We start from the raw sequence: 57,671 nt of genomic DNA on the forward strand, positions 1-57,671 counted from the left end.
CGCACTTCTCAAGTGTGTAGACCAGCTCATTTCAGAAACGTGGATCAAACCTTCAACACCTTCAGCAACCTCGATAAATGCACCGTAATCAGCGATTACAACTACTTTACCTTTTACTTTGTCACCGATCTTCACTTCTTCACCTAGTGCATCCCATGGGTGTGCGCTAAGCTGCTTCAATCCAAGTTGGATTCTTGTTTTGTTTTCGTCGAAGTCTAAGATTACCACGTTCAGCTTCTGATCCAATTCTACGATCTCGCTTGGGTGGTTGATACGAGACCAAGACAAGTCGGTAATGTGTACAAGACCATCTACACCTCCAAGGTCTACGAATACACCGTAAGATGTGATGTTCTTTACAACACCTTCCAATACTTGACCTTTCTCCAATTGAGAAATGATCTCTTTCTTTTGTTCTTCGATATCTGCTTCGATAAGCGCTTTGTGAGAAACAACTACGTTTTTGAACTCGTGGTTGATCTTCACCACTTTGAATTCCATAGTTTTTCCAACGTACATATCGTAGTCACGGATTGGCTTCACGTCGATCTGAGAACCTGGCAAGAACGCCTCGATTCCGAATACATCAACGATCATACCTCCTTTAGTACGACACTTCACGTAACCGTTAACGATACTACCTTCATCATGAGCTTCGTTTACACGATCCCAAGCTTTGATAGTACGCGCCTTACGGTGAGACAGGATCAATTGTCCTGTACTGTCTTCACGCACATCGATCAATACTTCTACTTTGTCACCTACTTTAAGATCCGGGTTGTAACGGAACTCGTTTAGTGAAATAACACCTTCACTCTTAGCGTTGATGTCGATGATCGCGTCACGCTCGGTCATGTGAATAACCTCACCTTCAACAACCTCATCATCTAAGGTGTCAACAAAATTCTCAGCCACTAACTTTTCAAACTCTTCTAGTTTAGAGTCTTCGATAGGGTCGATTCCCTCTTCGTAGTTGTGCCAGTCGAATTCTTTAAGGAATTTTTCAGGGTTCTCCTGAGCTGGAGATACCGCTGGAGCCTCTTGGGCTTTTTTAGCTTCTGTAGCTTCTGCTACTACCGCTTCTTCTTTAGCTTTTTGAGCCATAAATTGAATTTATTCTTCGCTGCCTGTGCAGTCGAAAAATAAGGGTTTGTATTCTGTAGTTCTCGGGAAGCTTTGCTGCGGATCAGACCGTACAGAAGTTTTCTACTTTGTTTTCATTCCTTTTTGATGCTTCCATACCGCCAAAAAGGACGGCAAAAGTACACCAAATATTTTGAAAATCAAAAGTCTAGCGGTAAACAAAAGTACGGGTAAACACACGCTCCACAGATCCTACTCTAGGGCGTTCTATCTTGATGATCCAGTTACCTTTATCATCATAGGTGTATTCATAGGTAAAACTGACGCGACCCTTTTTATAAGCAATCACATCACCCTGCTCATTATAGCTGTACGTAGAGACCGTTTCTCTGCCCGATGCACTGCGTCTTATTTCTTGAATTATTCTTCCGCTGTCATCATAGGAATAATCAATAACAGCATCTATGGTTGAGCTATCCTTGTAGCTCAATTCTCTAGAGATTCCATACTCACCGTAGGCCTTAATAGTCTTGAATGTTATAAAGGTATTGGTGATCTCGCGCGTCTCACAGTGGTAGGCTTCATCGTCAGTTAGGTCTTGCATTTCTTGAGCTTCACAAGCACCTATACTATAGACAATGGTCTTCACAACATCTCCAGTATTGTTTTGATGCGTCTCTTTTTGTAACCAAAGGCCGTTGGCATCCCATTGATAATCGATCTGAAATACATCATTACCGTCAAAGTCAACTCTTTTTACTTGACCGAGGTTTTGATCAGCATCATCCAAATATGCATAACTGACACGCTGATTGTATACAATACCGTTTACAGTATCGTAGACCACTTGCGATTTGATTCGGCTGTAATCCAATTCCAACTCATAACGGGTGATCTTTTGAATTTCAATACTGCCATCTTTGGCTTTTTTCTGCTTGACCTCTTCTACTGTGAATGATTTGGGCTTTACTTTAAAATCTTCCAGGTAGTCCGGTTCGATTTGAGAGAATCCTTGAAAAGAAGAAATGATGCAAACTGCGGTTAAAAGGATGACGCGATAGTTCATAATGTGGATTTTTACAAACATACAAGAATAGCAAAAGGGTGTCCATTAGGCAATTGCCCTATATTTCAGCAGCCGCAGTTTAAGAGTTTTACTCGTAGTAGACTTCCACTTTTTAGAACTAATCCGTACATTTAGAATCTAAACTAACCTCGTATGAAAAGAATCATCTCCCTTTGTTTGCTGCTCATCAGCGGCACTGTCTTTGCCCAACAAGGTCTTACAGAAAACAAGAAGGCCATTTTGGCTTCCGTTGAAAAACATCAAAAGAAACTCATTGAGATCTCTGATGCAATCTGGGGCAATGCAGAATTGGCCTTTCAAGAAACCAAATCTTCCAAGATCTTGGCAGACTATGCAGAAGCTAACGGCTTTAAAGTAGAAAAGAACATAGGCGGCATGCCAACAGCATTTATCGCAACCTATGGTAGCGGTGAACCTGTGATCAGTATTTTAGGCGAGTTTGATGCCCTTCCGGGGATTTCGCAAAAGGCGCAACCCACCAAAGAACCTCTGGAAGAAGGCGGAAACGGCCACGGCTGCGGACACAATATGTTCGGAACTGCCTCATTGGGTGCAGCCATCGCCATTAAAGAACTCATGGAAGCTGGAAAGATCACTGGAACCGTGAAATTCATGGGAACTCCTGCAGAAGAAAAGTTCTTTGGCAAACTTTGGATGATTGAAGCTGGAGCCTGGGAAGGTGTTGATGTAAACATCAGCTGGCACCCCAGTGCTAAAACGGAGGCCGATGTACAGAGTTCGTTGGCTTTGGTAGATTTTATGGTTGAGTTTTACGGACAAGCGGCCCACGCAGCTGCAGATCCTTGGAATGGACGCTCCGCTTCTGATGCCTTAGAATTGTATACCCAAGGAATCAACTATTACAGAGAGCATGTTAGACCTACCGTTCGTATGCACTATCACATTCAAGACGGAGGTCAAGTGGTAAACGTGGTTCCCGATTACTCCAGACTTTGGGTACGGGTAAGAAACTCAGATCGCGCAGGAATGATGCCGGTTTACGAACAAGTCATGAAAATGGCGGAAGGTGCTGCCATCATGGCCAATGTAGACTACAAGGTTTCTCTCATCTCTGGTATTCACGAGGTTTTGGTGAATCGTACCGGAGGAGCTATCATGCAAAAAAACTTAGAGCTTTTGGGCCCAATTGAATACACAGCCGAAGAAACTGCCTATGGCAAAAAGATTCAAGAACTGACCGGAAAGCCGCAAGTCGGTATGGACAGCAGTATTAGCCCTATGCTAGAAACGCGTGAAAATCCAGGTGGAGGTTCTACCGATGTTGGAGACGTGAGTTGGAATGTGGCTAACATCAACTTGGGAGTAACTGTAGCTCCTAAAGATACTCCTTGGCACAGTTGGGCGGTTGTTGCCTGTGGCGCAATGAGCATTGGACATAAAGGAATGCTTCAAGCCACTCGCGCTATGGCCATGACTATGGTAGATCTGTTTGAAGATCCAGAAAAAGTAAAGGAGGTAAAGGCAGAATTCATGGAGCGCAAAGGCGACTACCAGTACGAAGCACTTATTCCTGACGGACCGCCGCCAATTGGACAAAACTAAATCCTACCCGCAATTCGGTCTTTGGCCAATTGCAAAATAGTATGAAACTGATCTTCTAAGTTGGTTTCTGTATTGTCAATCTCAATGGCATCTGCCGCTTTGACCAGCGGAGAATCTGCTCTGGTGGTATCTATACGATCGCGTTCGGTGACGTTCTCGTAAACCTCGTCGTAAGTGATGTCGTCACCTCTATTTTTTAGTTCTAAGTAGCGACGTTTAGCACGCTCGGCAGCATCTGCAGTCATAAAGATCTTAAGCTCGGCATTCGGGAATACCACCGTCCCAATATCGCGACCGTCCATAACGATTCCACCTTCCTTGCCCATTTGATGCTGGATAGCGACTAATTTTTTGCGCACTTCTGGAATGGCCGCTACAGGGCTGACGTGTTCAGAGACCTCAAGGGTTCGAATGGCGCTCCCAACTCTTTCACCGTTAAGCAAAACTTGAGAAGTTCCTGAGTCAGAATCATATGAGAAGGCAACCTCTATTTTAGGTAAGGCAGCAATTAAGGCTTCTTTGTTGAGCTCATCTCCTTTAATTATCCCTTCATTTAAAGCATATAGGGTAATGGAACGGTACATGGCTCCTGTATCCACATAAACATAACTGAGGTAATCTGCCAATTGCTTGGCGACTGTAGATTTTCCCGTAGAAGAATAGCCGTCTATGGCTATAGTAATTTTGCGCATCAGCGATTCAGATCTATGTTCAGACCAAAGAAACTGGCATTAGCTGCAGCACTGTACTGAGAATAACTGTAACTAAGTCTGATCTTGTTGAGTTTTATCCCGAAACCAGCACTGAGGCCGGCAAAAGCTCGTTGCTCTAAAATACGAAGTTCTTCGGCTCTACGCACATTGTAGCCCAATCGAATGTTGAATCCGCTTTCTGGGAAGAGCTCCAAACCAAAGATCATGTGGCGAATGGCGTTATCAAAAAAGTTGATGTTTTCAGTAACCACGCCGCCTTCCAAGTCTGTGATGGAACGGTTTGGATTCTCAAAGGCGATGTTCCAAACCTGCATATTCTCTAGGGTAAAGTGCCAACGAATCGGAATGTTTTGAAGCGTTTGAGAAATACCAAAAATAAGTTCAAAAGGCAAAGGCTCATAGACTTCATTAAAAGGCGTAAACTGCGTTCCTATATTCCGAGCCACAGCTGAGATGTGTAGATCCCATGGCTCATAAACATACATAATCGCCAGATCTATGGCACCTCCAAAGGAGCTGTACTGTTCTAGCTTGGAAGAGATGAGCTTGACGTTTGCACCTACGTGAAAGTCGGTATAAGGGATGTTTCTAGCATAACCTGCTGAAAGGGCCACTTCTCCTCCACTAAAACTGTTGGTTGGATTTCCTGACTCATCAAAACCATCAAATTGTCCGTAGTTGATGTAAGTCACTCCAGCGTGCAAAACCTGAGTACGTCTGTCCCAGAGATAGGCATACGAGGCTGTTCCGTAGTTAACATCTGCAAAATAGTTGACGTAATTGATCTGTAATTGATTGTCCATCTCTGGATTGATCGACGCAGGATTGTAGAGCCCCTGCGATGGATCCCAGTCATAATTGGTGATCACTTTTCCACCCAAAGCCGCCTGCCGCGGAGAATTCACCAAATTGAGAAACTGATAGGTGTATCGGCCTCCAATCTGAGCGCTCGCGGTAGCACTGGCAATCAACAGGAATAGGACAGCAATTTTTTTGGACATGGATTGGATAAACCGGTTATTCCATTAACGATTGCAAGTATAATTTATTTTTGAGCTAGAAAAAAACGAATGGCCTGCAATCTGGGCGATTCCACCGATTTAGCCCTAGAGCTTTTTAGCCTTCGCTACTTTTTGCTTTAAGAGTGCTTTATCAATCACCTCACCCATCTCTTTGACGTAGTGAAAAGTCACCCCTTTCAAGTACTGCGGATTGATCTCTTCCACATCGCGTTTATTGTCCTCACAAAGAATGATCTCCTTAATACGCGCTCGCTTGGCCGCCAAGATTTTTTCTTTGATTCCACCTACTGGCAAAACTTTACCACGTAGGGTGATTTCTCCAGTCATTGCCAGAGATTGCTTCACTTTGCGCTGAGTAAACAGAGATACCAAAGAGGTCAGCATGGTAATACCTGCGCTCGGCCCGTCTTTAGGTGTAGCTCCTTCCGGTACGTGGATATGCACATTATACTTATCAAAGATGTCATCGGCAATACCGAGGTCTGCGGCATTGGACTTGATGAATTCCATGGCGATGGTTGCTGATTCCTTCATCACCTTTCCGAGGTTTCCGGTTATGCTCAAGCTGCCTTTCCCTTTGGATAAGGTCGATTCAATAAAGAGAATATCTCCACCTACACGCGTCCAAGCCAATCCAGTTACCACACCAGCAACTTTGTTGTTCTCGTATTTGTCGCGTTCTAGCTTAGGAATGCCCAGCACGTCTACCACAGTCTGCCTGTCTACTTTTGCCTTGTAGTCTTGTTCCATGGCAATATTCATGGCCGCATAGCGCACCATTTTGGCAATCTGTTTTTCCAAACCACGTACGCCAGATTCCCGGGTGTAGCCTTCCACAATCTGTTCCAATTGCGGTTTGCTCACTTTTAAGTGTTTAGACTCCAGACCGTGCTCCTCCAACTGTTTAGGCAAAAGGTGTTTTTTGGCGATCTCCACCTTTTCTTCAATAGTGTAACCGCTGACGTTGATGATTTCCATACGATCGCGCAGCGCAGGTTGAATAGGTCCCAAACTGTTTGCCGTAGCAATGAACATCACTTTGGAAAGGTCAAAGCCCATCTCCAAAAAGTTATCATAAAAGGCCGAGTTCTGCTCAGGATCGAGTACTTCCAACAAGGCAGAAGAAGGATCTCCCTGATGTCCTGCTGCTAGTTTATCAATCTCATCCAACACAAAGACTGGGTTGGAAGTCCCTGCCTTTTTGATATTTTGAATGATGCGTCCCGGCATGGCTCCTATATAAGTCTTGCGGTGTCCGCGGATTTCTGCCTCGTCGCGCAATCCGCCTAGAGAAATACGCACGTATTCTCGCCCTAAGGCTTCTGCTACAGATTTCCCCAAAGAGGTCTTCCCGACTCCCGGAGGTCCGTGTAAACACAAAATGGGCGATTTCATATCATTGCGCAGTTTTAAAACTGCGAGGTATTCAATGATGCGCTTTTTAACGTCGTCTAAACCGTAATGATCTCTATCTAAAATGCGCTGAGCGCGTTTAAGGTCGAATTTATCTTTGGAGAACTCATTCCATGGTAACTCCAAGAAAAGATCTAAATAATTACGCTGAATAGAGTATTCTGCGACCTGAGGATTCATGCGCTGCATTTTGGCCAATTCCTTGTCAAAATGTTCCGCAACTTTCTCATCCCATTTTTTGGTCTTTGCCTTTTCGCGCATATTGTTGATCTCCTCTTCTGTAGAGCTTCCACCCAACTCTTCTTGAATGGTTTTGATCTGTTGTTGCAAGAAGTATTCGCGTTGCTGTTGATTGAGATCACTTTGCACCTTATTCTGGATGTCGTTGCGCAAACTCAGTCGCATCATCTCCTCATTAAGGTACTTGAGCGTAGCCAAGGCGCGCTCTTTGAGGTTATCGATCTCCAACAGCTTTTGCTTGTCTTTAACTGGAACATTTAGGTTGGAACACACAAAGTTGATCAGAAACGAGCTGCTTTCAATGTTTTTTATGGCAAAGGAAGCCTCACTAGGAATGTTTGGGCTGTCTTTAATGATGTCCAAAGCCAGATCCTTAATGGATTCAATAATGGCCAAGAACTCACTATCCCCTTTTTCTGGTCTGGATTCCGCAACCTCCTGAATAGTGGCTTGCATATAGGGATCCTCTTGAACCACTTCTTTGATCTGGAAGCGCTTCTTCCCTTGAATGATCACCGTAATGTTTCCATCAGGCATTTTTAAAACGCGTAAGATACGCGCAACGGTTCCCTGCTGGTGGATGTCCGCAGCTGTTGGATCTTCTACAGATTCATCCTTTTGTGCCACCACCCCTACTACTTTACTGCCTTTATTGGCTGTATTGAGTAGTTTGATGGATTTATCGCGTCCAGCAGTAATAGGAATCACCACTCCAGGGAAAAGCACCGTGTTGCGCAAAGATAAAATAGGTAAGGCATCTGGAAGGGCCTCTTTATTCATGGCCTCTTCATCCTCCGGAGTCAATAAGGGGATCAATTCAGCTTCATCACTGAAATCATCCAATGACAAACTGTCTATATTTACAAATCGATTCTTCGACATAGTATATTTTAAGTCATATTGTCACCCAACATTAAGGCTGAGTGTCTTTTTTAAAGCAATTGCTGAAGTACCTTTATCGCGCAAAGCCTATTGATAGGGCTTTTTGAGGTTCATCAGCTTCTACAATAAGTCAATTAATATGCCAATTCAGAAAAATTTTGTCTTAAACTGTAACATCAAAGCAGCAAGTCCTTCTTTACCATAAACAATAGTTTTTCTTGGCACTAACCCAACCAAATACTGACCAACCCATTGAAGCCCTTTTGGGTCTTTGTAGAGACGGAAACCAACTGGCGCAATTGGAGGTCTATAACCGATACCAAAAGGCCATGTACAACACGGCCGTTAGAATCGTAAAGGATTCCATGGAGGCCGAAGACGTTATGCAGGAATCTTTTATCGCAGCCTTTAACAAGCTAGATACGTTTAAGGGCGATGCCAGCTTCGGGTCTTGGTTGAAGCGTATCGTGGTAAACAACAGTATTGCCAAATACAAGAAGAACAAACGTTTTACAGACCTATCGGTAGATCAACTACCGGAAGAAGCAGAAGAATCGAGCTCCTTAACGGAAGCTGATTATTCTCAGGTCAAAGTAGCAGCGGTCATGGAAGGCATGAACGCTTTGAAGGACAATTACAGACAGGTATTAAGTCTGCATTTGATAGAAGGATACGACCATGAAGAGATCTGTGAGATCATGAAGATTAGTTACGGCAACTGCCGAACCATGATCTCCAGAGCAAAAGAAAGTTTAAGAAAGAAGTTAAGCGTATGAACCAAAATGACAATATAGAAGCACTCTTTAAGCGCTTGGAAGGTGAATTCGACACTAAGAATGCGCCTCAAGGACACAACGCTCGTTTTATGCAGCGCCTCAACAAGGAGCAGCCCATGAGCAGCGGGAAGCCTAAGATCGCTTATTGGAAGATCGTTTCGGCCTTTGCAGCCGTGATCACTCTGGCCTTTTTATTGACGGGAGTTTTCAATCCTGCAGCTCAAGAAACCAGCGGTTTGGCCAGTGTCTCTCCGGAGATGGCTCAGACTCAGGAATTCTTTAATACTGCGATCAACACGGAATTAGAACGCCTGAACAGTTTTGAATCCGAAGCAGCTAAACAGCTCGTAAATGACGCCATGCTTCAGATGGAAAACCTAGAACAGGAATATCTTAAACTGGTTGTTGATCTGGAAGAAAGCGGAAACGACAAACGCGTGATCCACGCCATGATCAATAATTTTCAGAGTCGTATCGATCTGTTACAACACGTAATTTCAACCATAGAAGGAATCGAACTAATTAATCAATCCAACACTGATGAAAGCATTATTTAAATCCCTACTGATATTCATGCTCTTGCCAACGCTAGCCGTTGCTGGAGACAACGACAAATTCAAAGGTCGATATACCAAAGAGAAGACCTTAAATCAAGAGTACACGGTTAACGCCAATGCCGGACTGCTTATTGACAATACCTACGGAAACTTAGACATAGTTACCTGGGATCAAAACCGAACGGTTATTGAGGTTACCATTAAAACCAACGGAAACAACGAGGAAAAGGTTCAAAAACGATTGGATCAGATCACAGTAGATTTTTCTGGAAACGGATCACTAGTGACTGCTAAAACTAAGATCGGTAGCGGCGGACGTTCCTGGAACTGGTGGAACAACAAAAATAACGGCGTTTCTATAGAAGTGAACTACGTGGTGAAAGTTCCAGTGACCAATTCCCTAGACCTGAGCAACGATTACGGTGCCATTACCCTCAATGAGAGCGACGGAAACGTAAAGATCTCCTGTGATTACGGACAGCTCAATATTGGACGTCTTAACGCAGCGAATAACTTATTGAACTTTGACTATACGAATAATTCATCTATTGCCTATATGAAAAGTGGACGCATCAATGCAGACTACAGCGGCTTTAGCTTGGATGAAGTGGAATATCTGGAACTCAATGCAGACTACACCAAGAGTACCATTCAAAATGTAGGGGAACTTAATTACAGCTGCGACTACGGAAAGCTTAATGTAGGTGATGTAAAAACAGTGATTGGAAATGGAGACTATATCCCAGCGAGCTTTGAGACCCTTTCAGGCGATTTAAACATTAACTCCGATTACGGATCGATCAGCGTTGACCGCATGACGCCATCGGCAGGAAATGTAACCATTAAATCTTCTTACGCAGGAATCCGCTTGGGTTATGACGCTGGATACAACTTCGACTTTATTGTAAACCTGTCTTATGCCAGCTTAAGCGGTAAGGGCGATCTAAACGTGAGCATGGAGTCTAAAGACGGTAGCCGCAAGAGTTATCAAGGAAATCACGGTAGCGCCAACTCTGGCAACACCATCAACATACGCTCCTCTTATGGCGGAGTGACCATGAAAAAGAAATAATCATCAAAATCAAGAAACATGAAAACCACAATCAAACTATTAAGCGTGTTGTTTATCCTTTCAGCACTCCCGGCTCAAGCCCAATGGGGAAACAAAAAGGTAAAAGGAAACGGTAATGTAACTACCGAGACTGTTTCTACAGGAGACTATGACGTTGTTGCTGCTGTTGGTCCTATGGACGTTTACCTAGTAAGCGGAACTGAAGGTACCATCAGCGTGGAGGCAGACAGCAACTTCCACGAGTATATCGAGATTGAGACCAACGGAGATCAATTGGTAGTAAAGATCAAAAAGAACTACAATCTAAAGTCTAAGAACCCTATCAAAGTAACTGTTCCTTTTGAAGATTTAAGCGGAGTAAAACTTACAGGATCTGGAGATGTTATGACGCGTGATGCTATAAGCGCAGACAACTTTAGCGCAGCTGTGACGGGTTCTGGAGACGTTAGTCTAGAAGTAAATGCAGACAATGCTAGCTTTAAGATCACTGGATCTGGAGATATGCGCTTGAAAGGTAGCGCAGATATGGCCAGCCTAAAGATCAGCGGTAGCGGTGACTTTGACGGAAAAATGTTCCGTGCACAGAATGCGGAGGTTTCTATTTCTGGTTCTGGTGACGCCTCGGTATTTGCCGAAGGAAATTTGAAAGCTCGTGTTAACGGCTCAGGAGATATTACTTACGGAGGGAATCCGTCTGTAGACAAGAAAGTATCAGGATCTGGAACGATCAGTGCCAGAAACTAGGTTTCATTCATCAACTAACAAAAAAGCCACGCTTAATCAGCGTGGCTTTTTTTATGTATAAATAAGTTCTCCTTTACAAAGGCTTCACATCAAATTCTCCATTGGTGACTTCAATGGTAGGTGCTGCAGGATCCACAAAGTTCTGCAGGATCAACTCAAAGGTTCCAATATAACGACCATCAGCAGTGATCTCAGTGATGGTAAAGTTTCCTCCTGATTGAGATCCAAATACAACAGAAGGATCGGCTGCATCTGGGTTGTAAGTCATAATGGTTGCTCCTGGTGAAGGCAGACTTTCAAATTCATAAGTACCAGGAGTAAGATCCAAATTGAACTGTAAGCCTAGTACTTGGTTGGTCGTATCATTGATTCCAGAAATGGTCAATACTGTTTCGCCAGCGAACTCTACCGTGCTCACAAGGATAGTGGTTGCACCAAGCTCTGTTCCATCTAAATCTGCTTTGAAAATATTGTCATCGGTTCCACCGAGATCACCCGTGTAGAACACATCAGTAAACATACCTTCGGTAATTTCTACAAATTCTTCTACAATCTCACCAGCATCATTAAATACTTCCCGTTTTGCAGTAAAACTAAATGTTCCGCTGGTTTGTCCTGCAGTAAGATCTAGTTCTGTAATATTTATAACACCAGGGCTGTCAGCTTCTCCTACTGATAGGTAAGCCGATTCATCCGGGTCATCATCATCAAAAGCTGGATCATAAGCTCCTCCAACGGTAGGTCCAGTACCAAAGTTGAACGGAATCTCTCCTAAAGTTGGACTCTCCACAGTGATCAATATCTCGTCACCGGTTGTATTGTCACGTGCTGCAATAGCATAGGTTCCAATGGAAATCCCTGCGGATACATTTGTTCCACTTGCAAAGAAATCCGCGCCGTCTACTTTAGCGCTAAAAGTTCCAGCTGTTGGGTCAGGATCTGTGGTATCTCCTCCTCCATCTCCATCGGTATCTCCACCGTCCATGGTGGTATCATCGGTAACGAATTCACCTTCTAAAGGTTCGTTATCACAAGCAAAGATGCAAAGGCAAATAGCCAGAATTGGCAGTATTTTCTTAATCATAGTAGGTTTGATTTATTTGGACAAACTTAATTAATTTCTTCAGACTTGGTCGATTTTGGAACACGCATCAGCAAAAACACACCCACGGCAAAGAACAGAATCAGAAAAATAACCGAATTGCGCATGCTGCCCGTGATCTGATCAATTACTCCATAAATCCCCATTCCAATTACAATTCCGATCTTCTCAGCCACGTCATAAAAACTGAAATACGAGGTAGTATCCTCAGTCTCTGGCAGAAATTTAGAATAGGTAGATCGCGACAAGGCTTGAATACCTCCCATGACCAATCCAACCACTCCTGCGGTGATATAGAATTCAATGGGTTCAGTGATAAAATAAGCCACTACGCAGATCGCCACCCAAATGACATTAATAACCATAAGGGTTTTAATGTTCCCAAAGCTTTTTGAAGCTCTCGCAGTCAATGTAGCCCCAAGAATGGCCACCAATTGAATCACTAAGATGGATACGATCAATCCCATGGTCTTTTCAGAGCTGCCGCCCCAGGCAATCTCTTGCTCCCCAAAATAAGTAGCTACTAACATCACGGTTTGTACCGCCATAGAATACACAAAAAAGGCCCCTAAAAAGCGCTTGAGCCTTGGGTTGGTTGCCAAGGAGCGATATACACCTCTTAGTTCTTTATATCCGTTTCCTAAAATTTCACGATGGATTTTCCCACTACTGGAATTACCCTTAGGCAAGTGATAAAAGGAATACTGACTGAACACGATCCACCAGATCCCCACCATAACAAAGGACCACTTCATTGCTGCCATTTCTCCGCCTTCTGGAGCGCCAAGTACCATCACTAGATTCACAATCAACAACAGTACACTTCCAAAGTAACCCATAGAAAATCCTTGAGCACTCAAGCGATCTTGCTGCTCCGGGAAGGCCACATCAGGCAAATAAGAATTGTAAAAAACCAAACTGCCCCAAAATCCAATCAGCGCTAAGAAATAGGAGGTTGCACTCAAATAGAGCGAATCGAGATCAAAGAAATACAAAGCCATACAGGAGGCTGCTCCCAAATAACAAAAGAACTTCATGAAATTCTTTTTGTTCCCAACATAATCAGCAATCCCAGATAGAATGGGCGAAATAATGGAAACCACCAAAAATGCCGCAGCCGTCACATAAGTGATGAAAGGGGTTTGTGGGATTTCAAATCCTAAAAAATTTACGCTGTCTACACCTGCGATCTCAAAGAGGGCGCCGTAGTATATAGGGAAAATTGCAGAAGCAATTACTAGACTGTAAACGGAGTTAGCCCAGTCATAGAAGGCCCATGCGCGCATGAGCTTCTTACTGCCTTTAGGGAGTGCTTGTTTCAATGTATTTGGTGTTTAGTTGTTGTTCGGTCAAAAAAAAGTCGCCCTTTCAGGCGACTCCTAAGTTAATTATTTTTTAAGTGGACTGCACACTATTTAAACGAAGTGACTCCAAATTTTGAAGCTTCTGCCTTTGCTTCGTCTACCCAACCCTTAATATTGTTGATTCGGGTTTCGTTACTCGGGTGTGTACTTAAGAATTCTGGTGGAGCTTCACCATTTGATGCCGCAGCCATGCGTCTCCAAAGTTGAATGGCCTCGCTAGGCTCATATCCAGCTATGGCCATAATGGTAAGTCCGATGCGATCTGCTTCGGATTCATGTTTACGGCTAAAAGGCAGCATCACTCCCACAGAGGTACCAATACCGTATGCTTGGTTGAATATTTGCTGGTTCTTCGGATCATTACTCAAAGCTACATTACCCGCTACTGCACCAATTGCTTGTAATTGTCCGGCGCTCATACGTTGTTGTCCGTGGTTGGCCAAAGCATGTGCGACCTCGTGCCCCATAATAGCAGCAACACCACGCTCCCCGTTTGCGATAGGAAGAATTCCTGTATAGAAAACAATCTTTCCACCAGGCATACACCAAGCGTTGACTGTTTCATCCTTCACTAAATTGAATTCCCACTCGTAATCCTTCAAATAACCCGCATAACCGTTAGCGTTTAACCAGCGTTCTGCAGCTGTAGAGATCTTTTGCCCAACATTCTGCACCATATTGGCATCTGCCGTTCCAGTGACTACTTTGTTCTCAGACAAGAACTGGTCATACTGTTGGAAAGCCATCGGTAAGATCTGTGAATTGGGCACCAAGGCCAAAGTCTTCTTCCCGGTAAAAGGGTTCGTGGTACAGGCCACTAAAAGACACGTCATGGCGATATACGTGAGTGATTTTTTAAATATCATAAGATGGGTTTTTCGAAAATATAAGGTACAAAATTTATCCATTCAAAGATGCACAATCCAAATTTAGTACCAGAATAGATAGATGAAGATCGAAATGGAATTCGACGCTTGACAAATTAAATCGATTAATGACAAAAATCCCCTTATTCTTAACTTTGGAACGACTTTTGAGTTAAGCTCCCCATACCCACAATTCTGCGGGATTGTGGTTCAGAAATCAAAAACGCAAAAATTAAAAACTACGACAACATGAAACGAATTGCACTACTCTTTTTGCTAGCATTACCGCTAACTGTCTTTACCTCTTGTGAGGGAGATCCAGGACCTCCAGGACCTCCGGGGTTGGATGGGACAAGCTTGCTTGGAACTGTATTTGAAGTCAATGCGAACTTCAACGCCAGTAATGAATTTAGAAATTTCTTTAGCTACCCAAGCACACTGCAGGTATTTGACTCCGATGTAGTGTTGGTATATCTTTTAGAAGAGACCACGCCAGAAGGTCTAGACGTTTGGAGTTTGTGTCCGCAGACTTTCTTTACGCCGAATGGAACTTTAGTTTACAACTTTGATTACACTGCTGTAGATGTTTCAATCTATCTCTATGCGGATTTTGACCTAAACTTTGCAGGGCCTGAGTTTACTCAGAATCAAATCCTAAGAGTTGCGGTTGTTCCTGCTGATTTTGGCGAAAATATCAATATCTTTGATATGGAAGCTGTAATGGATGCCCTAAACGTTTCGACAGACAGCATAGAACGATTAGAATTGGATTAAAATGTTAAAAAGATTTGTGCTATTAGCACTCTGCGCAGTCACCTTGGGCTGCAACGGTCAACAAGATAAAGAGAAGGAAGAAGCAAAAGTATATCCGGTAACAAAAACAGACGCTGAGTGGCGTGCTGAGTTGTCAGAACTGGAGTACTACGTATTGCGCCAAGCGGGTACTGAACGCCCGTTTACTTCGCCTTTAAATAAAAACTACGAATCTGGCACCTATGTATGTGCGGCATGCGCTACACCACTTTTTGAGTCAGAGAACAAGTTTGACAGCGGAACCGGATGGCCGAGTTTTGACCAAGAGATCAAAGGTAATGTGGAATATTCCACCGATTATAAAATCGGCTATGCGCGCACTGAAGAACACTGTGCTACCTGTGGAGGACATTTGGGACACGTCTTTAGTGACGGCCCAAGAGACACTACCGGTAAACGTCACTGTATCAATGGCGCAGCCTTAGAATTTATACCCAAAAAGGCGCAGAATTAATTAAACCTTTTTAAAGATTTAGGGTCTTATAAGTGTAACCAAATTGGACACTTATGAGACCTTTTTTTATTGCCCTAATTGCCCTTTGTTTTGTCGCAACCTCCTGTGCACGTCGCGTGGTAGTTTCTCCTAAAAAACAAGTTACCGTAGTAAAGACGGCTCCTAGAAATCATCAAGTAGTAGTGGTTCGCGGACAACGCTACTACACCTGGAATGGAAACCATTACAAAAAGACCCGTCAAGGCTACGTCTTAGTACGCATTTAAAACTCGTAGCAAAAGTTGGTATCAGTTTAGGTTATTTCGTAACTTTGAGGTCTTTAAAAAACACCTTTAAATAGTAGCGAAATGACGCAATACGATGTTATAGTTCTAGGAAGCGGCCCTGGCGGATATGTAACCGCTATTCGTGCTTCTCAACTCGGCTTTAAAACTGCAGTAGTAGAAAAAGAAAGCCTGGGTGGGGTTTGTTTGAACTGGGGATGTATCCCAACCAAAGCCTTGCTTAAAAGTGCTCAGGTTTTCGAATACCTAAAACATGCCGAAGATTACGGTTTGACTGTAGAGAATGCAGACAAAGACTTCGGAAAAGTTGTGGCGCGCAGTCGCTCAGTAGCCGATGGCATGAGTAAAGGAGTGCAGTTCTTAATGAAAAAGAACAAGATTGACGTTTTAGAAGGTCACGGCAAACTAAAGTCTGGTAAAAAGGTAGAGGTTAACGGAACCGAGTACAAGGCAGATCACATCATCATTGCCACTGGAGCACGTTCTAGAGAATTAGGAAATCTTCCTCAAGACGGAAAGAAAGTGATCGGATATCGCCAGGCGATGACCTTGGAAGAACAACCTAAGAGCATGATCGTTGTTGGATCTGGTGCCATTGGGGTTGAGTTTGCTCACTTTTACAATTCCATGGGAACTGAGGTAACTATCGTTGAATACCTACCTAACCTTGTTCCTTTAGAGGATGAAGAAGTTTCTAAGCAGTTTGAGCGTTCTTTCAAGAAAGCAGGGATCAAAGTGATGACCAATGCTTCTTTGGAAAGCGTAGACACTTCTGGTAAAGGCGTTAAAGCAACGATTAAGACTAAAAAAGGCGAAGAGATCCTTGAAGCAGATATTGTACTGTCTGCCGTTGGAATCAAATCGAATATTGAAAACATAGGCCTAGAAGATGTGGGAATCGTTACGGACCGCGATAAGATCGTGGTAAACGATTGGTACCAAACCAACATTCCTGGTTACTACGCCATTGGAGATGTAGTGCCAGGGCCGGCTCTAGCCCACGTAGCTTCTGCAGAAGGAATTACTTGTGTAGAGAAAATCAAGGGAATGCACGTTGAACCAATCGATTATGGAAATATTCCTGGGTGTACCTACGCTACTCCAGAGATCGCTTCTGTTGGTATGACTGAAAAACAAGCCAAAGAGGCTGGTTACGACATCAAAGTTGGGAAGTTCCCATTCTCTGCTTCTGGTAAAGCAAGTGCTGGTGGTCACAAAGACGGTTTTGTAAAAGTAATCTTTGATGCTAAATACGGAGAATGGTTAGGCTGCCATATGATCGGTGCTGGAGTTACAGACATGATCGCAGAAGCGGTACTTGGACGTAAGCTAGAAACCACTGGACACGAAGTGTTGAAGGCTGTTCACCCACACCCAACGATGAGTGAGGCTGTGATGGAAGCAGTAGCTGATGCTTATGACGAGGTGATTCACCTGTAAGCATTTACTCAATGAAATATTAGAAAAGGACTCCAAATGGGGTCCTTTTTTTATGGTATTTTGTGGCTTTCTGAGGGTTTTAATGGCTTTTTTTGTGGGGGCTTCCAGCCCCTCCCCAAATTAAATTAGGAATCAATCCGAGCAAATAAAAGATTTCCTAGCAAGCATTGATGAATCTGTCGAAGTCTTTCTGTTACATTTACTCAACGAGATGTCAGAAATGGAGCAAAAATGAGGGCTTTCTAGTTGTTGCTCTTTGATTCTAGATACCGAGCCTCAACAAAAGTGTAGATAGCCTTTAGATCATCATCTGTCAAATTGGGAAAAGAGAACATGGCGCCCCAATTCTCCGATCTAAGTTGCAGCGCAATTGAGTCGCCCTCTCGGGACATTTTTTGCGAATCACGGGTATAAGCATATAACCACTCTTGATCTCTTCTCTTAGTAACACCACCAAGAGCCGGAGCTGTGACCACTTTATCCATGCCAATATAATGGCAGGCCTGACAATTCTTTTCAAAAAGTTGTTTGCCTTTTTTGTATAAGGATGTTTGCTCCGCGATGCGAAATTGAGGAGAATAATCCTCTTGAGGTGATTTAAAGGAGACTAAAACGAGACTGACTAGTCCTAAAAGCCCGAGTATATTTGAACTTTTCCTTCGCATTAAAGGAAACTCTGTAAACCGAGCTCATAACTCTGCAGACCAAAACCGATCACCACGCCTTTGGCGTGAGCAGAAATATAGGATTCATGGCGAAATTCTTCACGAGCAAAGGTGTTAGAGATATGCACCTCCACCACTGGAGTCTCCACAGCGCGAACCGCGTCTCCGATACCTACGGAAGTATGGGTATAGGCTCCCGCATTGAGCAAAATTCCATCCGCAGTAAATCCAACTTGTTGAATTTTGGTGATTAACTCGCCTTCTACATTGGATTGATAATAATCAAAATCCACATCTTGATATTTGGCCTTGAGCTCATCCAAGAATTCTTCAAAAGACAAAGAGCCATATACGTTAGTTTCTCGTTTACCGAGTAAGTTTAAGTTGGGTCCGTTGATGATGCAAATCTTCATAATGCTTATTTTAATAAAACGACGTTTAAACCAACAGTCACGCTGGAAGCGTCGTAGTCATCGATCAGTATAGAGCGGTATGCCGCTTCAATGCTAAGTCTATCTGAAAACCGATAGCGCAAGCGCGGGCTGTAATAAAAGCCGTTTACGTTCTCAACAGGTATTCCAAAATCTTGATCGTTTTGGTCGAATCCATTCGCTCCAAAACCATAACCTATATCTGCTCCCAACCAAAAACGATCTGCAAACTCTATGAGTCCTGCTGCAGCGACGGTCAAATAGTTCTGGTTAGGTGCATCAATGAGATCATTAGGTATAGCCACCTCGTCTCCACTCATGGCCGAGTAACCTACTTTAGGGCCAAGAGCCACTTTATCCGCAATGTTCACCCAATAACCTGCCTCAACAACAAAATTGGCAGAAACAGCAAATCGAGCGTCACCAGTAGGCAAACCAAAGGCTGCCCCTACTTCTAAACCTTGTTGACCAAAGCTTAAAGTTGTAAATAGCAGCGCAATTAAAGAACATTTAAACATTTTCATAGCGCGTGTTTTTAAAATCGACACTACACAAATTTACAAAAAGAAAAAGGAGGCGCTGGCCTCCTTTCTATAAGTTGATAAATTTAAAAAGTTAAATTCAGTTCTCGTTTGGAGCACTTAATCCAAATCCACCTACCAAGAACTCGAATCCTATACCAATATTATTAAAGCTCCCATTTTTTTCTGCCACGCCCCGATACTGGGCTAAAACATTCCAATGATCATTAATTTTAACTTTAACTTCGGGGGAATAATAGAAACCACCATCTGCATTGTCACTTAAACCAAAGGCATAACCAGCACGAACCCCTACTATGGCCCAAGGATTTACTTGAACTTGCGCTGTGCCCGCAACCGGCAATAACTGGACATCGTCAAAGTCGAATTCAATTCCACCTGTGTTCCTGGTTTCTCCAAAAGAATGTTGGTAACCTACCACAGCACCAGCTTCTACACCTTCGGATACCATCCAAACATGACAGGCATCTAGAGCTAATGTAAATGTTGTTGTATCCGCTGCATCGCCAACTGGCAAACCTCCAAAAGCCGTCAATCTAAAACCTGTTTGGGACATAGCACTCAACCCTACAACTAAAAACGCTACTATTAAAAATACTTTCTTCATAATGATCAATAATTAGTTAACACCCTTAAAGTTAAGGCTTTGAGGATAACACAAACTAAGGCATCTGTCGTATTTATACCCATGGTTTTTAACAATTCTATTGAAAATGAGTGATTTGCCTAGAGTTATGGTGTATTTCCTACAGGAATTCATACAAAAAGAAAAAGGAGGCGCTGGCCTCCTTTAGTTTTAATAATTGTCTTTGTTTAATCAATACCAAATTCGACACCCGCTGAGATTACATCCCAAGAGCCACCATCTACGCTTACACCTCTGTAGGCGGCGACTATGTCTATTGCTTCGCTTACGCTGTACTGCGCTCGCGGGGAATAATAGAATCCACCATCATTCCCATCGTTAATTCCAATGGCGTAACCCACATCAGCACCTAAGGTGAAATTTGGAGCTACTTCAAAACGACCAGAGGCAGCTATAGGAATAAATATATCGTCCTCAGCTTCTATTGTAACCCCCAGAATAGTTACTTCTTCACCAAAGGAATGACTATAGCCAGTAGCTACACCAGCATCAAATTCATCAGATATCTCAAAGAGATAGCCCAAATCGACAGCTATAGCAAAGGTTGCAAAATCAGCGGTATCGCCAATTGGAATACCACCACTAAGTCCCGCTCTAAATTCACCTTGGGCCTGCATAACCCCTATTCCTGCAAATAAAAATGCTGCAATTAAAAATACTTTCTTCATAATGAATACAAATTAGTTAACACCCTTAAAGTTAGTGTTTTAAGATTTACACAAACTAAGGCATTTGCCGTATTTATACCCATGGTTTTTAACAATTCCGTTGAAAACCAGAGATTTACCCTGCCTATCAGTCAATTTCCTACAGGAATTCATACAAACAAAAAAAAGCGCCCCGAAGGACGCTTAATATTTTTTGCTGCAGAAGCTTTATAGAAACGAATATCCCAGAGAAAGTGTCACCACAGAGTTCTTTCCTTTGTCAAAGTCAATAGCTGGCTCATCAGGTACATCGGTAAGTCCAAAGTTGTAACGGCCTTCCACGCGCAATCCAAATGGAATGTCTAAGCCCAATCCAACCACACCAGAGATATCAAAGTCATTGGTGGAAATATCATTAATGACCTCTCCGACTACTGTTTGGGTGTCGTCATCAATCAAAACCCCGAACTGAGGCCCTAATTGAATGTTCAATCCTCCAGCCACATAGTATTTTAATACCATTGGGATATTGATATAATCCAAGTTGAAGGATCCGAGGTCAAACTCTGCACCTTGTTGCGAGTAGAGCGCGTCTACTTGAATTCCAATTTTATCACTCAATTTGGCGCCGACGAACAATCCTCCAACAAACCCTGTTCTGTTGTCAAGTCCTGTAGCATCTGAAATGGTGGCAAAGTTTACCCCAGCTTTTACCCCGAAGTCTAATCCTTGGGCCTGAGTGGACATACTAAAGAGTCCAATCAAAGCCACTAAAAGAAGTTTTTTCATGTCTGTCTGTTTTCGTTTTTTGAATTGTTTTGAAGTGTTAAGCACTTCATCCATAAAGATAACGAAGTCTTTTGGGGTTTATTAGATAATTCGTGGATTTCTTAGCATCTTTAGGGTGCTAACAAGCACTGCGGAATGAACTGGAACAGCGCCCTTAAAGATTACGCCACCTACCTCAGAATTGAGCGTGGACTCTCTGACAACACCATCCAAAATTACACCTTGGATGTGCAAAAACTTGCGGGTTGGCTGGCAGACAATTCCTGTGAAGAGGGTCCTGTAAACATTGGTCAAGAGCGGATTCAAGAATTCATTTACGCCATTGCCAAAGAGGTTAATCCTCGAACGCAAAGCCGAATAATCTCTGGCCTCAAAGGTTTTTTTAACTACCTCATCTTTGAAAAGTATAGAGCAGATAACCCATTGGAATTGCTGGAAGCACCAAAAATTGGTCGCAAACTTCCCGATACGCTTTCTGTAGAAGAAGTAGATCAATTGCTGATGGCAGTTGATCTGAGTCATCCGCAAGGAACCCGTAATCGCGCCATGCTGGAAACGCTTTACGGCAGTGGTTTGCGGGTTACCGAATTGGTAGAACTTAAACTCTCCGACCTCTTTTTTGAAGAGGGAGTTATTAAAGTCACAGGTAAGGGCAACAAACAGCGCTTTGTCCCTGTGAGTCAAGCTTCCGTTAAATATATTGATCTCTATCGCACGACAGAACGCGTGCAGTTAGCCATAAATTCTGGGCATGAAGACACCCTGTTTCTCAACAGACGCGGAAAAGGCCTCACTAGAGCAATGATCTTTACCTTGGTGAAGCGCTTGGCAGAATCAGCAGGAATACAAAAAAGTATCTCTCCGCACACTTTTAGACATTCCTTTGCCACACACCTATTGGAAAATGGCGCAGATCTGCGGGCTATTCAGCAAATGTTAGGTCATGAAAGTATAACGACTACAGAGGTGTATATGCATGTGGACCGCTCGCATTTGACCGAAATAATCCGTAAATTTCATCCTAGAAGTAAACAGCTATGAAAACACTAAAATTTAGAGACAATACAAGTATCCCAGCCTTGGGATTAGGAACCTGGAAATCAAGTCCAGAAGTGGTTAAAAAGGCGATTATTGATGCCATTGAACTGGGGTACCGTCATATTGATTGCGCCGCTATCTATCAGAATGAGGATGTAATTGGTGAAGCTTTTCAAGAAGCCTTTGACCGGGGATTGGTCAAACGAGAAGAACTCTTTATAACCTCTAAATTATGGAATGATTCTCATAAAGGCAGTGATGTGCGCCCAGCCTTAGAAAAAACCTTGAAAGACCTTCGACTGGATTATTTAGATCTGTATTTGATCCACTGGCCAGTGGCTTTTCAGCCTGGGGTGACCTTTCCGGAGAACCCAAGCCAGTACGCTTCCCTAGATGAGATTCCATTGGAAGAGACTTGGTCAGCTATGGAAGCTGCCAAGAAAGACGGTTTGGCCAAACACATCGGTGTATCCAACTTTAGCATTCCAAAACTTAAACGCGTTATGGCCAACGCTAATGAGGCTCCAGAAATGAATCAGGTGGAAGGGCATCCACTACTCCAACAACCAGAATTGCATAACTTTTGCAAAGACAATGGAATCTTGATCACAGCCTACTCTCCTTTAGGTTCTACGGACCGCTCTGACGCCATGAAGGCGGAAGATGAACCCGATATGTTTGAACTACCTGAGATCAAAGCCATAGCAGATAAGCACGAAGTTACTCCTGCTCAGGTTCTTTTGGGATGGCATGTGAACAGAGGGAATACGGTAATCCCAAAATCGACCAATAAAGGCCGACAAGCACAGAATCTCGCTGCCGCAGATCTATCACTCTCCGAAGAGGATATGAATACTATCGCAGGATTGGATCGTCATTTCCGTTATGTCAATGGGAAATTCTTTGAGAATCAAGAAAAAGGCTATGTGAATATTTATGATGATTAATTTGTAGCTTTAGGCTTCAACTAACTCATAAATCATGGCTAAATCAGACACCAGTCATCACGACGAGCGGATCGCCAATATGGTCTTCGGCTCCATACTTCCCCATTATATCAGCAAGGTTGAAAAGAAAGGACGTACACAGGATGAAATGTACGCTGTGATGGAATGGCTCACGGGCTACGATAAAGCACAAGTCCTGGCGCACGCAGAAAATAAAACTAACTTTAGGGATTTCTTTGCGGGTTGTACGCTAAACCCTAATGCACATTTAATCACGGGAGTTATCTGCGGCTATCGCGTGGAAGAGATCACCAATGAAACTACACGCAATTCACGCTATTTGGATAAGCTTATAGACGAGCTTGCCCGAGGTAAAAAAATGGAGAGTATCCTCAGAAAACCGAAGTAATTACTTCGCAATATTCACTGCTCGCGTCTCACGAATCACCGTAACCTTTACTTGCCCGGGATAGGTCATATCTGTCTGTATTTTTTGAGAGATTTCAAAGGACAGTTGTGCCGCTTTATCATCACTCACCTTTTCAGATTCCACCATCACACGTAATTCACGTCCGGCTTGAATTGCATAGGCTTTTGTGACACCACTGAATCCAAAGGCAATATCCTCCAAGTCCTTAAGGCGTTGAATATAAGAATCCAATACCTGTCTGCGCGCTCCAGGTCTTGCCCCAGAGATGGCATCACAAACCTGTACAATTGGCGATAGTAAAGAAGTCATCTCGATCTCGTCGTGGTGGGCACCAATCGCATTACAAACGTCTGGCTTTTCACCGTACTTCTCCGCCCACTGCATTCCCAATAGGGCGTGAGGCACTTCGGTTTCGTTTTCAGGTACTTTTCCGATATCGTGCAATAAACCAGCTCGCTTAGCCAGTTTTGGATTCAATCCGAGTTCAGAAGCCATCACTCCGCAAAGCTTGGCCACTTCACGTGAGTGTTGCAATAGGTTTTGTCCGTAAGAGGAACGGTATTTCATACGCCCTACGGTTTTGATCAGTTCCGGATGTAGTCCGTGAATTCCTAGATCAATAACGGTTCGTTTACCTACCTCAGCAATCTCCTCGTTGATCTGCTTGGTGGTCTTTTTAACGATCTCCTCAATACGGGCTGGGTGAATACGTCCATCTGTTACTAATTTGTGCAAAGACAGTCGCGCCACTTCACGGCGCACTGAATCAAAACAAGACAGAATGATCGCCTCTGGAGTGTCGTCCACAATGATCTCTACTCCTGTAGCAGCCTCTAAGGCACGAATGTTGCGCCCTTCACGACCAATGATTCGACCTTTTACATCATCGCTTTCCAAGTTGAACACAGAGACACAGTTCTCAATGGATTCTTCGGTTCCGATACGTTGAATGGTATTGATTACAACTTTCTTAGCCTCCTGCTGTGCAGTCAGCTTCGCCTCTTCAATGGAAGACTGAATAAAAGCCATAGCATCTGTCTTGGCCTCTTCTCGCAAGCTCTCAATAAGTTGTTCTTTAGCGTCTTCTGCCGATAGACTAGAGATCACCTCCAACTGTTCTACCTGACGGCGGTGAACCTTTTCAACTTCTGCCTGGCGCTTATCCAGGAAGTTCAAACGGTCGTCGTATTCCTTCTTCTTAGACTCTAGTGACGAATTAAGCTTTTTATTTCGTGAAAGTTCGTTGGATACTTGTGATTCTTTATCTCGAGTGCGCTTCTCTGCTTCCGACATCTTCTTTTCACGATTCAAGATTACCTTTTCGTGTTCTGCCTTGAGTTCAATGAATTTCTCTTTGGCCTGAAGTATCTTGTCTTTCTTGATGCTTTCTGCTTCACTCTTGGCTTCTTTTACAATGCTACTAGCATTCTTTTTAGCCTCCCCCACAAGTTGGGAACCTTTAGATTTTTCGAGCATTTTAGCGATTACAAACCCTAGAATCAGCCCGCCCAATCCCAAGGCGATATATATGATAGTTGTATCCATTTGATGGTGTGATTATGAATAACCATTCACTTCGATAAAGCAGATTATTCAGTACATAATTATAGGGTCACAACTTTGAGTTTTTATTTAACCGAAAATGAGCATTAGCTTGGTTAGCCGAGGCATTCTGCGCAACGCATAGCAGCGCTACGCGTAAGCGGAATAACGAAGGGTAAACGGGCTAAGGCCATTTTTTAGGAGATGAAAACTCGAAGTTGAGATCCCTAAAAAAAAAGCCTACATCGATAGCGATAAATTGTATAAACTCCTTAAAAACAAGTTTAGGGCTAACAAGCTGGTCAAGGATCCGTTCAAAGACGGCCTGCTTTTACAGCTTCAACTCACCCTTTTTAAAGAATTCCTGTTGAGTTTACCAAATTTGTATCAATGTAGGCAGTAACCTAGTTTTATTTAAAGAACGTTTAGGACATATGGTCCTGGAGTAATTGATCCAAAGAAGCGAGTTTCGCTTCGATCTCTTCCAGGTCGTTATCCTTATCTATAGAACGTTGCTCTACTTGAGCTGCAAACTGTAAGGCACACATGGCCAGTACGTCTTGTTTGTCTCTTACCGCATAGTTCTGTTCAAAACGCTGGATCATCTGCTCGATCTTTTTGGCCGCCTTTCTCAAGCCCTCTTCTTTGTCAGGGCTTATGGTTAAAGGGTAGACTCTATCGGCTACAGAGAGTTTTATTTTTAGCGTTTCGGCCATATTTATTCGGACATCTGGGCTATACAGTGATCCAGTTCCCGTACTAATGCATTTATTTTGAGCTTCGTTTCTCGTTTATATTGGTCGCTGCCCAGCATTGCATTGGCCGTCTTTAGGGTTTCATACTTTTGTTTCCACCCGTTGATGTCTTCCATGATTTCCTGCTTTTGTTTCTTTAAAGCAGTCAATTCCTGCTGCAACTCCATATTGGATTTACGCAACAAATCGCTTCTGTGTAGAAGCTTACTGATTCTATTTTCTAGTGAATCAACAATTTGAGAAAGATCACTCATAGTGGCCAGTCATTCAATGCTAACTACACAAAGTTAACATACCACTTCTAATAAGCCAATAATTTTAAAGTTTTTTTAAGCCTAGGGCAACTGCTGGGATTCAGTCTAAATTTTAGCAGTTTATTTTTATATACTCAGACATATTTGGGTTGGTTCTGCGTTGTAATATTTTGTATCATTACTTTTTGGAACAGCAACCTCAATTTCAATTTATATTTATGAACCGAATTTCACTTTGGTTACTCCTCTGCCTTTGTTTTATTGCTGATGGACTCGCGCAAGCACCAGAGGTCCCTCAAGACTATTTTTCCAATCCGATGGAAATTCCATTGATTCTTTCGGGAAGCTTTGGGGAACTTCGCAGTAACCATTTCCATTCCGGTTTAGACATTAAAACACAACAGAGAGAAGGAATCCCGGTCTATGCTCCTGCCGACGGTTTTGTAAGCCGTATCAAAGTGGCGCATTATGGTTATGGGAAAGCTTTGTATATCAAACACACCAACGGCTATTCAACAGTATATGCCCATTTGAGTAACTATGCCGGAGACATTCAAGATTATGTAAAAGGTCAGCAGTACAAAAAGGAGTCTTATGTCATTGAGCTTTTCCCCGAAGCGGAAATGCTCCCTGTGAAAAAAGGTGATCTGATCGCCTATTCAGGTAACAGCGGAAGTAGCGGTGGGCCTCACCTCCACTTTGAGATACGTGATGGGAATTCCCGCCCGATGAATCCTATGCTGTTTGGCGTGGACATCCCGGACGGCAAAAAACCCTTGGTCAACAGCGTGATTGCTTATCCGCAGAGCTCTGAAGCACATATCAACAATGCCTTCAAGCCAGTTAAGCTTAGATTGATCCCACAAAAGGACGGTTCTTTTAAAACCGAAAAGGTAAAAGCTATTGGACAGATCGGCTTTGGAATTTCCGCCTACGACCAAATGGATGGCGCCTCCAACAAAAATGGAGTCTACGAGATCAAAACAAGCTACAATGGGGAAACCAAGTTGGAAGTCCTTTTTGATCGATTCAGCTTTAATGAAACCCGTTACTTGAATCAATACATCGATTACGGTTATTGGCAACGCAACAAAAGCCGCGTCCAACGTCTTTTTGTAGCTCCTAACAACCCTTTGAGTCTTTTTAAGAATCAAGATGCCAGCGGACTTATTGAAGTGGAAGAAGGATTTCAAGGAGTCTACTCCATTACCGTTAAAGATTTTCAGGACAATACCGTTCGCATTGACATTCCCATTGAAGGCGCAACTACCACGAGTACTCCAAAGGCTGAGGACACCGATGGTCTTAACTTTGTAAGCTCCGCAGAGAACACTTCCATAACTAAAGGAAAGTTCTCTGTCTTTATTCCAAGCAACAGCTTATATGAAGATGTCTATTTGGATATAAATGCCGAGGCAGATACACTGGATTTCCATTACGATGAAGTCCCGATCCACAAAAACATTACCATCAGTTTTGATGCGAGCAACTATTCTGAAAAGGACCTCTCCAAGTTGTTTATTGGACGTTTGAACTACAAAGGAGAGCCGTATTACAACACCACCTATCGGAAAGGTAAAAAACTATCGATCCGAACCAGAACCTTTGGAACCTATGCTCTAGCATCGGATCTGGAAGCACCGACCATTAGCCCGGAGAACTTTCAAGATCAAAAATGGATCAGCAACAACAAAACCCTAAAGATCAAGATCGAGGATGAAGGCAGCGGCATCAAGTCCTACCGCGCCACGCTCAACGGCAAATTCATCCTGATGGAATATAATTACAAAAAGGACGTTTTAACTTATGATTTCGGAGATAATATCAGCACTGATACCGAAAACAATTTGAAGTTGGTTGTAGTAGATAATGTGGGAAATAGTACTACATTTGAAGCAACCTTTTTTAGAAAACAATCATAACCAACGCGTTTGAAACCTTCTAGACTCCCGTTTTTATTATTCTTTGTATTACTCACTTCTTTTGTTCATGCTCAAACAGCGACCGTTAGAGGTATCGTTTTTGATCCGGACAACAATCCTCTAGATTCAGCAAACGTCACCTATGCTGACGGAGGAACACTTACTGATTTTAGTGGATTCTATTTCCTAGAAATTCCCGCAAATCAGGAAGTGGTGGTCACCTTTACCCACGTGGGGCACAAAATGGTGCAGATTCGTTTGAATTTGGATAGCAATGAAGATTACGAGTTCAACCCACAAATGCAGGTGGATGTTACTCAGATCACAGAAGTAGTGATCACCGGACGTGAAAACAAACAGGTTCAAGGGGTAACTTCAATTTCTCCTGCTACGGTACGGAGAATACCTGGAGCCAATGCTGGAGTGGAGAATTTGATCAAGTCCTTACCGGGTGTTGGTGGTAATGATGAGCTAAGTACGCAGTATACGGTTCGTGGAGGAAACTTTGATGAAAACCTGCTTTACGTTAATGAAATTGAGGTTTACAGACCTTTCTTGATCAGAAGCGGACAACAAGAAGGATTGAGTTTTGTCAATACGGACCTGACTTCTTCTGTAGATTTTTCTGCTGGAGGATTTCAAGCCAAATATGGAGATCGATTGTCTTCAGTACTCGACATTACTTATAAGAAACCCACCGAATTTGAAGCCAGTGCAGACTTAAGCCTATTGGGCGCAAGTGTATCGGCAGGAAGTATTTCTAACGATGGCCGCTTGAGTGGAATGGTTGGTTTGCGCTACCGCGACAACAGCCTTTTTGTAAACGCCAAACAAACTGAAACCAACTTTAGACCGCGCTTTGCAGATGCTCAAGCCTATTTGAACTACAAGGTCAACAACCGATTTGATTTGAGCTTTTTGGGGAATGCAGCTATCAACCGATACAGCTTTGAACCTCAAACCCGTCAAACCAATTTTGGAACATTAGCGGATCCCATCGCCTTGCTCATTTTTTATGAAGGACAGGAGGAAGACCGCTACGATACTTATTTCGGAGCCTTAAAAGGAACTTATTTAGTCTCTGAGAACTATACGGCCAAATTCATCGCTTCCATCTTCCAAACACAAGAACAGGAATACTTTGACATCTTTGCCAATTATCGCTTGGGACAAGTAAACAACAATATTGGAGACGAAAATCTCGGAGAGGTTGAATTCAGCGAAGGTATTGGATCCCAGCTTACCCACGCCAGAAACGACTTGGACGCTTTGATCATCAATGTAGAGCACAAAGGGAACTTGGCTGTCGGTGACAATAAGTTTGAATACGGCGTTAAATACACCCGCGAGGATATTATTGACCGCGTGGAAGAATACGAAATCATTGACTCGGCTGGTTTTTCCATCCGTCCACCGCTTGTAGAATTTAGAAACGACCAACCCTACAGTCCGAACGCCACACCCATAGTTCCTTTCAACACCATTCGCGCACAAAATGATGTGCAGACCAACCGATTTTCTGGTTATGCACAATGGAGTCGCAAAACCACTTGGGGTAATAGTGATGTATGGCTAAACGCTGGTGTTCGCGCTCACAATTGGACGGTTTCTGGAGACAATATTGAATCTGTCACTCAAACCGTGGTAAGTCCGCGCGTACAATTTGCCATTAAGCCGGATTGGGACATGGACATGTTGTTCCGTCTCTCTGGTGGTTTTTATCATCAGCCTCCCTTCTATCGTGAGTTGAGAGATTCTACAGGAACGGTGAGACCTGGTGTTAAGGCGCAACAATCCATTCACATTGTAGTTGGGAATGACTACAGCTTTAAGCTTTGGGGACGTCCGTTTACCTTGAATTCAGAGATTTATTATAAGGACTTAACCGATGTCAACCCATATACTCTTGAAAACGTTCGTATACGTTACCGTGCCCGTAACAATGCCGTTGCTTATGCCTACGGTTTGGATATGCGATTGGCTGGAGAGTTCGTTCCTGGAACAGAGAGTTGGGTAAGTATGGGCTTTATGAAGACCGAAGAGAATATTGATGATCGTGGGTACATTTTTAGACCGACCGATCAACGCTTTAAAATTGCAATTCTCTTCCAGGATTACGTGCCCGTGATCCCGCAATTGAAGGCCTATTTGAATTTGGTCTACAATACTGGATTACCGGCAGGTTCGCCGAGTTATGCAGATCCTTATGATTTCCAAACACGATTGAGAGACTATCGCCGTGCTGACGTAGGTGTGTCTTATGTATTGGTAGATCAGCAGGATTTCAAACGCGAAAACGGCTTCTTGAGCAACTTTAAAGAATTGAGCTTCGGGGCAGAGATCTTCAACATCTTTGACGTGAGAAACTCCATCACCAGTACTTTTGTACGCGATGTGAACTCGAAGGTTCAGTTTTCTATCCCGAACTTCTTAACGCCTCGTGTATTTAACCTGAGGTTAAGAATGAAGTTCTAACAACTAGCTATCAATAAATTCTTTTAGAATACCTACCACGTAGTCGATCTCCTCTTTCGTATTGAAGATGCTGAAGGAGAAACGCAATGAAGGTTTTTTGAGGTCTTCTTCACTCAAAAAGGCCGATAGCACATGAGATGCTCCAGTACTTCCACTTTGACATGCACTTCCTTTGGAACAGGCAATTCCCTTGAGATCCATTTGAAATAGGAGCATCAAAGCTTTTTGAGGTGGAATAGGCAAACAGACATTCAAAAGTGTATACGTGCTCTGTGAAGGATCTGCACAACTGCCGTTAAAATTTATACCCGGCATATGCTCGTTGAGCTGCGCAATGAAATAATCTTTGATTCCTTGAATATGGGCGCGTTCTTCTTCCAAATTGGCATAAGCCATCTCTAAGGCCTTAGCCATACCCACGATATTGTGTGTTGATTCTGTACCAGCACGCATACCTCGTTCTTGAGCTCCTCCAAAGATCAGTGGTTTTAAACCAGTATCTTTTCTAACATAAGCAAATCCAGCGCCTTTTGGCCCGTGGAATTTGTGTGCGGCTACGGCAGCAAAATCAATTCCAGAAGCACCTAGATCCACATCGTAATGACCAATGGACTGCACGGTATCAGAATGAAAATAGGCTCCAGCATCTTTGGCCATTGCAGCGACGCGTTCCACATCGAGCTTAGTCCCTACTTCATTATTGATATGCATAAGACTTACTAGAGTCTTTTTTGAGGTGTCTGAAAGTAATTCGGCCAAATGCTCGTAGTCAATATTGCTGCATTTTTTGATGTTGACCCAATCTGCTTGAATTCCTCTATCTGCTGCCAACTCCTCTATAGTATGTAAAACAGCGTGGTGCTCGATGGGAGAAGAAATGATTCGCTCTACACCAAGATCACGCACACAGCTTTGCAAGATCAAATTGTCAGCCTCTGTACCTCCGGAGGTAAAAATGATCTCTCCAGGATGCACATTGAGCTGTTTGGCAATATCCTTTCGGGCTTTTTCGATAAGCGATTTAGACGCTCGCCCACTGTGGTGGGTGGAAGAGGGATTCCCAAAAGAATCGGCAAGCACGGCGGTCATGGTTTCTACCACTTCTGGTCGAAGTTGCGTGGTTGCAGCTGAATCTAGATATACGGTTTTCAGAGCCTTAAAATTTAGTTATTGTTGGTTAAAGTATAGCAAAAATAACATATTTCGAGTATTTTCGTTTTCAGTACTGTCTGCGGACTTTTTTTTGATCTATGAAGCGATTTACCTCCCGATTAATATTAGGCTTAAGCCTTGTTTTTACTGCTGTTTCTTGTGATGATGGAGACATTATTGTAACCACTTTTGACTTTGATGATATTACACTTACGAACTGTGGTGAGGTAGGAGATTACGTCTTCTTTAAGGTCAATAACACCAATTTGGAATCCATCTCTTTGGTTTTAGGAACTACCGATGATATTTATCTTTCTACTGCGGAGCGCACTTATGCGCTAAACGGCACCAGCAATTTTGTGAACTACAGAACGTATACTGGAGAAGTTGACGCAAACTTCTTTTGTAGCAATGTGACTCCATCAGAACCTCAGATAGTTAATGATTTTGCCGGAAATTCTGGAGATGCAGTATTGGATGTGATTGCCGTTGAGGATGACAACGACGGAATAGCCCTGGACAATGAACTGGATGAGCTCAATGAAGATGGTGATGATGACCCGTTCACGAATCCTTTAGATACGGATGGAGACGGTCTTCCGAACTATATCGATTTTGATGACGATGGAGATAATATACCTACGCAGAACGAGCTCGATACCGAAAACGCGGATGGAGATGATAATCCCTATACAAATCCAAGAGACACAGACAACGATGGGATTCCTGACTATTTAGACCCTGATGATGATGGAGACGGTGTTCTTACCCGTAATGAAGACACCAATTCCAATGAGAACCCAGCAGACGATGTAACAGATCCTTCCGTAGGCCCTGACTATTTAAATCCAGCGGTGGCTAATGAAACTGTGGTTGAATCTTACCGTCCTCATGACTTTACTTTAAATACTTCGGTTACTGTAACACTTTTAGATCTTGTGCTGAGTAATGGTAGTGAGGAGTTGATTCGGGAAACCCTGTTCTTGGGGACCATAGAAGATGCATTCAATGCGACCTTCACAATCACTCCTGAGTTTACCACCGACTAGCCTTTTGGCTTACATGAATTAAGGTAGCGCCTTGTCCGTACTTTTGATAGTCCGCGGGTTCATGGCGTAAACCGTCATAACGGCCAATGAGAAAATGTAATTCAGCCTTGAGCACCCCTTCTCCCACTCCATGGATCAGGACTAACTTGGGAAGCTTTTTCTGTATGGCCAAATCTATGCTGCGCTTGGCTCTCTCCAATTGAATCTCCAAATGCTCATGAGGCATTAAACGACGGTGATCCTTTACCAATTTTTCGATATGCAGATCCACCTCCATAGGCGGAATGGTCTTGGCGCGTTTGGGCTGTAGTTTCTGCTTTTTCTTCTTATGGGCTTCTTTCTGTACTTCTTTCTGCTTGTGAGCCGCGGCAGCCATATTCAGCGGTTGATGCGCTAATTGCGGAACAAGTTCGTGGAGTTCAAATTCCAGATCGAATCCATCCTCAGTTCTTACAAGGGCTAGTCCTTGATCAATAGAAACAATTTCTCCTTGGGTATTGTCTTCGATAGCCTCTACTCGATCACCAACCGAAAAACCCTGATTAGATGCCATTTAACGTCATTTAGACCTTATTACACGTAATTTTACAGTAATTTATCGAATTTGTTCTTGGAACGTTTAGTTTTTTCCTACTTTTATAACAAATAATAGTACTTGCCCCCAATAAGTACACCCATAACTTGTTGAAAACCATGAAAAAACTATTGTTAGTCTCATGCTTTGCAGCTGGTCTCACTTCAGCATTCGCACAGCTTTCTGTCCGACCGAATCCTACTTCTTCGACGGACTCCTACATCTACGTGAACGATCAGGTTCTCTATGTAGATGATGAAATTAATTTGACTTTAAACACAAACGATCCCACAACAGAAGCTAGTATTTACTTACGCGGTAACAGTCAGCTTATTCAGGGAAACACAGGAGCTGGTGCCAATTCAGGTACCGGTCTACTCTCTGTTTACCAGCAAGGATTTGCCGATCGTTACGAATATAACTTTTGGGCATCTCCTGTAGGAAGTGCTTCAGGAGCGGCTGGAAACGAATATTTCGGTATTCGAAAATTCCATGAGGTTGTGGATGTAACGGATAGTGATCAAGCACTAAGGACAGCCGGATTTAACGGAACATCCAGTCCCTTAACCATCTCTACACGTTGGATCTGGAAGTATACTGCGGGTACCACTTACTCAGATTGGGTATTTGTGGGACAAAACACCACCGTGGGCCCTGGACAAGGATTTACCATGAAAGGTGTTGATGTCGGTGCTGATTTAGCCAGCACCCCTCAGCAGGAATACGACTTTAGAGGAAAACCCAATAGTGGAGATATCACTAATGCGGTACTGGAGGACCAGTTAACCTTAATTGGTAATCCATATCCGTCAGCTGTAGATTTACAAGAATTTTTTGACGGGAATCCCGACGTTGATGCACAAGCATTCTATTGGGAGCAGGATCACGCAGTAAACTCGCACTATCTGAATGCTTATCAAGGAGGATATGCGGTATGGACTGCAGACGGTACGGCAGATGGTTTCTATCAGCCAGCAATCTTTTTATCGTACGCTGGTGACGGTTCTTCCGGACCTCCAACAGGAACTGGTGGAACTGCCTTAATTGAGCGCCGTTATGCGCCTATTGGTCAAGGGTTTATGGTTCGTGGAGCTACTGATGGTTCTGTAACCATGCGTGATGAATACCGTGAATATGTTGTGGAAGGTGCAGCTACCTTCTCTGAATTTAAAAGTGGAACTTCTAGCAGCGCAACTGCTATGGTTACCGCAGATGAGACTGAAGAAGCTGATCCTGACAGACGTAAAGAACGTCCCTTTGTAAGAATTACCGCCTTTATCAATGATAACTTCGCCTCTCCAGTTGCCCTGCTCTTTTATGACAAGGCAACCTTGAGTGAAGATCGAGGAATGGACGCTAAGAGTCCAAGAAATTTTGAAAATGACATATACTGGTCTGTACTTGGAGATGAAGAGAACGAGTACATCATCCAAACTGTTCCTTATAAACCAACCCTTTCATTGCCTTTAGCATTTAAGGTTGGAAGCACCTCTGACTTTAGATTGTACATTACGGAACGAGTGAACTTTAGAGAAACACTTTATCTCCATGACGTGGTTGAAAACACCTATCGTGAGTTGAATAAAGAAGGATATGTGACCGTATCTGATTTAGCACCTGGAGTATACAAGGATCGATTCTACATTACTTTTAAAGCAGAAGAAAATCCAGCTAAAGCAGCTACTGCGGCTGTTGAAGCCAAGGTACAGGTGTTCCAGAATAATTCGTCTAAGCAAGTAGAGATCTTGAATGATGAGTTATTGGTTTTGGAGACCGCTACCTTGTATGACATCAACGGACGTACTTTGTGGACGCGCAGTGATCTTGGCGATGACGCACGCTACTCCTACCCTACAGGACTTCTCGCTGATGGTATTTACATTCTGAGAATTCAAACAAAAGACGGAGCGATTAAAACAGAAAAACTTCGGGTGTTGAACAAATAACAACCCTCGAATCAGGTATAGTAAAAATCCCCATTTTTAATGGGGATTTTTTATTTGCCTTATATTTTTATTACTTTCAACTCGGCGAGCAAAAAGCTCGCACTACCAATCAACTAAATAACCATGGAAGAAAATCAAAACAAACCCAAAAACTACCTTGTTGAATCCATTCTAGTGACCATATTTTGCTGCTTGATCTTCGGGATCATTGGTATTGTCAATGCCGCTAAGGTGAATTCGGAATATGAAGCAGGAAACATTGAGGGAGCTATCGCCGCTTCTAAACAAGCCAAGACATGGACCTTGTGGGGCTTTATTATAGGTATTCTTGGGTACTTGATAGTTGCATTTATCTATTTTGTGCTCGGCCTTGCAATTCTCGGATTCGGTGCAAGTGCAACTTAATCTAAAAAAAATACTATTAGCATCTATACCAGTAGTAGCCTTACTACTGGTATATTTTTTTTACAATCCAGAAGACTTTAATTGGTTTCCCAAATGTCCCTTTTACAGCCTGACTGGTGCGTATTGCCCTGGTTGTGGCAGCCAGAGAGCTTTGCATAGTTTAGTGCATTTGGAATTTGGCAAAACCGCCTCTTATAATTTTTTGTTTCTTCCTGCCTTAGGAGTGGTGCTTTACAATTTCGGGATAACCGTCTATAACCAATTGTACCAAAAGCAAATCACCAACTACATTTACAAACCCATCTTTCCTAAAGTGGTTTTGGCCGTTGTTTTGGTATTTTGGGTATTGCGCAACATTCCCTTCGAGCCATTCTGTTATTTGGCTCCATAAAAAAACCACGCCTTAAAGACGTGGTTAAATTATTTATGCGACGCTATCTTTTTACAAGGTCCACTCCTGTAGTGTCACTTGATCTGCAGCATCGCTAAGCTGACTAGGTCCAATCATTGGTGGTGGTGGAACAAAGGTTGAAGTATCAATAAGAACTCCTCCTACATCCAACATGGTTAAACCATCCATACGAGCCCAATAGCCGTTTACACCATCTCCTGCAATGTTGTAACATCCTGCAGGTGCTGTCGAACCAAAAACAGGTCCGATGGTAGCCTGAGGATATCCAAGGAAACGATCATATGAAAGACCATTTTGATCCGCAATAGACTTAGAAAAAGCCACATCGTACAATACCGTATGGGTACTTACCGGGAAATCAACAGTTTGGTTAATCATATACACCTCAATTTGAGCATCCGACGGAGTCGCTGGAATATTCTCGCTGATATAAAAAGGAGGAGCATCAGTTATGGTTTCTCCTGTATCAGGATCCGTTCCAAAAGTATAGCATCCTGGAGTTCCAATTTCATACTCACCTAAAGAAGCCTGCTCTAATCGAGTACCACCATTCGGTTTCTCAAAAATAGATGCCGCAATAAGGATATTACCTCCTGACTGGTCTAAAATATAATCCCAGGCTCCAGTAACAGTGCCGTCATTAAAGCTGAACCAAGAACCTAAAACGATTCCGAATTTAGCCCCACCAGTCTCCTTAAAAACTGCCGCAGATCCTTCGTGCCCATTAAGCATAACGTTGTCGGATACGAAACGTCCGTGTTCATCTAATACTAAATCGAAGTTTCCGTGAGCTCCTGAAAAGCTCAAAACTTCTACATCAAAATCTGTACTCAACGCGGTAAAAGAATACTTGTCTGTACCAGCAACCACAGTGGCCTGGTATTTTCCATCGTTACCGGCGTTCACGTACAGGATTCCGTGTTCTTCAAGTCCGGTGGTGAAAATGGATCCAGTGTAGGTACCTCGGATATCATTATCAAGAGATGGGTTGGGGGTCATTTTGCTTAGATCTACTATTTGGGGGAGTACATCTTGTTGGTTTTGATCTTCTAATACGCTTTCCTCACTACATCCAGTAACCAACAAACTGGAAAATAGCAACAAAGCAAATTTTCTCATGTAATGGTATTTTAAATTTCGCTTGAAAATAAAAAGAAATGCACTAAAATAGTCCTCCTAAAAGGACAAATTGTAATGCATTTCCTTCAACTGCATATTTATTCGCTCAAGCGCAAAACTTGGGCAACTAATATGCCGATTTGTAAGAATAATCTCTTCTAATCGAGCAAGATAGTTCCAGATCTACCGTTCCAAGACCAAGTCCCAGAAGCTACTTCTGTACAGCTCAAGTCGACATAGGCTTGTGTCCCTACTGTAGCACCATTGATGGTTGAACCAATACTCCAAGTAAGGTCATTACCTAAAATGTTTGTTGTTTGTCCAAAGGCCGCAATCTCGTCGACGTCTCTAGCTCCAACTATCGGAAGAATCAATGTCTCCGGCCCTAAAGTAAAGGGTGCATAAGTTCCTTCTGGAATAACACCGCAACCAGAAGCTGTGAAACTCTCTTGAGAAGTATCGTTAAACATGCGTCCTTCTGGAGTTCCGTTGTCATAACAGATCACCAATTCATCAATATTATCTACTGTAATAGTAAATGTAAAAGGTGGAAACGGAATCGGTTGGGTAATGTCAGAAGTGGAAGTACTGATGAAATCCCAGGTTCCTCCAAATCCAGCATCCGCAGAATCCACAAAAGTACCCAAAGAAACTGCTGCACGGCTAGCTGCATCGTCCTTTACCAAACGAATGTGAATCGGGCGACTGTTTAGGTCAGATCCCATAACAACTACATTATCACGATCGGTAACATCAATGGTAAAGAAAGCATCTGCATTCTTAAATCTGAATTGGTTATCTCCAAGAGCTGTTCCCTTAAAATAAAGTGATTTTTCATTATCCAATTCGACAAGGGCAATCGGAGTCTCTGTATCAGTTACAGAAACGATCAACTCTCCGTGAAACTTTGTATCGGCAGAAACAAATACTCCGCGATACATCCCCAAATTTGTTCCGTCCAAGGTAGCATCTGGTGTTGCTGTGGCCAGCGCAGCCACTTTAGCTACATCAAAGGCGTTTTCCTCTGGTAATTGTTGCGGTTCTTCTGCACAAGAAAACAGTAGTGCAGCGGCACAAAGGCCTAGAAATGTTCTTTTCATAGTGTGAGATTAATTAAAGATTTATTGGTTATTCAAATGTTTTGAGCGTCTTAGTTATGATTTGCACACAATCCAAGAGTTGCTCTTTATTCATTACCAATGGGGGAGCGAAACGAATAATATTTCCGTGGGTTGGTTTGGCCAAAAGGCCGTTATCTCGCAGGGCCAAACAAATGTTCCAAGCAGTATCTCCATCTTCATCATCGTCAATGACAATGGCGTTTAGAAGACCTTTACCTCGAACCAGCTTAACAACACTGCTAGTCTCTATATATTTGTTTAATTCAGATCTGAAGAGTTCACCCAATTGAAAGGCGTTCTCTGCGAGTTCTTCTTCTTGTATCACGTCTAATGCTGCCATAGCGACTGCAGCCGCAATAGGATTGCCACCAAAAGTAGAACCGTGATTCCCAGGGCGGATCACATTCATCACATCATCGTTGGCCAATACTGCGGATACCGGATACACACCTCCACTTAGGGCTTTTCCTAAAATCAACATATCTGGCTTCACATCTGGAGTCCCGCTACAGTTCTTATCAACACAGCTACAGTTTCCACAAGTAGCCAAAAGACGCCCTGTTCTAGCAATACCTGTTTGCACCTCGTCAGCAATAAAAAGTACATTGTTAGCTTCACATAAAGCTTTTGCCTTCTTCAAGTAATCATCTGCAGGCACATACACCCCTGCTTCACCTTGAATAGGTTCTACCAAGAATCCCGCGATCTTATCATTGTCTTTCAAAACCGCTTCTAGGGCATCAATGTCATCATAGGCGATCTTGATGAATCCTTGTGTATACGGTCCAAAGTTCTTGCGAGCCACTGGGTCGTTTGAAAACGAGATGATCGTTGTGGTTCGTCCGTGGAAATTATTCTCACAAACCACGATCTGCGCTTCATTCTCAGGAATTCCCTTTTTCTCATAGGCCCATTTACGACAGATCTTTACGGCAGTTTCTACAGCCTCTGCCCCAGTGTTCATCGGCAACAACTTATCAAAGCCGAATAGTTCTGATGCATATTTCTCATAACGTCCTAAGAGATCATTATAGAATGCGCGAGATGTTAGGGTGAGTGTTTCTGCTTGATTGGACAATGCTCCAACGATCTTTGGATGGCAATGCCCTTGATTTACTGCTGAATAAGCCGATAAAAAATCGTAGTATTTCTTTCCTTCTACATCCCATACATAGACTCCTTCTCCACGAGAAAGTACTACTGGTAGTGGGTGATAATTGTGAGCGCCGTACTTGTCCTCTAAAGCCATGGCCTCTTGCGATGTCAATCCTTCTAAAACAGACATTTTAAATATTTTTCAATTGAAACATGAGCAATTCCTTCTTGGCTTCTACTGTCAGCAGGAGAGAAATCATCCTTTAGGGACAGCAAGTTACTAATTAGTTCACTCAGTATTTAAAAAGTAAACACAAAAATGTTGGAATTGTGGTACTTTTGCCGACATGGCGAGAAAACGCAATAGAAAAGTATTTGAAGCCCTTGAAATCATTGATGCTGGGGCTAAAGGAAAGGCTGTGGCTAAAGCCCCAGATGGACGTGTAGTTTTTATTGACAACGCCGTTCCTGGAGATGTGGCGACTATACAAACTACCAAAAAGCGCTCTGCCTATTATCACGGTACAGCAATTGAATTTCAAAGCTATTCTGACAAACGTGTGGAACCGGCTTGTGCATACTTTGGAACCTGCGGAGGTTGCAAATGGCAAAATATGGGTTATCCCCATCAGCTGGAGTACAAACAACGGGAAGTTACTCAGAACTTAAAACGTTTGGGAGGTATTGAACCTCAGGAGATCATTCCGATTAAAGGATGCGATACGCCCTACTTTTACCGCAATAAGATGGAATTCTCCTTTAGCAATAATAAGTGGTTGACCCTTGAACAGATCAACTCCGGAGAAGCCATTGAAGACAGAAACGCTTTGGGCTTTCATATTCCTGGTATGTGGGACAAGATCTTGGATATTGACCAGTGCCACTTGCAAGCCGATCCGTCAAATGCTATTCGGAATTTTGTACGTGATTTTGCCAAGGAGAAAGGTCTGGCCTTTTTTGACCCAAGAGCACAGCAAGGTTTACTTCGGACTTTGATGATCAGAAATACAAGTATTGGCGAGATCATGGTGCTTATACAGTTCTATGACAACGATCAAGATGCCATTACCCTAGTTTTGGAAGCAGTAAAGCAACAGTTTCCAGAGATCACTTCGCTGCTTTATGTGATTAACCAAAAAGCAAACGATACCCTTTATGATCAGGACATTTTGGTTTACTCCGGGCGCGATCATATCATTGAAAACATGGAAGGTCTTGAGTTTAAGATCAACGCCAAGTCGTTCTACCAAACCAACTCCGAACAAGCTTACGAACTCTATAAAATTGCACGCGATTTTGCGGAGCTAAGTGGAACTGAATTGGTTTATGACCTATACACCGGAACAGGAACCATTGCACAATTTGTTTCAAAAAAAGCTGCCAAGGTGATCGGTGTTGAAGCGGTTCCAGAGGCCATTGAAGCCGCAAAAGCCAATGCCGAGCACAATAAGATAGATAACTGCGAGTTCTATGTGGGGGATATGAAAAATGTATTTAACCAAGACTTTATAGATACCCATGGCGCACCGGATTTAGTGATCACAGATCCACCGCGAGACGGCATGCACAAAGATGTTGTAGCACAGTTGTTGCAATTGGAAGTTCCTAAAATTGTCTATGTGAGCTGCAACAGTGCCACACAGGCACGAGATTTGCAACTGCTTGCAGAGAAGTACAAGGTTATCAAATCTCAGGCTGTAGATATGTTTCCACAGACCCATCATGTAGAAAATGTTGTACTTTTAACCAAAAGATAGTTGCCTGCTTTGAAAAGAACAGTTGTGTTATTGTGTTGTTTACTGCTCGTTATGGGATGTACCCGAGACGACATTTGTCCGGAGGACACACAGACCACTCCCCTTTTGATCATCACTTTTAAAGACTTTGCGAATCAAACAGAGTCTAAGACAGTTCCCAATTTAGAAGTCAGAGATGGCGAAACCGGTGAGCTTGTACTTTTTAGTGTGGCCAGTACGGATTCAATAGCCATCCCGTTACGCAACTTTTCTACCCGTACCGATTTAGTTTTCATTCGCGAAGCAGATACCACAGATACAGACGAATCTAATAGTGATCAATTCAATCTGTTTTACACTACAGAGGATATTTATTTAAATCGCGCCTGCGGATTCATAAGTAATTACAATGATGTAAGCGGTCAACTTATCAACGAATCTGGTACAAACTGGATCTTTAGTTTCGAATTATTACAAACCACAATCAGTGATCAGAATGAGGCTCACCTTACTCTTTTTCATTAGTCTATTGCTCTTTGGAGCTGCGGAAGGACTCGCTCAGGACACTACTGAGGTGGTTCAAGATTCTGTGCGTCTTAGCAAACGCGACAACAAATACGGCTTGCGTGTTGGGCTTGATTTAGCTAAACCCTTGCGTACTGCCCTTGAGGATGGTTATACAGGATTTGAGATCACTGCAGACTTTAGAGTGTCCAAACGTTTCTACGCGGCTTTAGAGTTGGGAACTGAGGAGAAAGAGCGCAATGAAGAGAACTTGAATTCAGTCGCTCGTGGAAGCTACTTCAAGATCGGAGCAGATTTCAATGCGTACGATAACTGGCCTGGGTTGAACAATAGTATTTTTGCTGGACTCAGATACGGGTTCGCTACCTTTGAACAGGATTTGGTTTCCTACGGCATTTACACTACGGACCAAAGTCTGCAAGAGTTTGAACTTAGAGAAGATCCGCAAACTTTTGAAGGATTAAACGCTTCTTGGATTGAATTGATGGTGGGTGTGAAAACAGAGCTTTTTAACAACCTCTTTTTAAGTTTGAACGTACAGCTCAAAAGACGCATAAGCGATACTAAACCCGAGAATTTTGACAACCTTTATATTCCGGGATTCAACCGGACCTATGATGAAAGTGATTTTGGAGTAGGTTACGGATACACAATCAGCTATTTGATTCCAATATTCAAGCGCTAGTGCTGCTTTTTGGCTTTTTTACTTCCAGAGTACATTTCGTAACGCACCAAGCGGCTTTCTAATTTTCCGTTGAAGAGTTTGATTTTACGCGAAGGTCGCAAGCCAACTGATTTAAGCGCTTCCAAATTCCCGCAGAGCATCCATGCTTGTGTTCCTGGATATCCTCTTTTGAGCGTGTCGCCTATCTTCTGATAAAAGGCTTCTGTATCTATAGATAAACGCTCGTCATAAGGTGGATTAAAGATGATAAAGCTCGGGGTATCATCGACTTTGGAGGATTCAAAAAAGTCTTGTCGCTCAATAGTCACAAATTCACCGAGGTTGGCATTCTTTATATTTCCCCGAGAAACCTGCAGTGCTTTTCCATCCAAATCAAAACCTTTGATCTTATAATGAAAATCTCGGATCTTGTTCAGTGCAGCATTTTCAATGGTCTCGTACAAGTCCGGATCAAAATCAGGCCAGTGTTCAAAACCGAATTCATCTCGATTTAAATTCGGTGGAATATTACAGGCAATCATAGCCGCTTCAGCCAATATCGTCCCACTACCGCTCATTGGGTCTAACAGATCACACTGCCCGCTCCAGCCGGATAGCAATACAATTCCGGCAGCCAGCACTTCATTTAGCGGTGCTAGGGTATTTGCGGTTTTATAACCACGTTTGTGCAAAGAACCTCCGGAGCTATCTAAAGAGACCGTACAGCGGTTTCTATCAATATGTAAATTGATGCGCAAATTGGGATGCATCAAATCAACATTAGGGCGCTTCCCTTCTCTTTCCCGAAATCGATCCACAATGGCGTCTTTGGTCTTTAGCGCAATAAACTTGGAATGCGTAAACTGCTGGGAATGTACCGTGGCATCTACGGCAAGAGTTCCATCAGCATTTAAATATTCTTCCCAAGCGATCTTCTTCACCTTGTTGTAAAGATCGTCTTCAGAAAATACAGGGAAACTGGAAATCGGTTTTAAGATCTTTATCGCAGTTCTGCAGCAAAGATTGGCCTTATACATAAAGCCAAGATCGCCCATAAAACTCACTGACCGTCTTCCTGCAGTGACTCCAGATGCTCCTAATTTTCTCAGTTCTTCTGCCAAAACCTCCTCCAATCCGAAGAGTGTCTTGGCTACCATTTGATAGTTTTTTCCCATAAGATCGCTGTACGATGCCCCAAAAATAGACTATTTTAGCCCTTTAATCCATCTGCATGCAAGAGATTCCTGAATCTTGGTATACCTCCTGGTTTGATTCCCCGTATTATCACATCCTTTACAAGGATCGGGATTATTCGGAAGCTGCAGGTTTTATGGATAATTTGACGGCTGCTTTGGATTTACCCAAAACGAGCCACATACTAGACCTGGCCTGCGGACGAGGTAGACATTCTATTTATTTGGCAGGATTGGGTTATCAAGTTACCGGTGCAGACCTATCACCAAAAAGCATTGCCGCTGCAAAAAAGCACGAACGCCCTGGATTGCGATTTGTAATCCACGATATGTGCTTGCCCTTTTTGGAATCTTTTGACGCGATCTTTAATCTTTTTACCTCCTTTGGATATTTTGAGAGTGCCAATGACAACCTGCGTGCCATTAGAGCCATTAAGCAGAGTTTAGCCGATGATGGTATTGGGGTTATCGATTTTTTAAATGTGAATTATGTCGCAAAGCATTTGGTAGCGACTGAAGAAAAAACAGTAGACGGAATTCGCTTTAAGATCAACCGCAAGATCGACGACAAATTCATAACTAAAACCATTTCCTTTACAGATCAAGGAAAGGATTATTCTTTTGCAGAGCGTGTTTCTGCTATGGACTTGGAACAATTCAAGGCATATTTTGAAATTGCTGGTGTGGCGTTGATCAATACCTATGGAAACTATCAGTTAGACCCTTATGATCCTGATAATTCAGAACGACTTATACTGATCTTTAAATGATGTTGTACCTGAGTTTATTCTTATCTGTGATCATAGGCTACGGCGTAGCCTATATTTTGAAGACCCGTGAGACTTCTCGTTTTAACTTGCTATTGACTTTTAGTGGGTCCTTTTTACTTTCTGTCACCGTATTTGAGTATCTACCAGACTTGTATCAAAATTCCCAAGATTCCATTGGGATTTTCATAATGGCGGGTATTTTATTGCAGTTGATTCTGGATTTCTTTTCTAAAGGAGCAGAGCACGGACACATCCATATAGACTCTGACCAGCGAAACTTTCCTTTTACACTTTTTATAAGTCTTTCTATTCATGCACTACTTGAAGGAATACCGGTAGCTTCAAGTGATCACATACTTTACGGTGTGCTTATACACAAAGTCCCTATTGCCGCTATTTTAGCGATCTTTTTGATCAAAACTGGATACAAACCTTGGATCACTTTGTTGTTTTTAAGTGGATTTGCGCTCATGACACCGCTAGGAAGTTTTATGAGTCAGCACTTGCCTGAGATTCAAGATTATCTTCTTTATATCAACGCTGTTGTGGTTGGTATTTTTCTACACGTTTCTACAACCATACTTTTTGAGAGCAATAAGAATCACAGTTTTAATTTGATAAAACTACTCACGGTATTACTGGCCATTATTATTGCTTATTTGATCTAGTAAATAGAGATTTTACATTTGTTGGCTTAATATTTAGAATAATTCTTTTTTACAGGAGGACTGTTTAAAATCTCAGACCGCATGACAAGGCATATGGACTCGCAGTAATTAACGGGATATACCACTCTGCCAAGGACATAAATATCAGAAAACGACAATCAAAAAAAAACCGCCACCCAAAAGGTGACGGTCTTTATTATTGATATTGGATTAGCGTTGGCTTATTGCTGTTCGTTTTTCCAAATTTCATACTGTTGCTCAGCAGTTAACTTATCCTTAGGTGCCTTTTCTACGCTCACACCATCAAATGGAGCTACCGTAGTATTCACAATAAGGTCATAAGCACCAGATGCAGAACTAAATCCACCTACAAGAATGTAGTAATCAGTTCCAGCTACAGCTGTAAAAGTAACTTCAGACTGAAGTCCACAACTGTCATCATTACCACCAAGGCAATTCAAAGCAGCACAGTCTCCGTCGAATACTTGCATTTTAGTGTCGAATCCAGATCCACAAAGTCCGGCAGTGTAGTCCGCATCAGCTGGTGCTGTGAAAACATACCATACGTCTGGGCTAGTGATTCCTGTTCCACAGAACGGTGAAGCACTGTTAGTTGCATCACTTGTGTCACCTGAAACCGTTACTCCAAGTGCAATAGACTCTGCGTTCGCACAGTCATCATTTGCTGGTGGTGGGTCAGGAATAACGCAAGAAATAGATAATTCATAAGCTCCGAAAGATGCAGCATTAAAGCCGTCTACACGAATTACATAATTTGTGCTTCCATCGTTGATGAATGAAGTCTCAGATTGACCTCCACAAGAATCATCGTTAGATGCTACTAATGTAGTAAACGCACAGTCATCATAAATTCCTAACCAAGTATCATATGCAGATCCACAAAGTGAAACTACGATCTCTGTTCCAGAGGCTACAGATGTACCATCAAATGTATACCATACATCACGCCCTCTGCTAGAATCTGAATCTGTAGCTGTAGTTGTGTTACCAGTCACTGTTTCATCACAGGCAATAGCAATTGCATCCCCGCAAAGGTCATTTGCTGGTGGTCCAGTAGGTACATTAAAGCTTTCAATACAGAAGTCGATGTCTCCTGGAGTACTCACACGTAGTAAGTAGTCTGTAGATGCTGTGAGACCAGTAATGGTAAAGTCACCAAAACCACCACCACCATTACAGGCTACTTCTGTAAGACTTGTATCAAATACAGTGAATGAAGGTGTTGTGATCCCACCACCATTAGGTACAGATACGGTAAGACCTGTGTCACTAGCAGTAAAGCTGTACCAAACATCTGCCGTACTGTTTGCACATGAGGAAGAAGTAACTCCAGAGTCTGTCCAATCTGCTACGGCAATAGCATTATCTCCTGGATCACCACATCCTGTTCCTTCTGCATTAATAGTTAAAGCAATAGGATCAAATGGGAAGTTACCTTGAGCTAAACAGTCACTGTCGCTAGTCCAAGTACCAGAAACAGGTCCGGCAGCAAAGGTACCAGAAGCCTCAGAACAGTTAGAACCAGCAGCACTAGTATAACTGTGGGTTCCTGTCCAAACGATTGGCACACCACCTGCAGCTCCTACAGCTGACGTTGTTCCGTCAATGTCACAAGTAGTTACATTACCAGCATCAACACAGCTTCCCTGAGTATTTGCATTTCCACCGATGTCTCCACCGTTGAACATGATCATAGTAACCATATCACCACCACTGGCGTAGTCACCTGATCCGTCTCCAGAGTTAAATGCTAGGTTCCAAGTTCCTGATCCAGAGCATCCAGCTCCACATGTCCAAGTACCAGTTTGTGCAGTTACAGGAGATCGAGATGTCTCTTTAAGTCCTTTAAAAGCAGCTTCAGCACCCATGAAGGTTACGTCAGAGAATGTTGGGTTTGAACCATCACGTTTTACAGAAAATTTAAACGATGCACCATCAGCCACAAAAAGCGCTTCTACCACATTCATATTTTCTTCAATTAATTCAGAAGTCTGGAATTTGTACTCCATACCATTAACAAGAGTTAATGACGCACGGGATACATTTCCTTTCTTGATCTCTAAATCGAAAGTTCCTCGTTCACTGCTATCCATAGTTGAGAAAACCCCACGATACAATCCTAAATTTGAATTGTCTGTAGAGCTTAAGTCTAACCCAAATTTTGCAGAATCATCCGCCTGTTGGGTTATTTCATTATCCTTTGAACACGCTACAAGCAATGTTGCAATGAATAATAATGCGGTCAGTTTTTTCATGTAAAAATAATTTTAGTTAAAAGGTTTTGAAATGTTCACTTATAGAAGTGGACAAGTTAACATAATTTATAAGCCACAGAAAGATTCTTTTAACTTTTTTTTAATGTTTTCAATAACATTTTATCTAGTTTTTTGATAAGTATTCAATAATAAGCTGCTTTTGTAGGAATATACTTAATGTATTGACTTGTAGGTAGTTAGTTTTTCACATGTGTATTTAGTTGAATTTCAGCTGTTTTCCATGGTTAACAAATCTAATAAACCCAACTATCTTTAGTGATAAATAGACTTCTGGTTTCTTTATAAATAAACATATAAAAAGTCCCTACTCTAAATAGAATAAAGCCCCGAAGCGTAGAAAAAAATATACGTTGTAGATCTGTAGTGAGCGTTGAGGCGCTGGCATATCGCTAGCCTTTTGGGTTTGTTTGTCTCTGTATTTGGAGTTGGATTATGCGCAACAAAAAACCCTTGCTCCGGAATGGAACAAGGGTTTATGATAAAAAAGGCAGCGACATACTCTCCCACTTGGTATAGCAGTACCATCTGCGCAGATGGGCTTAACTTCTCTGTTCGGAATGGTAAGAGGTGAGCCCCATCGCTATAGCCACCTTAAATCGTTGGCTTGCAATAAGATGCAAACACTAATATTTTGACATATAGGAAAAAGAGATTCAAGAAGTTGTAGCAAGTTCCTTTGAACTGCATTAAATTTTTAAAGCAAAGAGTGGCTTCCCTGACCCGAAGATCAGGGAAGTCGACGTACATAAGCTTATGGGTTATTAGTATCACTCGGCTATGATGTTACCACCTTTACACCTGTGACCTATCAACGTGGTAGTCTCCCACGACCCTTTAAAGAAATCTCATCTTGTGATGGGTTTCGCGCTTATATGCTTTCAGCGCTTATCCCTTCCCAACGTAGCTACCCAGCAGTGCTCCTGGCGGAACAACTGGTACACCAGAGGTTAGTCCAACTCGGTCCTCTCGTACTAGAGTCAGATTCACTCAAATTTCTCGCGCCCACTACAGATAGAGACCGAACTGTCTCACGACGTTCTGAACCCAGCTCGCGTGCCACTTTAATGGGCGAACAGCCCAACCCTTGGGACCTTCTCCAGCCCCAGGATGTGACGAGCCGACATCGAGGTGCCAAACCCCCCCGTCGATGTGAGCTCTTGGGGGAGATCAGCCTGTTATCCCCGGAGTACCTTTTATCCTTTGAGCGATGGCCCTTCCATGCGGAACCACCGGATCACTATGCTCTACTTTCGTACCTGATCGACCTGTATGTCTCTCAGTCAAGCTCCCTTATGCCATTGCACTCTACACACGATTGCCAACCGTATTGAGGGAACCTTTAGAAGCCTCCGTTACTCTTTTGGAGGCGACCACCCCAGTCAAACTACCCACCAAGCACTGTCCTCATTTCTGAGTTAGGCTTCAAATAAGTAAAGGGTGGTATTTCAACAATGACTCCACAACGCCTGGCGACGCCACTTCAAAGTCTCCCACCTATCCTACACATTACTTATCCAAAGTCAATACTAAGCTATAGTAAAGGTTCACGGGGTCTTTTCGTCCCGTAGCGGGTAATCGGCATCTTCACCGATACTACAATTTCACCGAGCTCATGGCTGAGACAGTGTCCAGATCGTTACACCATTCGTGCAGGTCGGAACTTACCCGACAAGGAATTTCGCTACCTTAGGACCGTTATAGTTACGGCCGCCGTTTACCGGGGCTTCAATTCAATGCTTCGCCGAAGCTAACATCTCCTCTTAACCTTCCGGCACCGGGCAGGTGTCAGGCCCTATACATCATCTTTCAATTTAGCAGAGCCCTGTGTTTTTGATAAACAGTCGCCTGGACCTCTTCACTGCGGCCAACATTGCTGTTGGCGACCTTTCTCCCGAAGTTACAGGTCTATTTTGCCTAGTTCCTTAGCCATGAATCTCTCGAGCACCTTAGAATTCTCATCCCAACCACCTGTGTCGGTTTACGGTACGGGCTGCTTCACTCGCTTTTCTTGGAAGTCGCTTCTCTGGATTATCACCGCAGCCGTAGCCTTAGTGTACTATCGCGGTATTACTACTCGCTTCAACGTGCTATTCCGTCAGCACGCACCAAATATACGCCTCCGTCACTTTTAACGTGAGCAGGTACCAGAATATTAACTGGTTGTCCATCCACTACCCCCTTCGGGTTCGCGTTAGGTCCCGACTAACCCTCAGCTGATTAGCATAGCTGAGGAAACCTTGGTCTTTCGGTGAGGGGGTTTCTCGCCCCCTTTATCGTTACTTATGCCTACATTTTCTTTTCTAGCCGTTCCAGCAAACCTCACAGTTCACCTTCAACACAACTAGAATGCTCCCCTACCCATCTTTACAGATGCCATAGCTTCGGTAGTATATTTATGCCCGATTATTATCCATGCCGGATCGCTCGACTAGTGAGCTGTTACGCACTCTTTAAATGAATGGCTGCTTCCAAGCCAACATCCTAGCTGTCTATGCAATCCAACCGCGTTTTGTCAACTTAATATACATTTGGGGACCTTAGCTGATGGTCTGGGTTCTTTCCCTCTCGGACATGGACCTTAGCACCCATGCCCTCACTGCTGATCATCATTTTATAGCATTCGGAGTTTGTCAGGAATTGGTAGGCGGTGAAGCCCCCGCATCCAATCAGTAGCTCTACCTCTATAAAACTAAATCAACGCTGCACCTAAATGCATTTCGGGGAGTACGAGCTATTTCCGAGTTTGATTGGCCTTTCACCCCTACCCACAGGTCATCCCAAGACTTTTCAACGTCAACGGGTTCGGGCCTCCACTGTGTGTTACCACAGCTTCACCCTGCCCATGGGTAGATCACACGGTTTCGCGTCTACTACTACTAACTATAACGCCCTATTCAGACTCGCTTTCGCTACGGATCCGTTCCTTAAAAACTTAACCTCGCTAGTAAAAGTAACTCGTAGGCTCATTATGCAAAAGGCACGCCGTCACCACGAATGGCTCCGACCGCTTGTAAGCGTATGGTTTCAGGTTCTATTTCACTCCCTTATTCAGGGTTCTTTTCACCTTTCCCTCACGGTACTGGTTCACTATCGGTCTCTCAGGAGTATTTAGCCTTAGCGGATGGTCCCGCCAAATTCATACAGGGTTTCACGTGCCCCGCACTACTCAGGATACTGCTAACTGTAACTTTCTTTACCTATACCGGGCTATCACCGTCTATGGCCACGCTTTCCAACGTGTTCTAGTTCATCCAGCACAGTACATCGCAGTCCTACAACCCCAGTATTGCCGTAACAACACTGGTTTGGGCTACTGCGCGTTCGCTCGCCACTACTAACGCAATCACTATTGTTTTCTTCTCCTCCGGGTACTTAGATGTTTCAGTTCTCCGGGTTCGCTCCTAATTAAAGGTGACATGTCTTCAACATGCCGGGTTGCCCCATTCGGAAATTCGCGGATCAAAATGTATGTGCCATTCCCCGCAACTTATCGCAGCTTATCACGTCCTTCTTCGCCTCTGAGAGCCTAGGCATCCCCCATACGCCCTTATCTTGCTTATTGTACTTTTTTGCTCTTAATGAGTTTGATTCAAATTTATTTTCGATGTCTGTAATCAATGATTACAAACAAATAACTTGCTTTCTCGTATTTCTTTTCCCAATATGTCAATGAACGTTTTCAACCTCCCTATATAAGTAGTTTAGGATACCTATATAAATCATAAGCCGATCGTGGAGAATATCGGAGTCGAACCGATGACCTCCTGCGTGCAAGGCAGGCGCTCTAGCCAGCTGAGCTAATTCCCCATAATTTAAAAAATCAAGAAGCCAATAACCCCTCCCTTTTAATTGATGAAGTACTCAACTTCTAAAATTTCCAAAATGTCATTCTTTACAATGAACGTCGTAGTCTCAGGCAGACTCGAACTGCCGACCTCTACATTATCAGTGTAGCGCTCTAACCAGCTGAGCTATGAGACTGCATTATTTATTAAATTGACAGTAAACCAAGTAAAAATTCTTAAGCAAGTTATCTTAGTACAAACCCGTTTTTTATGATATAGATCATAGTCGTCTTTCTCTAGAAAGGAGGTGTTCCAGCCGCACCTTCCGGTACGGCTACCTTGTTACGACTTAGCCCCAGTTACTAGTTTTACCCTAGGCAGCTCCTTGCGGTCACCGACTTCAGGTACCCCCAGCTTCCATGGCTTGACGGGCGGTGTGTACAAGGCCCGGGAACGTATTCACCGCATCATGGCTGATATGCGATTACTAGCGATTCCAGCTTCACGGAGTCGAGTTGCAGACTCCGATCCGAACTGTGATAGGTTTTATAGATTCGCTCCTGCTCGCGCAGTGGCTGCTCTCTGTACCTACCATTGTAGCACGTGTGTAGCCCAGGACGTAAGGGCCGTGATGATTTGACGTCATCCCCACCTTCCTCGCGGTTTGCACCGGCAGTCTTGTTAGAGTTCCCGACATTACTCGCTGGCAACTAACAACAGGGGTTGCGCTCGTTATAGGACTTAACCTGACACCTCACGGCACGAGCTGACGACAACCATGCAGCACCTTGTAATGAGTCCGAAGAAGGGTCTATTTCTAGACCTGTCCCACTACATTTAAGCCCTGGTAAGGTTCCTCGCGTATCATCGAATTAAACCACATGCTCCACCGCTTGTGCGGGCCCCCGTCAATTCCTTTGAGTTTCATTCTTGCGAACGTACTCCCCAGGTGGGATACTTATCACTTTCGCTTAGCCACTCAATCCGAAAATCGAACAGCTAGTATCCATCGTTTACGGCGTGGACTACCAGGGTATCTAATCCTGTTCGCTCCCCACGCTTTCGTCCCTCAGCGTCAATATATTGTTAGTGATCTGCCTTCGCAATTGGTATTCTAAGTAATATCTATGCATTTCACCGCTACACTACTTATTCTAACCACTTCACAATAATTCAAGACAACCAGTATCAAAGGCAATTCTACAGTTGAGCTGCAGACTTTCACCTCTGACTTAATTGTCCGCCTACGGACCCTTTAAACCCAATGATTCCGGATAACGCTTGCACCCTCCGTATTACCGCGGCTGCTGGCACGGAGTTAGCCGGTGCTTATTCTTACGGTACCGTCAAGCCCCCACACGTGGGGGTGTTTCTTCCCGTATAAAAGCAGTTTACAACCCATAGGGCAGTCTTCCTGCACGCGGCATGGCTGGATCAGAGTTGCCTCCATTGTCCAATATTCCTCACTGCTGCCTCCCGTAGGAGTCTGGTCCGTGTCTCAGTACCAGTGTGGGGGATCCCCCTCTCAGGGCCCCTACCTATCGTCGCCATGGTGTGCCGTTACCACACCATCTAGCTAATAGGACGCATACTCATCTTGTACCGTAACCTTTAATATGTCTGCGATGCCACAGTCATATACTATGGGGTGTTAATCTTCATTTCTAAAGGCTATCCCCCAGTACAAGGCAGATTGTATACGCGTTACGCACCCGTGCGCCGGTCGTCAGCAAAGAAGCAAGCTTCTTCCTGTTACCCCTCGACTTGCATGTGTTAGGCCTGCCGCTAGCGTTCATCCTGAGCCAGGATCAAACTCTTCATCGTTTAATCTTAAATAATTTTAAACAACTACTATATCCAAGTTTGACCAAAAAAATCTCTCAGGGTATTTTTACTCGGTTTATTCGTTTCAACACCAAAGTTTCCTTTAGTATTGTACACTGTCAATTCAATATATCAATGAACTTTTGTTCTTTCTTTTTCGCTCAACGCAACTCGTGTTTTGTAGTCACTCATCCGTTTAGCGGGTGCAAATATACAACACCGTTTTTCTTTAAACCAAACCAAAATGAAAAAAAATTAGAAGTTTTTTTTCAACATTTTCTAACGCCTTGATTTGTTACGTTTTATAGAATTCTGGGTTAGGGAGTGTAGCGTAAATCCCACAGGTGCACCAAAGGTGAACCGAGGAATTGCAGCGTAACGCCCGACCGCAAAACGTCTGCTACGAGCTCTAAGCCCTGTAGTAGCGTGGCGCGGTAACCCCATAATAAATTTTAGAACGCTCGTCGCACAATGCCAGGTACGGCTAGAGGCGAAATACTAAGATACAACCAATCTAGAGACTGGCAAAATAAAATTTGCAGACTTATTAACAGCTATTGCTTGTCCCAATGATCGGTAAGATCCAGGAAATCAATATCAAAGGCGGGCTTTTGTCGCTCCAGAAGATTGGCTTGGAACGAGCGCTCCAAAATATCTTCTATCAAATAGTCTTCTTTAACCTCAAAGGGTTTGTATTCTTCTTTGAGCGAAATGTCAAACATGCTGGCCGTAGTGTTGTACCAGAATGCCCGCCAACCGGTTCTCAGTTCTTTCACAAGATCAAAGGCCGTTCTGCCCGTTTGTCTGTAAATTAGTTTGACCAAGATCTGTCCTTCTGTGCGCGTGAGCTTTTTGAGACGTTCTGAAAACTCTCCTTCTATATATTTCTGAATACGCTTGGTGTATTTTTTACGCAGGCGCTTATCTTCTATACTGTCCAAACGCTGTTGCAAGGAAAGCAAGCGCTCTGCAGCCAACTTGGCATACGGATATACCTTGCGTGTTTTTCTACGGAGGATCAAATACCGACGGCGATCTTCTTTGGAAGTGAATTCCAACTTATTGAGCAGTACTACCTCATCCAGGTCAATGAACTCTCTGGGGATGGTATCACCTTCTACAAAATAAAAGAAGCGTTCGCTGCTGTCTATTTCAACAACACTATTCTCGCGCTCGTCTTGCGCTTGAACTTGAAAGTTGAGACTCAACAGAAATACTCCTATATATACAAGTAGGTTTCTTTTCATAACTGATGTGGCTGCTAAAACCATTCCAAAATTAATAAAAGCCGCTCCAATAGGCCTAGTTAAAATTTGTAAATTTGAGTTCTTAAACAATTACCCGCAATGGCAAAATCCATATTAAACAAAAAATCAATGGCCTTTTTGGAGGCTTATCTCAATAATGCAGCCCCAACCGGATACGAATGGGACGGGCAAAAACTCTGGATGGAGTACCTTAAACCCTATGTAGATACATTTATCACAGATACCTACGGAACGGCGGTTGGAGTGATCAACCCAGACGCTAAATACAAGGTAGTCATTGAAGGGCATGCGGATGAGATCTCTTGGTATGTCAATTATATTACTGACAATGGGCTGCTGTATGTGATTCGCAATGGAGGAAGTGATCACCAAATAGCTCCATCTAAGGTTGTAAACATTCACACTAAAAAAGGAATTGTAAAAGGAGTTTTTGGTTGGCCGGCAATTCACACGCGCAATCGCGCTAAGGAAGAAGCACCAAAACCAGAGAATATCTTTATTGATATTGGAGCCAAAGACAAAAAAGAAGTAGAAAAAATGGGCGTTCACGTAGGTTGCGTGATCACCTATCCAGACGAGTTCCACGTTTTGAACAAGGACAAATTTGTTTGCCGCGCCTTAGACAACCGTATGGGTGGATTTATGGTGGCCGAGGTTGCTCGTCTGCTCAAGGAGAATAAAAAGAAATTGCCTTTTGGTTTGTACGTGACCAATTCCGTACAAGAAGAAATTGGTCTACGCGGCGCGCAGATGATCGCAGAGCGCATTCAACCCAATGCTGCTATCGTGACAGACGTGACTCACGACACCACTACGCCAATGATTGATAAAAAGAAGCAAGGACATCAAAAGATTGGCGAAGGGCCAGTGATCGCCTATGCTCCTGCGGTACAACAAAAGCTACGCGATCTGATCATTGAAGCTGCAGAAGACAACGACATTCCGTTCCAGCGCTCTGCCCTATCTAGAGTCACAGGAACAGATACCGACGCCTTTGCCTACAGCAATAGCGGGGTGGCCTCTGCCCTGATCTCTTTGCCGCTGCGCTACATGCACACCACGGTAGAAATGGTGCATCGGGAAGATGTGGAAAACGTGATCAAATTGATTTATGAATCTGTACTTAAAATCAAAGATGGCGAGAGCTTTAGCTACTTTGACTAAGCTGCAAAAGGATTGAAAAAAACCTGGATGTTAAATCCAGGTTTTTTTTGTTTAAACGATTTATAAAATCTTGTTTATCGAATTGTAAATTGCTTGTTGCTGGGGTCAAATTCTCGTATTTTTGGGGCTTAAATTCTAATCGATGAAAAAACTACTTATCCTATCTCTAAGTGCCCTTTTTATGGCCGCTTGTTCACAAGACGAGCAAGAACTGACAACGCCAAACGATACTGCTTTTGATCTCAAAATTTTTGATGACACCAACTTTGGTGTATATGAAGGTATCTTCTCTACAGCTAAAGGAGATGCACGTGCTACAGTAACCATTAAAATTATACAGGAAGATGTTGCAATGGCAACACTTTACTTCAATGACGGAACTACCACTGTTGCTCGCAGTAAAGCACCTATCGTTAAAGGAGAGGCCATTGATCTAGTTGCCTTTGGCGGCAATGACATTTCTTTTCTTTTCTCTGCGGATGCAGACGGTTCTAATTCCTCAGTTACAGATGTGGTATATAAAAAGGAAGCTGCAGATATCATAACTGCTAAATCAACAAGTCGTGTACCTGTAACTTCGCTAACAGGATCCTACGTTTGTGTGGATTGTGCTAATCCTTCGCCTCGTACTTTTAATGTAATGATCTCAGGCGACGGAACTGGCGACCAAACATATACGGCTCAAGCGAGCTTTAGGGGAAATACCTACAACGGCAATGGTGCCCAAGACGGTTGCGCTACAGCTGGCAATTTTGACTACTGTAATGTCGGTGATACTGGTGGAATCTCACTTGGAGCTGGAACCATAAATTGGAATGGAACCGTGATATACGGTAACAGTCTTGTAGATTGTACCCAACTTATTGGACAGTGGTATTTTACAGGTTCTGCAAATGACAAAACCGGAACATTTTCTACAGATAACCCTTGTGCCTCAGTATTGGCTTTTGAGGATTTTGAAGATGATACGCTGACCTACACTACTAGTGTTGCCGAATTTACAGACGGCGGTGGAGATTTCTTCTTACGAACAGACGGTAATGACATTAGTGGTGCGTATGTTGTAGATAATATTGTAAATAATTCCTTCTTCGCTGCAATGGATATTGATGGCGAAGGGGCTTCACTTCCTGTTTATTTAGAGTTTACTGATTTGACTCTAGCATCGGGTGCTGAACAGCTTTTCGTTGAGTTATTACTTGCTGAAGATGACGATGGCTCTAACCAAGACTGGGATGATTCTGACAACGTAATCATTCAATACAGCTTTGATAACACTACTTGGAATGACCTATTGAATATCGAAGGCGAATCAGGAGGATCTGCCTTTAACAATACACCTCGAGTAGATACCAACGGAGACGGCTTTGGAGACGGTAAAGAAGTAACCAATGTCTTTGACAACTTTGTCGGGACTTTCCAAAACAATGGTACAACCAATCCTACCGCGTCTGGAACAGTGAGTATCCGCATTCAATTCCAACTCAACTCTGGAGATGAGGATATTGCGATTGACAATATTTACATTCTAGAAGCGCTCTAAGAATCAAAATTTGTTTTCTAAAACCCGGGCTAAACGTCCGGGTTTTTTTATGGGAATAGTAAAGAATTTTTCTTGCTACTCTAAGTAGAGACACCCATAGGCTAAGGCTTCATTTTTTTTATATTTGCGGGAAACTTATAGCCCTTGCTATTCAACTCACTTAGTTTTGGATTTTTCCTCCCCATTGCATTCTTGGTGTATTGGGCAGTAGGCAGGCAGAATATAAGACAACAGAATCTGGTCCTGCTTGTGGCCAGTTATATCTTTTACGGCCTTTGGGATTGGCGTTTTCTCTCGCTGATCTTTGCCAGCTCTATTGTTGATTATTACGTAGGGATCTTGCTCCCAAAAGCTAAGTCAAAAGCGCAGAAAAACAGTATACTGGCGCTGAGTGTGGTTTGGAACCTTGGGGTGCTGTTCATTTTCAAATACTACAATTTCTTCATCGCCGGGTTTAGTGAACTTTTTGCACTTAATGCCGATGAGTACGTTTTTAGCTCTTTACGGGTTATTCTTCCCGTAGGATTGAGCTTCTATACCTTCCAAACGCTGAGTTACAGTATAGATGTCTACCGCGATCGGATAAAACCCAGCAAGAATCTTATGAATTTCTTGTGCTTTGTGAGCTTTTTTCCGCAGTTGGTAGCAGGGCCTATTGAACGGGCACGAAACCTGTTGCCACAATTTGACAAAGAGCGCAAGTTTGATCTGGAGCTGGCCAAAGACGGCTTGAGACAGATACTTTGGGGACTCTTTAAAAAGGTAGTTGTTGCGGACAATGCCGCTGTAGTGGTCAATACCAT

Annotated in this window: 51 protein-coding genes, 2 tRNA genes, 3 rRNA genes and 1 other RNA gene (1 of these 57 running past the window's edge); 26 read left to right on the forward strand and 31 right to left on the reverse strand. The window is 43.1% G+C overall.

The genetic code is table 11. The features are described from left to right. Positions 1-1,104: S1 RNA-binding domain-containing protein (locus ACSLP7_RS07025; RefSeq protein WP_435578643.1), on the reverse strand; the 1,104-nt coding region annotated here is incomplete at its 3' end. A 187-nt stretch (positions 1,105-1,291) separates the two neighbouring features. Beyond that, a complete protein-coding gene (locus tag ACSLP7_RS07030; RefSeq protein ID WP_435578644.1) occupies positions 1,292-2,149 on the reverse strand; it encodes a hypothetical protein in 858 nt (285 codons plus the stop codon). A 153-nt stretch (positions 2,150-2,302) separates the two neighbouring features. Between ACSLP7_RS07030 and ACSLP7_RS07035 the strand changes: the two genes are divergently transcribed. Continuing rightward, complete coding sequence (locus ACSLP7_RS07035; RefSeq protein WP_435578645.1) at positions 2,303-3,733, forward strand: amidohydrolase; 1,431 nt, start codon at positions 2,303-2,305, stop codon at positions 3,731-3,733. Here ACSLP7_RS07035 and cmk read toward each other — a convergent pair. From cmk to lon, 3 genes are all read right to left on the reverse strand, one after another. Further along, positions 3,730-4,425, reverse strand: a complete 696-nt coding sequence (gene cmk / locus ACSLP7_RS07040) for a (d)CMP kinase (protein ID WP_435578646.1) — start codon at positions 4,423-4,425, stop codon at positions 3,730-3,732. The genes ACSLP7_RS07035 and cmk overlap by 4 nt on opposite strands. Continuing rightward, positions 4,425-5,447, reverse strand: coding sequence for a type IX secretion system protein PorQ (porQ, locus tag ACSLP7_RS07045; RefSeq protein WP_435578647.1), 1,023 nt, complete (start codon positions 5,445-5,447; stop codon positions 4,425-4,427). Before porQ ends, cmk begins: the two co-directional genes overlap by 1 nt. 105 nt (positions 5,448-5,552) lie before the next feature. After that, positions 5,553-8,003, reverse strand: a complete 2,451-nt coding sequence (gene lon, locus ACSLP7_RS07050) for an endopeptidase La (protein WP_435578648.1) — start codon at positions 8,001-8,003, stop codon at positions 5,553-5,555. A gap of 218 nt (positions 8,004-8,221) precedes the next feature. Here lon and ACSLP7_RS07055 point away from each other — a divergent pair, with 218 nt between their 5' ends. From ACSLP7_RS07055 to ACSLP7_RS07070, 4 genes are read left to right on the forward strand one after another with little or no spacing between them, the layout of a single operon-like run. Then, positions 8,222-8,779, forward strand: coding sequence for an RNA polymerase sigma factor (locus ACSLP7_RS07055; RefSeq protein WP_272831921.1), 558 nt, complete (start codon positions 8,222-8,224; stop codon positions 8,777-8,779). Then, positions 8,776-9,336: a hypothetical protein gene (locus ACSLP7_RS07060; protein WP_435578649.1), complete on the forward strand. Its 561-nt coding sequence runs from the start codon at positions 8,776-8,778 to the stop codon at positions 9,334-9,336. Before ACSLP7_RS07055 ends, ACSLP7_RS07060 begins: the two co-directional genes overlap by 4 nt. Further along, positions 9,320-10,408 carry a hypothetical protein gene (locus ACSLP7_RS07065; protein WP_435578650.1) on the forward strand — a complete coding sequence of 363 codons (1,089 nt, stop codon included), beginning with the start codon at positions 9,320-9,322 and terminating at the stop codon, positions 10,406-10,408. Before ACSLP7_RS07060 ends, ACSLP7_RS07065 begins: the two co-directional genes overlap by 17 nt. Positions 10,409-10,426: 18 nt before the next feature. Next, the gene (locus ACSLP7_RS07070; protein WP_435578651.1) at positions 10,427-11,152 is read left to right on the forward strand and encodes a head GIN domain-containing protein; all 726 of its coding nucleotides are present in this window, start codon (positions 10,427-10,429) and stop codon (positions 11,150-11,152) included. Between the two features lie 73 nt (positions 11,153-11,225). On the opposite strand, the gene ACSLP7_RS07075 is transcribed toward ACSLP7_RS07070, so the two are convergent. The 3 genes from ACSLP7_RS07075 to ACSLP7_RS07085 all read right to left on the reverse strand — a co-directional run bounded on the left by ACSLP7_RS07075 (position 11,226) and on the right by ACSLP7_RS07085 (position 14,484). After that, positions 11,226-12,236 carry a DUF6252 family protein gene (locus tag ACSLP7_RS07075; RefSeq protein WP_435578652.1) on the reverse strand — a complete coding sequence of 337 codons (1,011 nt, stop codon included), beginning with the start codon at positions 12,234-12,236 and terminating at the stop codon, positions 11,226-11,228. Between the two features lie 26 nt (positions 12,237-12,262). After that, positions 12,263-13,576, reverse strand: coding sequence for an MFS transporter (locus ACSLP7_RS07080; protein ID WP_435578653.1), 1,314 nt, complete (start codon positions 13,574-13,576; stop codon positions 12,263-12,265). Between the two features lie 89 nt (positions 13,577-13,665). Next, on the reverse strand, positions 13,666-14,484 hold the full coding sequence (locus ACSLP7_RS07085) for a M48 family metallopeptidase (protein ID WP_435578654.1): 819 nt from the start codon (positions 14,482-14,484) through the stop codon (positions 13,666-13,668). A 249-nt stretch (positions 14,485-14,733) separates the two neighbouring features. Between ACSLP7_RS07085 and ACSLP7_RS07090 the strand changes: the two genes are divergently transcribed. The 4 genes from ACSLP7_RS07090 to lpdA all read left to right on the forward strand — a co-directional run bounded on the left by ACSLP7_RS07090 (position 14,734) and on the right by lpdA (position 17,475). Continuing rightward, positions 14,734-15,258, forward strand: a complete 525-nt coding sequence (locus ACSLP7_RS07090) for a collagen-like protein (RefSeq protein WP_435578655.1) — start codon at positions 14,734-14,736, stop codon at positions 15,256-15,258. Position 15,259: 1 nt separating this feature from the next. Then, entirely contained in the window at positions 15,260-15,751 is a 492-nt protein-coding gene (gene msrB, locus ACSLP7_RS07095; protein WP_435578656.1) for a peptide-methionine (R)-S-oxide reductase MsrB, read from the forward strand. A 53-nt stretch (positions 15,752-15,804) separates the two neighbouring features. Beyond that, positions 15,805-16,017, forward strand: coding sequence for a DUF6515 family protein (locus tag ACSLP7_RS07100; RefSeq protein WP_435578657.1), 213 nt, complete (start codon positions 15,805-15,807; stop codon positions 16,015-16,017). An 81-nt stretch (positions 16,018-16,098) separates the two neighbouring features. Continuing rightward, on the forward strand, positions 16,099-17,475 hold the full coding sequence (gene lpdA / locus ACSLP7_RS07105) for a dihydrolipoyl dehydrogenase (RefSeq protein WP_435578658.1): 1,377 nt from the start codon (positions 16,099-16,101) through the stop codon (positions 17,473-17,475). Positions 17,476-17,717: 242 nt separating this feature from the next. Here the strand turns inward: lpdA and ACSLP7_RS07110 are convergent, their stop codons facing one another. The 6 genes from ACSLP7_RS07110 to ACSLP7_RS07135 all read right to left on the reverse strand — a co-directional run bounded on the left by ACSLP7_RS07110 (position 17,718) and on the right by ACSLP7_RS07135 (position 21,195). Then, positions 17,718-18,140, reverse strand: coding sequence for a c-type cytochrome (locus ACSLP7_RS07110; RefSeq protein WP_435578659.1), 423 nt, complete (start codon positions 18,138-18,140; stop codon positions 17,718-17,720). Beyond that, complete coding sequence (gene aroQ / locus ACSLP7_RS07115) at positions 18,140-18,553, reverse strand: type II 3-dehydroquinate dehydratase (protein WP_435578660.1); 414 nt, start codon at positions 18,551-18,553, stop codon at positions 18,140-18,142. Before aroQ ends, ACSLP7_RS07110 begins: the two co-directional genes overlap by 1 nt. Positions 18,554-18,558: 5 nt before the next feature. After that, positions 18,559-19,095, reverse strand: a complete 537-nt coding sequence (locus ACSLP7_RS07120; protein ID WP_435578661.1) for an outer membrane beta-barrel protein — start codon at positions 19,093-19,095, stop codon at positions 18,559-18,561. A 97-nt stretch (positions 19,096-19,192) separates the two neighbouring features. Continuing rightward, positions 19,193-19,720 carry an outer membrane beta-barrel protein gene (locus tag ACSLP7_RS07125; RefSeq protein ID WP_435578662.1) on the reverse strand — a complete coding sequence of 176 codons (528 nt, stop codon included), beginning with the start codon at positions 19,718-19,720 and terminating at the stop codon, positions 19,193-19,195. 206 nt (positions 19,721-19,926) lie between these two features. After that, positions 19,927-20,427: an outer membrane beta-barrel protein gene (locus tag ACSLP7_RS07130; RefSeq protein WP_435578663.1), complete on the reverse strand. Its 501-nt coding sequence runs from the start codon at positions 20,425-20,427 to the stop codon at positions 19,927-19,929. 207 nt (positions 20,428-20,634) lie between these two features. Further along, a complete protein-coding gene (locus ACSLP7_RS07135) occupies positions 20,635-21,195 on the reverse strand; it encodes a porin family protein (RefSeq protein WP_435578664.1) in 561 nt (186 codons plus the stop codon). A gap of 135 nt (positions 21,196-21,330) precedes the next feature. On the opposite strand from ACSLP7_RS07135, the gene xerD reads away from it, so the two are divergent. From xerD to ACSLP7_RS07150, 3 genes are read left to right on the forward strand one after another with little or no spacing between them, the layout of a single operon-like run. Beyond that, the gene (gene xerD, locus ACSLP7_RS07140; RefSeq protein ID WP_435578665.1) at positions 21,331-22,236 is read left to right on the forward strand and encodes a site-specific tyrosine recombinase XerD; all 906 of its coding nucleotides are present in this window, start codon (positions 21,331-21,333) and stop codon (positions 22,234-22,236) included. Next, positions 22,233-23,180 (forward strand): aldo/keto reductase, encoded by a 948-nt coding sequence (locus tag ACSLP7_RS07145; RefSeq protein ID WP_435578666.1) that lies wholly within the window; start codon positions 22,233-22,235, stop codon positions 23,178-23,180. The genes xerD and ACSLP7_RS07145 overlap by 4 nt, the downstream gene beginning before the upstream one ends. A gap of 34 nt (positions 23,181-23,214) precedes the next feature. Further along, complete coding sequence (locus ACSLP7_RS07150) at positions 23,215-23,589, forward strand: DUF2200 domain-containing protein (protein ID WP_435578667.1); 375 nt, start codon at positions 23,215-23,217, stop codon at positions 23,587-23,589. Here ACSLP7_RS07150 and rny read toward each other — a convergent pair whose 3' ends face one another. From rny to ACSLP7_RS07170, 4 genes are all read right to left on the reverse strand, one after another. After that, positions 23,590-25,155, reverse strand: a complete 1,566-nt coding sequence (gene rny, locus ACSLP7_RS07155) for a ribonuclease Y (protein ID WP_435578668.1) — start codon at positions 25,153-25,155, stop codon at positions 23,590-23,592. A gap of 262 nt (positions 25,156-25,417) precedes the next feature. Next, positions 25,418-25,525: non-coding RNA, 6S RNA (gene ssrS, locus ACSLP7_RS07160), on the reverse strand. A gap of 52 nt (positions 25,526-25,577) precedes the next feature. Then, the gene (locus tag ACSLP7_RS07165; protein WP_291186570.1) at positions 25,578-25,868 is read right to left on the reverse strand and encodes a cell division protein ZapA; all 291 of its coding nucleotides are present in this window, start codon (positions 25,866-25,868) and stop codon (positions 25,578-25,580) included. Positions 25,869-25,870: 2 nt separating this feature from the next. After that, positions 25,871-26,161, reverse strand: coding sequence for a hypothetical protein (locus ACSLP7_RS07170; RefSeq protein ID WP_435578669.1), 291 nt, complete (start codon positions 26,159-26,161; stop codon positions 25,871-25,873). 218 nt (positions 26,162-26,379) lie between these two features. On the opposite strand from ACSLP7_RS07170, the gene ACSLP7_RS07175 reads away from it, so the two are divergent. Next, a complete protein-coding gene (locus ACSLP7_RS07175; RefSeq protein WP_435578670.1) occupies positions 26,380-28,083 on the forward strand; it encodes a peptidoglycan DD-metalloendopeptidase family protein in 1,704 nt (567 codons plus the stop codon). 9 nt (positions 28,084-28,092) lie between these two features. Beyond that, positions 28,093-30,558 (forward strand): TonB-dependent receptor, encoded by a 2,466-nt coding sequence (locus ACSLP7_RS07180; RefSeq protein WP_435578671.1) that lies wholly within the window; start codon positions 28,093-28,095, stop codon positions 30,556-30,558. A 3-nt stretch (positions 30,559-30,561) separates the two neighbouring features. Here the strand turns inward: ACSLP7_RS07180 and ACSLP7_RS07185 are convergent, their stop codons facing one another. Further along, positions 30,562-31,710 (reverse strand): cysteine desulfurase family protein, encoded by a 1,149-nt coding sequence (locus ACSLP7_RS07185; RefSeq protein WP_435578702.1) that lies wholly within the window; start codon positions 31,708-31,710, stop codon positions 30,562-30,564. Positions 31,711-31,808: 98 nt separating this feature from the next. Between ACSLP7_RS07185 and ACSLP7_RS07190 the strand changes: the two genes are divergently transcribed. After that, complete coding sequence (locus tag ACSLP7_RS07190) at positions 31,809-32,759, forward strand: hypothetical protein (protein WP_435578672.1); 951 nt, start codon at positions 31,809-31,811, stop codon at positions 32,757-32,759. Here the strand turns inward: ACSLP7_RS07190 and ACSLP7_RS07195 are convergent. Next, positions 32,746-33,312 (reverse strand): Smr/MutS family protein, encoded by a 567-nt coding sequence (locus ACSLP7_RS07195; protein WP_435578673.1) that lies wholly within the window; start codon positions 33,310-33,312, stop codon positions 32,746-32,748. The genes ACSLP7_RS07190 and ACSLP7_RS07195 overlap by 14 nt on opposite strands. Positions 33,313-33,452: 140 nt before the next feature. On the opposite strand from ACSLP7_RS07195, the gene ACSLP7_RS07200 reads away from it, so the two are divergent. From ACSLP7_RS07200 to ACSLP7_RS07210, 3 genes are all read left to right on the forward strand, one after another. After that, complete coding sequence (locus ACSLP7_RS07200) at positions 33,453-35,279, forward strand: T9SS type A sorting domain-containing protein (protein WP_435578674.1); 1,827 nt, start codon at positions 33,453-33,455, stop codon at positions 35,277-35,279. Between the two features lie 123 nt (positions 35,280-35,402). Further along, positions 35,403-35,684 (forward strand): CD225/dispanin family protein, encoded by a 282-nt coding sequence (locus ACSLP7_RS07205; protein ID WP_435578675.1) that lies wholly within the window; start codon positions 35,403-35,405, stop codon positions 35,682-35,684. Continuing rightward, a complete protein-coding gene (locus tag ACSLP7_RS07210; RefSeq protein WP_435578703.1) occupies positions 35,674-36,075 on the forward strand; it encodes a DUF2752 domain-containing protein in 402 nt (133 codons plus the stop codon). The genes ACSLP7_RS07205 and ACSLP7_RS07210 overlap by 11 nt, the downstream gene beginning before the upstream one ends. A 51-nt stretch (positions 36,076-36,126) precedes the next feature. Here ACSLP7_RS07210 and ACSLP7_RS07215 read toward each other — a convergent pair whose 3' ends face one another. The 3 genes from ACSLP7_RS07215 to rocD all read right to left on the reverse strand — a co-directional run bounded on the left by ACSLP7_RS07215 (position 36,127) and on the right by rocD (position 39,621). Further along, positions 36,127-37,215, reverse strand: a complete 1,089-nt coding sequence (locus ACSLP7_RS07215) for a hypothetical protein (protein WP_435578676.1) — start codon at positions 37,213-37,215, stop codon at positions 36,127-36,129. Positions 37,216-37,373: 158 nt separating this feature from the next. Then, complete coding sequence (locus ACSLP7_RS07220) at positions 37,374-38,315, reverse strand: hypothetical protein (protein ID WP_435578677.1); 942 nt, start codon at positions 38,313-38,315, stop codon at positions 37,374-37,376. A gap of 28 nt (positions 38,316-38,343) precedes the next feature. Next, a complete protein-coding gene (gene rocD, locus ACSLP7_RS07225) occupies positions 38,344-39,621 on the reverse strand; it encodes an ornithine--oxo-acid transaminase (protein ID WP_435578678.1) in 1,278 nt (425 codons plus the stop codon). Positions 39,622-39,778: 157 nt separating this feature from the next. Here rocD and rlmD point away from each other — a divergent pair, with 157 nt between their 5' ends. From rlmD to ACSLP7_RS07240, 3 genes are read left to right on the forward strand one after another with little or no spacing between them, the layout of a single operon-like run. Then, positions 39,779-41,188, forward strand: coding sequence for a 23S rRNA (uracil(1939)-C(5))-methyltransferase RlmD (gene rlmD, locus ACSLP7_RS07230; RefSeq protein ID WP_435578679.1), 1,410 nt, complete (start codon positions 39,779-39,781; stop codon positions 41,186-41,188). A gap of 9 nt (positions 41,189-41,197) precedes the next feature. Then, the gene (locus tag ACSLP7_RS07235; protein ID WP_435578680.1) at positions 41,198-41,692 is read left to right on the forward strand and encodes a DUF6452 family protein; all 495 of its coding nucleotides are present in this window, start codon (positions 41,198-41,200) and stop codon (positions 41,690-41,692) included. Next, complete coding sequence (locus tag ACSLP7_RS07240) at positions 41,664-42,377, forward strand: DUF6048 family protein (protein WP_435578681.1); 714 nt, start codon at positions 41,664-41,666, stop codon at positions 42,375-42,377. The genes ACSLP7_RS07235 and ACSLP7_RS07240 overlap by 29 nt, the downstream gene beginning before the upstream one ends. On the opposite strand, the gene ACSLP7_RS07245 is transcribed toward ACSLP7_RS07240, so the two are convergent. Further along, complete coding sequence (locus tag ACSLP7_RS07245) at positions 42,374-43,531, reverse strand: THUMP domain-containing class I SAM-dependent RNA methyltransferase (protein ID WP_435578682.1); 1,158 nt, start codon at positions 43,529-43,531, stop codon at positions 42,374-42,376. The two genes, ACSLP7_RS07240 and ACSLP7_RS07245, sit on opposite strands and share 4 nt — an antisense overlap. A gap of 56 nt (positions 43,532-43,587) precedes the next feature. Here ACSLP7_RS07245 and ACSLP7_RS07250 point away from each other — a divergent pair, with 56 nt between their 5' ends. Both ACSLP7_RS07250 and ACSLP7_RS07255 read left to right on the forward strand, forming a co-directional pair. Beyond that, positions 43,588-44,319, forward strand: a complete 732-nt coding sequence (locus ACSLP7_RS07250) for a class I SAM-dependent methyltransferase (RefSeq protein ID WP_435578683.1) — start codon at positions 43,588-43,590, stop codon at positions 44,317-44,319. Then, complete coding sequence (locus tag ACSLP7_RS07255) at positions 44,316-44,987, forward strand: ZIP family metal transporter (protein WP_435578684.1); 672 nt, start codon at positions 44,316-44,318, stop codon at positions 44,985-44,987. Before ACSLP7_RS07250 ends, ACSLP7_RS07255 begins: the two co-directional genes overlap by 4 nt. A 221-nt stretch (positions 44,988-45,208) precedes the next feature. Here ACSLP7_RS07255 and ACSLP7_RS07260 read toward each other — a convergent pair whose 3' ends face one another. From ACSLP7_RS07260 to ACSLP7_RS07290, 7 genes are all read right to left on the reverse strand, one after another. Further along, the gene (locus ACSLP7_RS07260; protein WP_435578685.1) at positions 45,209-47,263 is read right to left on the reverse strand and encodes a hypothetical protein; all 2,055 of its coding nucleotides are present in this window, start codon (positions 47,261-47,263) and stop codon (positions 45,209-45,211) included. A gap of 503 nt (positions 47,264-47,766) precedes the next feature. Further along, positions 47,767-47,878: ribosomal RNA gene (rrf, locus tag ACSLP7_RS07265) — 5S ribosomal RNA — on the reverse strand. Positions 47,879-48,025: 147 nt separating this feature from the next. Next, positions 48,026-50,846 (reverse strand): 23S ribosomal RNA (locus tag ACSLP7_RS07270). 171 nt (positions 50,847-51,017) lie between these two features. Beyond that, positions 51,018-51,091, reverse strand: a tRNA-Ala gene (locus ACSLP7_RS07275). A gap of 100 nt (positions 51,092-51,191) precedes the next feature. After that, positions 51,192-51,265: transfer RNA gene (locus ACSLP7_RS07280), tRNA-Ile, on the reverse strand. Between the two features lie 104 nt (positions 51,266-51,369). Then, positions 51,370-52,893, reverse strand: a 16S ribosomal RNA gene (locus ACSLP7_RS07285). Together the 16S, 23S and 5S rRNA genes with 2 tRNA genes alongside form the textbook arrangement of a ribosomal RNA operon. Positions 52,894-53,447: 554 nt before the next feature. Then, on the reverse strand, positions 53,448-54,140 hold the full coding sequence (locus ACSLP7_RS07290; protein WP_435578686.1) for a DUF4294 domain-containing protein: 693 nt from the start codon (positions 54,138-54,140) through the stop codon (positions 53,448-53,450). 99 nt (positions 54,141-54,239) lie between these two features. Between ACSLP7_RS07290 and ACSLP7_RS07295 the strand changes: the two genes are divergently transcribed. The 3 genes from ACSLP7_RS07295 to ACSLP7_RS07305 form a co-directional block, all read left to right on the forward strand. Continuing rightward, positions 54,240-55,325, forward strand: coding sequence for a M42 family metallopeptidase (locus tag ACSLP7_RS07295; RefSeq protein WP_435578687.1), 1,086 nt, complete (start codon positions 54,240-54,242; stop codon positions 55,323-55,325). A gap of 142 nt (positions 55,326-55,467) precedes the next feature. Continuing rightward, positions 55,468-56,868 carry a hypothetical protein gene (locus ACSLP7_RS07300; protein WP_435578688.1) on the forward strand — a complete coding sequence of 467 codons (1,401 nt, stop codon included), beginning with the start codon at positions 55,468-55,470 and terminating at the stop codon, positions 56,866-56,868. Positions 56,869-57,012: 144 nt separating this feature from the next. Beyond that, positions 57,013-57,671: the beginning of an MBOAT family O-acyltransferase gene (locus ACSLP7_RS07305; RefSeq protein ID WP_435578689.1), read on the forward strand. It continues 772 nt past the right edge of the window; 659 of the gene's 1,431 nt are visible here — the first part of the coding sequence; its start codon is at positions 57,013-57,015; the stop codon falls past the right edge of the window.

It is taken from the genome of Gilvibacter sp. (genome assembly GCF_965601605.1).
Lineage (GTDB): Bacteria > Bacteroidota > Bacteroidia > Flavobacteriales > Flavobacteriaceae > Gilvibacter.

What these genes read in the sequence shown, in the direction of transcription:
- ACSLP7_RS07110 (WP_435578659.1), bottom strand. Translation starts at nt 18,140, where the DNA reads ATGCGAAGGAAAAGTTCAAATATACTCGGGCTTTTAGGACTAGTCAGT.
- porQ (WP_435578647.1), bottom strand. Translation starts at nt 5,447, where the DNA reads ATGTCCAAAAAAATTGCTGTCCTATTCCTGTTGATTGCCAGTGCTACC.
- ACSLP7_RS07145 (WP_435578666.1), top strand. Translation starts at nt 22,233, where the DNA reads ATGAAAACACTAAAATTTAGAGACAATACAAGTATCCCAGCCTTGGGA.
- rocD (WP_435578678.1), bottom strand. Translation starts at nt 39,621, where the DNA reads ATGTCTGTTTTAGAAGGATTGACATCGCAAGAGGCCATGGCTTTAGAG.
- lon (WP_435578648.1), bottom strand. Translation starts at nt 8,003, where the DNA reads ATGTCGAAGAATCGATTTGTAAATATAGACAGTTTGTCATTGGATGAT.
- ACSLP7_RS07295 (WP_435578687.1), top strand. Translation starts at nt 54,240, where the DNA reads ATGGCAAAATCCATATTAAACAAAAAATCAATGGCCTTTTTGGAGGCT.
- ACSLP7_RS07090 (WP_435578655.1), top strand. Translation starts at nt 14,734, where the DNA reads ATGAAACGAATTGCACTACTCTTTTTGCTAGCATTACCGCTAACTGTC.
- ACSLP7_RS07175 (WP_435578670.1), top strand. Translation starts at nt 26,380, where the DNA reads ATGAACCGAATTTCACTTTGGTTACTCCTCTGCCTTTGTTTTATTGCT.
- ACSLP7_RS07215 (WP_435578676.1), bottom strand. Translation starts at nt 37,215, where the DNA reads ATGAGAAAATTTGCTTTGTTGCTATTTTCCAGTTTGTTGGTTACTGGA.
- ACSLP7_RS07065 (WP_435578650.1), top strand. Translation starts at nt 9,320, where the DNA reads ATGAAAGCATTATTTAAATCCCTACTGATATTCATGCTCTTGCCAACG.
- ACSLP7_RS07070 (WP_435578651.1), top strand. Translation starts at nt 10,427, where the DNA reads ATGAAAACCACAATCAAACTATTAAGCGTGTTGTTTATCCTTTCAGCA.
- ACSLP7_RS07120 (WP_435578661.1), bottom strand. Translation starts at nt 19,095, where the DNA reads ATGAAAATGTTTAAATGTTCTTTAATTGCGCTGCTATTTACAACTTTA.
- rlmD (WP_435578679.1), top strand. Translation starts at nt 39,779, where the DNA reads ATGGCGAGAAAACGCAATAGAAAAGTATTTGAAGCCCTTGAAATCATT.
- ACSLP7_RS07035 (WP_435578645.1), top strand. Translation starts at nt 2,303, where the DNA reads ATGAAAAGAATCATCTCCCTTTGTTTGCTGCTCATCAGCGGCACTGTC.
- ACSLP7_RS07255 (WP_435578684.1), top strand. Translation starts at nt 44,316, where the DNA reads ATGATGTTGTACCTGAGTTTATTCTTATCTGTGATCATAGGCTACGGC.
- ACSLP7_RS07300 (WP_435578688.1), top strand. Translation starts at nt 55,468, where the DNA reads ATGAAAAAACTACTTATCCTATCTCTAAGTGCCCTTTTTATGGCCGCT.
- ACSLP7_RS07100 (WP_435578657.1), top strand. Translation starts at nt 15,805, where the DNA reads ATGAGACCTTTTTTTATTGCCCTAATTGCCCTTTGTTTTGTCGCAACC.
- ACSLP7_RS07290 (WP_435578686.1), bottom strand. Translation starts at nt 54,140, where the DNA reads ATGAAAAGAAACCTACTTGTATATATAGGAGTATTTCTGTTGAGTCTC.
- ACSLP7_RS07085 (WP_435578654.1), bottom strand. Translation starts at nt 14,484, where the DNA reads ATGATATTTAAAAAATCACTCACGTATATCGCCATGACGTGTCTTTTA.
- aroQ (WP_435578660.1), bottom strand. Translation starts at nt 18,553, where the DNA reads ATGAAGATTTGCATCATCAACGGACCCAACTTAAACTTACTCGGTAAA.
- ACSLP7_RS07250 (WP_435578683.1), top strand. Translation starts at nt 43,588, where the DNA reads ATGCAAGAGATTCCTGAATCTTGGTATACCTCCTGGTTTGATTCCCCG.
- ACSLP7_RS07190 (WP_435578672.1), top strand. Translation starts at nt 31,809, where the DNA reads ATGAAGCGATTTACCTCCCGATTAATATTAGGCTTAAGCCTTGTTTTT.
- lpdA (WP_435578658.1), top strand. Translation starts at nt 16,099, where the DNA reads ATGACGCAATACGATGTTATAGTTCTAGGAAGCGGCCCTGGCGGATAT.
- ACSLP7_RS07200 (WP_435578674.1), top strand. Translation starts at nt 33,453, where the DNA reads ATGAAAAAACTATTGTTAGTCTCATGCTTTGCAGCTGGTCTCACTTCA.
- ACSLP7_RS07060 (WP_435578649.1), top strand. Translation starts at nt 8,776, where the DNA reads ATGAACCAAAATGACAATATAGAAGCACTCTTTAAGCGCTTGGAAGGT.
- xerD (WP_435578665.1), top strand. Translation starts at nt 21,331, where the DNA reads ATGAACTGGAACAGCGCCCTTAAAGATTACGCCACCTACCTCAGAATT.
- ACSLP7_RS07075 (WP_435578652.1), bottom strand. Translation starts at nt 12,236, where the DNA reads ATGATTAAGAAAATACTGCCAATTCTGGCTATTTGCCTTTGCATCTTT.
- ACSLP7_RS07165 (WP_291186570.1), bottom strand. Translation starts at nt 25,868, where the DNA reads ATGGCCGAAACGCTAAAAATAAAACTCTCTGTAGCCGATAGAGTCTAC.
- ACSLP7_RS07030 (WP_435578644.1), bottom strand. Translation starts at nt 2,149, where the DNA reads ATGAACTATCGCGTCATCCTTTTAACCGCAGTTTGCATCATTTCTTCT.
- msrB (WP_435578656.1), top strand. Translation starts at nt 15,260, where the DNA reads ATGTTAAAAAGATTTGTGCTATTAGCACTCTGCGCAGTCACCTTGGGC.
- ACSLP7_RS07245 (WP_435578682.1), bottom strand. Translation starts at nt 43,531, where the DNA reads ATGGGAAAAAACTATCAAATGGTAGCCAAGACACTCTTCGGATTGGAG.
- ACSLP7_RS07205 (WP_435578675.1), top strand. Translation starts at nt 35,403, where the DNA reads ATGGAAGAAAATCAAAACAAACCCAAAAACTACCTTGTTGAATCCATT.
- ACSLP7_RS07170 (WP_435578669.1), bottom strand. Translation starts at nt 26,161, where the DNA reads ATGAGTGATCTTTCTCAAATTGTTGATTCACTAGAAAATAGAATCAGT.
- ACSLP7_RS07240 (WP_435578681.1), top strand. Translation starts at nt 41,664, where the DNA reads ATGAGGCTCACCTTACTCTTTTTCATTAGTCTATTGCTCTTTGGAGCT.
- ACSLP7_RS07130 (WP_435578663.1), bottom strand. Translation starts at nt 20,427, where the DNA reads ATGAAGAAAGTATTTTTAATTGCAGCATTTTTATTTGCAGGAATAGGG.
- ACSLP7_RS07260 (WP_435578685.1), bottom strand. Translation starts at nt 47,263, where the DNA reads ATGAAAAAACTGACCGCATTATTATTCATTGCAACATTGCTTGTAGCG.
- ACSLP7_RS07150 (WP_435578667.1), top strand. Translation starts at nt 23,215, where the DNA reads ATGGCTAAATCAGACACCAGTCATCACGACGAGCGGATCGCCAATATG.
- ACSLP7_RS07135 (WP_435578664.1), bottom strand. Translation starts at nt 21,195, where the DNA reads ATGAAAAAACTTCTTTTAGTGGCTTTGATTGGACTCTTTAGTATGTCC.
- cmk (WP_435578646.1), bottom strand. Translation starts at nt 4,425, where the DNA reads ATGCGCAAAATTACTATAGCCATAGACGGCTATTCTTCTACGGGAAAA.
- ACSLP7_RS07125 (WP_435578662.1), bottom strand. Translation starts at nt 19,720, where the DNA reads ATGAAGAAAGTATTTTTAATAGTAGCGTTTTTAGTTGTAGGGTTGAGT.
- rny (WP_435578668.1), bottom strand. Translation starts at nt 25,155, where the DNA reads ATGGATACAACTATCATATATATCGCCTTGGGATTGGGCGGGCTGATT.
- ACSLP7_RS07195 (WP_435578673.1), bottom strand. Translation starts at nt 33,312, where the DNA reads ATGGCATCTAATCAGGGTTTTTCGGTTGGTGATCGAGTAGAGGCTATC.
- ACSLP7_RS07220 (WP_435578677.1), bottom strand. Translation starts at nt 38,315, where the DNA reads ATGAAAAGAACATTTCTAGGCCTTTGTGCCGCTGCACTACTGTTTTCT.